The following is a 57,671-nucleotide window of genomic DNA, read 5'->3' as shown; positions in this document are numbered from 1 at the left end:
GCCCAGGGATACATTGATACCGGCGTCGAGCATCTCGACCGTGGGGCAGAAGCCGGAGGCCAGTTTGAGGTTGGAGGATGGGCAATGGGCCACATGCGCACCACTGGTTTTTAACAACTCTATGTCCCGTTCATTGGTTGCTACCATGTGCACACAGAGCGTTTGTGGGCTCATTAGGCCTAGCCGTTGTAGTCGTTCGGTGGGGCGTTCACCATTTTGTTTCAACGCAGTTTCCACTTCTTGGTAAGTCTCATGCAGATGGATCTGCACGGGAATTTGCGCCTCGGCGGAACACACGGCGATTTTTTCCAGGGTCTGATCGCCAACTGTATAAGGGGCGTGTGGTGCAAACATCACCTCAATGCGTTCATGGGCGCGGTAGTCGTCGCGCAGTGCCAAGCCTTTGTGCAAGGCCTCTTCGGCGTGGCGGCTCCAGGGGGTGGGTACGTCTAATATCGGGAAGGCGATGTGAGCGCGGATGCCGGTTTCCCGAGCGGCGATTGCTACGGCTTCTGGGTAGAAGTACTGATCTGAGAAGGTGGTAGTGCCCGAACGCAACATTTCAGCAATAGCGTGCCGGCTGCCATCTGCGACAAACTCCGGCCCCACCCAGCGTTGTTCCGCTGGCCAGATATGTTTCTCCAGCCACTCCTTGAGGGGGCGGTCATCAGCATAACCCCGCAATAGTGTCATGGGCGCGTGATTGTGAGTATTGATCAGTCCGGGAATCAGGGCGTGATGTCCTAACTCTACTTCCCGCTTTGCCTTAAAGCGTATCTTGGCTTCTGCCGATGGCAGCAGAGCGGTAATTTTTCCGCCTTCAACAGCGAGTGAGCAGTTCTCGTACACTTTTTGTGCGGGGACTACCGGAATAATCCAGCGCGCATGAATCAGGGTATCTATTGCTTGGGGCATGGGGAGGTAAGTGGCGACGGTTAAGATAGGGATTTACTTTAGCGGCAGAGTCTGCCCGCGGCAACAGCTGTAGGTGAGGCTCGGAAGTGCGTGGGGACTGCCATCCAAAGGCGTCAAACTGTGCTAGAATCGCCCGCTTATCCGGGCTCAGTATCCATGCCCGCGCTATAAAAGGAACGCCGTAAGCCATGGGCGAATTAGCCAAAGAAATCTCTCCGATTAATATCGAAGAAGAACTAAAGCAGTCTTATCTCGACTACGCCATGAGCGTGATCGTCGGGCGCGCACTGCCGGATGTACGCGATGGCCTCAAGCCGGTACACCGTCGTGTGCTCTTCGCTATGAGCGAGCTTAAAAACGACTGGAACAAACCTTATAAAAAGTCAGCGCGTGTCGTTGGCGATGTGATTGGTAAATATCACCCGCACGGAGATACTGCGGTCTACGACACCATTGTGCGTATGGCTCAGCCGTTCTCTATGCGCTACACACTGGTGGATGGCCAGGGTAACTTCGGTTCTATCGACGGTGATAGCCCGGCCGCCATGCGTTATACCGAAATTCGTATGGATAAGCTGGCCCACGAGCTGCTATCCGACCTCGATAAAGAAACGGTCAATTTTGTCGACAACTACGATGGCTCCGAGCAGATGCCGGAGGTACTGCCTTCCCGAGTACCGAACCTGCTGGTAAACGGTTCCTCCGGTATTGCTGTGGGCATGGCCACCAATATTCCTCCTCACAATTTGGGGGAAGTTGTTAATGCCTGCCTGGCGCTGATTGCTAACCCCGAGCTGTCTGTCGACGACTTGATGGAGCATATTCCCGGGCCGGACTTCCCCACTGGCGCAACCATTAATGGCCGTGCCGGTATCTTACTAGCCTACCGCACTGGTCGCGGACGCATCTATGTGCGCGCCAAGGCGGACGTTGTTCGCGATGACAAGAGCAATCGCGAAACGATCATCATTACTGAGATTCCCTTCCAGCTGAACAAAGCGCGCCTGATCGAGCGAATTGCCGAGCTGGTGAAAGAGAAGAAGATTGAGGGTATCTCTGAGCTGCGCGATGAATCCGATAAAGACGGCTTGCGTGTAGTGATTGAGCTTAAGCGCGGTGAGCTGGGTGATGTGGTCCTGAATAACCTCTATTCCCAGACCCAGCTGGAGAGCGTGTTCGGCATCAATATGGTAGCTCTGGTTGATGGCCAGCCCAAGGTGCTGAACCTGAAAGAGTTGCTTGAGCACTTTGTACGTCACCGCCAGGAAGTGGTTACCCGCCGTACGGTTTACCTGCTGCGTAAAGCACGCGAGCGCGGCCACATTCTGGAAGGCCTGGCAATTGCTATTGCCAATATTGATCCGGTCATTGAACTGATTAAATCCTCCGCAACACCGGCGGAAGCTCGTGAGGCGCTGCTAGCCAAGGGTTGGCCGGTGGGTAACGTACAGCAGTTCCTGGAGCGCGCTGGCGCCGATGCCTGCCGCCCAGATGACCTGCCTAAAGAATTTGGCCTGCGCGATAACGCTTACTATTTGTCCCCGGCTCAGGCTCAGGCCATTCTCGAACTGCGCCTGCACCGCCTCACTGGTATGGAGCACGACAAACTGCTGGCGGAATATCAGGACCGCTTGGAGCAGATCGCTGAGTATCTGCATATCCTCGGCAGTTTTGAGCGCTTGATGGAAGTGATTCGCGAGGAGCTGGAGCAGCTGTCAAAAGACTTTGGCGATGAGCGTCGCACCGATATTGTTGCCTCCCGTCAGGATTTGACCGTAGAAGATCTGATTACCCCGGAAGACAAGGTGGTGACCATTTCCCACGGTGGCTATGCCAAGAGCCAGCCTCTGACCGATTACCAAGCCCAGCGTCGTGGTGGTATGGGTAAGTCGGCCACCCAGGTGAAAGATGAGGACTTCGTCGAGCACCTGCTGATCGCCAACTCCCATGACACTATTTTGTGCTTCTCTAACAAGGGCAAGGTGTATTGGCTCAAGGTCTATGAGGTGCCGACTGCTGGCCGCGCATCCCGTGGCCGCCCGGTGGTCAATATGCTGCCCCTCGAAGAAGGTGAGCGCATTAGTAGTCTGATGCCAGTGTCTGAATACGATGAGGATCACTTTATTTTCTTCACCACCGCCAATGGCACCGTGAAGAAGACTCCACTGACGGCCTTTGCCCGTCCGCGCAGCGTTGGTTTGCGCGCAATTGAGCTGGAGGAGGGCGATCGTCTCGTCGCTACAGCGGTAACCGATGGTGAGCGCGATGTGTTGCTGCTCACCAGTGCTGGTAAAGCAGCCCGCTTCTCCGAAGCCAATGTGCGCTCTATGGGGCGCGTGTCTCGCGGTGTGCGTGGTATCCGCATGCAGGAGGGGCAGGAAGTGATCGCCATGGTAATCCCTGAAGAGGGAGGCTCCGTGATGATGGCGACTGAAAACGGCTACGGTAAGCGCACCGCGATCAGCGAGTTCCCCACGAAAGGTCGAGGTACCCAGGGGGTTATCGCAATCGCCGAAAGCGAGCGTAACGGCGCTCTGGTCGGAGCCTGTCAGGTCCACCCGGGTGAGGAAATGATGTTAATTTCCGATCAGGGTACTCTGGTGCGCACCCGAGTCGATGAGGTTTCGGTGCTGGGGCGCAATACCCAGGGTGTGCGTGTCATTCGACTCAAGAGCGGTGAAAAACTGGTGGGTCTCGGGCGCATCGAGGAGACGGAAGAAGAGGGTGAAGATAACGGTGGGGCCGAGTGACCCACCCCAAACTACCAACAGAAAGGCTGCGATTATCGCGGCCTTTCTTGCCTCTGGCACCCTAAGAAATGCTTAAAAGCGTGATATCCATCTCCCAAGATGGTGTTTTGTGCGTCGGCATATCTAGTTGAATTTGAAACCATTTTTAGTTTGTGGAAATCAGGTCATGAGGAAATACAATTTCTGCGCTGGTCCAGCGGCTCTGCCGGAACCGGTCTTACAGCAGGCACAGTTGGAGCTGATGGACTGGCGCGGTCTGGGTTGTTCAGTAATGGAAGTTAGCCACCGTTCGCCGGAATTTGTTGAGGTGGCTGAGCGCGCGGAGCAGGACTTGCGCGATCTGCTCCAGGTGCCGGATAACTATAAGGTGCTGTTTCTGCAGGGGGGCGCTACCGGGCAGTTTAGCGCGATACCCTGGAACTTGTTTGGCGCCGGCTCTAAGCAGGCAGATTTTATCCACTCGGGACAATGGGCCGCAAAAGCGATTAAAGAGGCCCGGCGCTATGGTGATGTGAATGTGGTCGCCACTAGCGAGGACCGCAATTTTAGTTATGTGCCAGCGCAGAATAGCTGGCAGCAGAGCGAGGGTGCGGCCTATCTTCATTACACGCCCAACGAGACTATTGGCGGTATCGAGTTTGATTATGTTCCAGAAGTGGACTGCCCTCTGGTTGCGGATATGTCATCAAATATCCTTTCCTGCCCGATCGACGTGGAGAAGTTCGGTGTAATTTATGCCGGCGCGCAAAAAAATATTGGACCTTCGGGAATTGCGGTCGCCTTAGTGCGCGATGATCTCCTGGATCGGGCGATGAAAGATATTCCGCGCAGTTTGAGCTGGAAAGTGGCAGCCGATGCCGGTTCAATGGATAACACCCCGCCCACATTTGCCTGGTACCTTTCCGGCCTGGTTTTCCAGTGGCTTAAGGCGCAGGGCGGGGTTGAAGCTATGGCCCAACAGGCCGCTAAAAAATCCTCGTTACTCTATGAGTTTCTCGATGGCAGCGATTTCTTTTCCAGTCCGGTAGAAAAGTCCAGTCGCTCGCGGATGAATGTCCCATTTGTGCTGGCCGATGAGCGCCTCGATAAACCGTTTTTACAAGAGGCTGAAGCAGCTGGGCTGTTGAGTTTGAAGGGACATCGCTCTGTGGGTGGCATGCGCGCATCCCTTTACAACGCGGTGCCTTTTGAGGCGGTGAAGGCGTTAGTGGCCTTTATGGCAGACTTTGAAGCCCGCAAAGGCTAGAGAGTAGACAATTATTAACTTCAGGAGAAAGTAGAAAGCGGATGACAGAGGAAACCGTGGGAGGCGACCAGCGCCTGCTGGAGCTGCGCAATCGTATTGATAGTATTGATTCAGAGATCGCGCGATTAATCAGCGAGCGAGCCAGTTGTGCACTGGAAGTGGCTGAAGTAAAGAAAGCGACAGGTGAGGATGCGCTCTACTATCGTCCTGAGCGTGAGGCGCAGGTACTGCGTCGCGCCATGGAGCGCAATGACGGCCCCCTGACGGATGAAGAAATGGCACGGCTGTTTCGTGAGATTATGTCTGCCTGCCTTGCTTTGGAGGAGCCGGTCAAAGTGGCTTATCTCGGGCCAGAAGGTACCTTTACCCAGCAGGCGGCCCTGAAGCATTTTGGTAATTCTGCGCAGAGTCGTCCGCTGGCGGCCATTGATGAGGTCTTTCGCGAGGTGGAAGCCGGCGCTGTAAATTACGGTGTAGTGCCCGTGGAAAATTCTACCGAGGGTGTGATTAATCATACCCTGGACAACTTTATGAACTCCAACCTCAGTATCTGTGGTGAGGTGGAGCTGCGAATTCACCATCATCTAATGATTTCTGACGTGACCCGCCCTGAATCGATCACGCGGATTTACTCCCATGCCCAGAGTTTGGCCCAGTGCCGAAAATGGCTGGATGCACATTACCCCAACGTGGAGAGGGTGGCGGTTTCCAGTAATGCGGATGCGGCCAGGCGTGTTAAAGGGGAGTGGAACGCTGCAGCAATCGCTGGCGATATGGCTGCCGAATTATATGGTCTCAAAGTGCTTTCTGAGAAAATCGAGGACCGACCGGATAACTCAACGCGCTTCTTGATCATTGGTACCCAGCGGGTGCCCGCCAGCGGTGATGACAAAACCTCCCTGATGGTCTCTATGCGCAATGAGCCGGGTGCGCTGCACGATTTGCTGGAGCCATTTCGCCGTTATGGAATCGATCTCACCAGGGTGGAAACCCGCCCATCCCAGTCTGGAAATTGGACCTATGTATTTTTCGTAGATTTCAAAGGGCACCGGAATACAGATGATATTGCGGAGGCACTCAAAGAGGTTGGCGCCTGTGCCTCGGACCTGAAAGTGCTCGGGTCCTACCCGCGCGGTGTTCTGTGATGGAGAAGTCTCATATAGGTCGCTTATTGGTGGTTGGTGTCGGCCTTATAGGTGGTAGCTTCGCATTGTCCCTAAAGGCGGCGGGTGCCTGCCGTGAGGTGATCGGTGTCGCACTCCAAGAGGAAGTCTGTGAAGAGGCAAAGAAGCTGGGCGTGGTCGATCGTGCCTATACCAGTCTGCCGGAAGCGCTCGACTTGTTGGAGGAGGGAGACCTGGTTTTTATCGCTGTGCCAACCTTGGCGGTGGAGTCGGTGTTTGCGCAGTTGAAGGACAATCTGCCCGAAGGTGTAACGGTTACCGATGCTGCCAGTGTTAAGGGAAGTGTGCAGCGCTCGGCGGAAAAGGTCTGGGGCAGGGTGCCGAACTTCCTGGTGTTGGGGCACCCGATTGCTGGCTCTGAGAAGAGCGGGGTTAGTGCCGCACGAGATGACCTTTATCGCGATCACCGTGTCATCCTCACTCCGGCTCCTGATACCGATGTCGATCGCCTGCGCTTGGTGGCTCAGGCTTGGCAGGCTGCAGGATCTGAGGTGCTGACAATGTCGGTAGAAGAGCATGATGAGGTGCTGGCTGCAACCAGTCATCTACCTCATGTAATCGCCTTCAGTCTGGTGGATACCTTGGCCCACGACGCCGAGAATGAAAATATCTTCCGCTATGCTGCTGGAGGTTTTCGCGATTTTACCCGTATTGCCTCCAGCGACCCGGTGATGTGGCGGGACATTATGTTGGCCAACCGGGATGCCATTTTACAGTCGATCGATCTCTACAGTCTCAATCTCTCCTCTCTGCGCAGTGCCATTGCCTCCGGTGATAGCTCGGCGCTGATGGGGGTTTTTACCCGCGCTAAAGCGGCGCGGGATCACTTTACAAAAATGTTGGCAAAACAAGCGTATTCAGAACCTATGCAAGCTAAGGAAGTAACTTTTATTGCCCAGCCGGGTGGCACAGTGAGTGGCAAGCTCCGTGTTCCTGGAGATAAATCTATGTCTCACCGTTCAATTATGCTGGGCTCCCTGGCTGAAGGTGTGACAGAGGTGGAGGGATTCCTCGAGGGGGAGGATGCCCTCGCTACTCTGCAGGCTTTCCGCGATATGGGGGTGGTGATTGAGGGGCCGGACAAGGGGCGAGTGACAATACACGGGGTGGGACTTCATGGCTTGCAGGCACCGCCCGGGCCCCTATATCTGGGCAATTCCGGAACCTCCATGCGCCTGCTTGCTGGTTTGCTGGCGGGGCAAGGCTTCGACGTTACCCTGACCGGCGATGAGTCCCTCTCTAAGCGCCCTATGAATCGAGTTGCCAACCCATTGCGAGAGATGGGCGCGGCTATTGAGACTGGCCCTGAGGGGCGTCCGCCGTTATTGATCAAAGGCGGCAAGCCTCTGTCAGGGATCAATTACCGGTTGCCAATGGCAAGTGCCCAGGTGAAGTCTGCGGTACTACTTGCAGGCCTTTATGCAGAAGGTGAGACCAGTACCGAAGAACCGGCCCCCACTCGAGATCATACCGAGCGTATGCTGCAGGGCTTTGGTTATGCTGTGGAGCGAAATGGCGCCTGTGCGACCTTGCGTGGTAGTGGGGGGCTTAAGGCTTGCCGTATTGATGTGCCGGCGGATATTTCCTCTGCGGCTTTCTTTATGGTGGCTGCGGCTATTTCCCCGGGAGCCGATGTGATGCTGGAGCATGTGGGCATCAATCCCACCCGCGACGGGGTTATCAATATCCTGCGGGCCATGGGTGGCGATATAAAGCTTTTAAGTAAGCGTACTGTAGGGGGGGAGCCGGTTGCGGATATTCGGGTTCGCTATGCACCTTTAAAGGGGATTGCCATTCCAGAAGATCAGGTGCCACTGGCTATCGATGAATTTCCCGGACTTTTTATTGCTGCCGCTTGTGCCCAGGGGCAGACGGTATTGACCGGCGCCGAAGAGTTGCGTGTGAAGGAGAGTGATCGTATTCAGGCGATGGCTAACGGCCTTTCTGCCTTGGGGGTGAGCGTGGAGCCTACCGCGGATGGAATTGTAATCGATGGTTCTCCTGAAGATGCTGTATTTTCAGGCGGCACTGTGGATAGTTTGGGGGATCATCGTATTGCGATGGCTTTTGCGGTGGCATCGTTGCGTGCAAAGGATACAATTCGCATCCTCCACTGCGCTAATGTGGCGACCTCCTTTCCAAATTTTGCCGAGCTGGCCATCGGTGCAGGTCTAAAGCTGCAGTTGGCATGACCTAAGGCATGACCTAAGGCATGGGTTAAGGAGGGGCCGGTTTGCGCGGCTTACAATGAAGTTGAGTTGTACAAAAATATGAATGAAACGAACAAGCTGCCACCGGTCGTCACAATTGATGGCCCTAGTGGTTCTGGTAAGGGGACTATCGCAAAGTTGCTGGCGGATAGGCTGGGCTTTGTTCTTTTGGATTCTGGTGCTCTCTATCGGGCTGCAGCTTTGGCGGCCCTGGAAAAAGAGGTGGATCTGGCCGATGAGGATTCGCTGACCGAGGTTGCCAGAGATCTGGATGTTCGCTTTCTGATCAGTAATGGTTGTCTGCAGGTCCTGCTGGAGGGGCGCGAAGTCAGCCATGAAATTCGTATGGAACGGGTGAGTATGGCGGCCTCTACTGTCGCTGCCATTCCTGGGGTGCGCGCCGCACTGTTACAGCGCCAGCGTGATTTTCGATTACGGCCTGGATTGGTTGCTGATGGCCGCGATATGGGCACGACCGTATTTCCCGATGCTCCTGTCAAAGTCTATTTGACCGCCAGTGCAGAAGAGCGCGCCAGAAGGCGCGAGGCTCAGTTGCGGGAGAAGGGGGTTTCTGTTAGCCTCCGCGACCTGCTGGAGGACATCCGTGCCCGTGATGCACAGGATATGAACCGAAAAGCGTCCCCCCTGGCTCCTGCGAAAGATGCGGTAGAGCTCGATAGTACTGGGGTGACGATTGAAGAGGTTCTCAACGAAGTGCTGGCACTGGTGCAGAAGCGAATCGCGCCCTGAACCACAGAAGTCAGCAGCAGATAGTTTTAACGATAACGGCCGGGTTTTGCCAGAATTGCCCGGCCGTTGTTGTAATCCGACCCGCGTTCTGGCATCGCGGTTGGGGTCTTGGCTGGCGGTTGACTAAACTCAACAGTTACCAACGGCTGGACCCAGCACTATAGGTAATGTAATGAGCGAGAGCTTTGCTGATCTATTTGAAGAGAGCCTGAAAAGCGTTGAAATGGCACCGGGCGCTATTGTTACTGGTGTTGTAATTGACGTAGACAAAGACTGGGTAACCGTTCACGCGGGCCTGAAGTCTGAAGGCGTTATCCCTGCTGCTCAGTTCGCCAACGATAAAGGTGAAGTTGAGCTGCAGGTGGGCGACGAAGTACAGGTTGCCCTGGAAGCTGTAGAAGACGGTTTCGGTGAAACCCGTCTGTCCCGTGAAAAAGCCAAGCGCGCTGAAGCCTGGAAAATCCTCGACGCAGCTCACGCAGCTGACGAAGTGGTTAAAGGTGTTATCAGCGGCAAGGTTAAGGGTGGCTTTACTGTCGACGTTGCCAATATCCGCGCATTCCTGCCCGGCTCTCTGGTTGATGTTCGCCCGGTTCGCGACACCGCGCACCTGGAAGGTAAAGAGCTCGAGTTCAAGGTTATCAAGCTGGATGCCAAGCGTAACAACGTAGTGGTTTCCCGTCGCGCTGTGATGGAAGCTGCAACCTCTGAAGAGCGTGAAGCGCTGCTGGAAAGCCTGCAAGAAGGCATGAGCATTAAGGGTATCGTTAAGAACCTGACCGACTACGGTGCTTTCGTAGATCTGGGCGGTATCGACGGCCTGCTGCACATCACCGATATGGCTTGGAAGCGCATCAAGCACCCAAGCGAGATCGTGAACGTTGGCGACGAGATCGAAGTAAAAGTACTGAAGTTCGACCGCGAGCGCAGCCGTGTATCCCTGGGCCTGAAGCAACTGGGCGAAGATCCTTGGGTATCCATCAAGCAGCGTTACCCAGAGAACAGCCGCGTGAAGGCGGTTGTAACCAACCTGACCGACTACGGCTGCTTCGCAGAGCTGGAAGAAGGTGTCGAGGGTCTGGTACACGTTTCCGAGATGGATTGGACCAACAAGAACATCCACCCGTCCAAAGTTGTCCAGGTTGGCGACGAGGTAGAGGTGATGATCCTGGATATCGACGAAGAGCGTCGTCGTATCTCCCTGGGTATCAAGCAGTGCCAGGAAAATCCGTGGGATGCCTTCGCGCGTAAATTCGCTAAAGGCGACAAGATCTCCGGTAAGATCAAGTCCATCACTGACTTCGGTATCTTCATCGGTCTCGACGGCAGCATCGACGGTCTGGTTCACCTGTCCGATATCTCCTGGAACGAAGCTGGCGAAGAAGCTGTTCGCAAGTTCAAGAAAGGCGACGAAATCGAGACTGTTATCCTGGGCATCGATTCCGAGCGCGAGCGTATCTCCCTGGGTATCAAGCAGCTGGAGTCCGATCCGTTCTCCGACTACGTATCCACTAGCGATCGCGGCAGCATCGTCAATGGTATCGTGAAGGAAGTAGACGCTAAGCAAGCGGTAATTACCCTGGCAGATGAAGTTGAAGGCATTCTGCGTGCTTCTGAAATCAGCCGCGACAAGGTTGAAGACGCTCGCAACGTTCTGAAAGAAGGTGAAGAGGTAGAGGCTAAGATCACTAGTGTGGATCGCAAGAACCGCGTGATCAGCCTGTCTATCAAAGCCAAAGATCAGGACGACGAGAAGCAAGCCATCAAGGATCACAGCAAGAAGCAGTCTGAGCAGGTTCAGCCCGCTACTATTGGTGACCTGATTAAGGCACAGATGAGCAACAAAGATTAATAGTCTTTAAGTGTTCATTGCTCCAAGTTTGGTGCTTGGAGTGACCCGAAAGCCGGACTGGGGTTGCCCAGTCCGGCTTTCTATTAGATGATTGGCGCTCTACTCCAGAAAATCAATGACTTACAAAGGTTGCGGAGCGCATGACCAAGTCCGAACTGATCGAAAGGATTGCGTTGAGGTTGGATCAGCTGCCAGTTAAGGATGTAGAGCTGGCGGTGAAGGTGATGTTGGATACTATGTCTGACTCCCTGTCGCAGGGTGAGCGTATTGAGATACGTGGTTTTGGTAGTTTTTCCCTACACTACCGAGCGCCGCGCACTGGGCGTAACCCCAAGACGGGGGATGCTGTGGCGTTAGCGGGTAAGTATGTACCCCATTTCAAACCGGGGAAAGAGTTGCGCGACAGAGTCAATCGCAGTATGCATGATGTGGTTGGGATCGAAGTATGATTGCATCTTAGGGCTTGCGGGATCAGAGGGGCAGGGCTCCTCGAGTGGCAGTACCGTTCGCCAGAAAATTCTATTGGCTATTAGAGTCACCCTTTAGTGGAACGTGGAGGTTCCCTTGTCATTTCTGCGCTGGCTGATGCACTTTATTTTCGGTCTTCTGGCCCTGGTATGCGTTGCTCTCGGAATCTATTTCGCGGTGGAAAACTCCCAGGTAATCTCCCCGGTTATTGCAGGCTACTCATTGCAGTCAGGCAGCGTTGGTGTTTGGCTTATCTGCATGTTGCTGCTGGGTGTCCTGCTCGGATTTCTCGCCAGCCTTTTGCCAATTTTTTCCCAGCGTCGCCGCGTGCGAGGTCTTAACAAGCAGCTGAAAAAGATGGAGCGCGAACTCCAGGCTGTTCATCATAAGGCTACCGGAGACTGACTTGCTGGACTTAGCCTATTTCTTCTTTTTACTGGCTGCCGTTGCAATCGGTTGGGTGCTGGGTCGAGGCAGTACCAGGAAAAAGCCTGACTTTAGTGGGCAGGAGCAATCCCTCGCCCGCTCCTATGCTCAGGGGCTCAACTATTTGCTCAGCGAGCATCCCGATGACACTATTGAGAAGTTTATTGATTCTCTTGAGGTAAGCCCGGTCACTTTCGATACACACCTGGCCTTGGGGAACCTCTTGCGTAGGCGAGGGGAGTACGACCAGGCTATTAGAGTGCATCAAAACCTGCTGGCGCGCCCTAGTCTATCAAGGCAGAGCCAGCACAAGGCCCAATTTGAGCTGGCTTGCGACTATATTGCTGCAGGTTGGTTGGATAGAGCCGAGCGACTATTACAAGAGCTGGTTGAGACTTCACAGGAGCTGCGTGCAACCAGCCTCGAGCACTTGATAGAAGTCTATAGGGATGAGAGAGAGTGGGCTAAGGCTATTCATGCTGTAAATCTACTGCATGGCCGCCGCTTTAAGCGGCTGTCAGCGGACTGGGCTCCTGTGCAGGCACACTTTTGCTGTGAGTTGGCTGAGGAGGCTATTACCGGCAAAGACTACTTGAGTGCGCGAAAGCATCTCGACGCGGCTTTAGGGTATGATCGAAGTTCGGTCAGGGCTTGCCTGTTGTGGGCGCGACTCGAATATTTGCTCGGCAAGCAGCGAGATGCCATTAAAGTATTGCAGCGGATCCCCAAGCAAAGTCCAGACTATATCCCAGAGATTCTAGAGTTGTTAGTCACCTGCTACGTGGAACTTAATGATGGGAAGGGGTTGGACCGCTATCTTGAGTCGCTTCTCAAGGAGCACCCTTCAAATAGTGTGCTGATTGCCCTGACTAGCAGGATTCAGGAGCAAGATAGCGAAGCTGCCGCTGCAGCTTTTATGGGAAAGCAGCTTGCTCTGCGTCCTTCTTTGCGAGGGCTTGGCCGCTTTCTGGACTTATATATAGGTACTGCGCAGGGTAGATCGAGGGAAAATCTCTCCCTACTGAAAGCGCTTATCGATCAGTTGATCGCTAGCCGCCCACACTACCGGTGTAGCAACTGTGGTTTTTCTGGTAACCAGTTGCATTGGTTGTGCCCCAGTTGTAAGCACTGGGATTCTGTCCGGTCAGTCAAAGGGATCGAGGGTGAGTGATCAGCTCCCTCGGCCACCGTATAACCTAATCCTTAAGAGGTATTTCTTTGCAGTCTCAAGTCTCCTCCCCAGTTATTGTTGCTCTTGACTATGACAGCGCTGATGCCGCGCTCTCCATGGCTGACCAGTTAGACCCGTTGCTTTGTCGGGTAAAAGTTGGCAAGGAGCTTTTCACTATTGCTGGGCCCGACCTGGTTCGTGCCCTTGTGGACCGTGGGTTTGAGGTGTTTCTAGACCTGAAATTTCATGATATTCCCAACACTGTCGCTGCGGCGGTTAAGGCGGCTGCGCGCATGGGGGTCTGGATGGTGAATGTGCATGCTAGTGGTGGAGAGCGCATGATGAGGGCGGCTGTAGATGCTCTGAGTGAATTTGGTGCTCGCAAGCCATTGTTGATTGGAGTTACTGTATTGACCAGTACCACCCCGGAAGAGCTGGCTGCCACTGGGGTTGCTAAACCGCTTCAGGAGCAGGTGCTAAATCTGGCTACACAAGCACAGTCTTGTGGTCTCGATGGCGTGGTCTGCTCTGCCCGTGAGGCTGAAGCGTTAAAAGCGGCTTGCGGCCCCGACTTTGAGCTGGTGACTCCGGGAATTCGTCCTGCGGGCAGTGATGCCGGCGATCAGCGACGGACTCTCACCCCTTCTGAGGCGCTGGATCAAGGTGCTGACCTCTTGGTGATAGGTCGACCTATTACTGCAGCAAAGAATCCCATGGTCGCCCTTCAAGATATATTGACTGAAATTGCAGGAAATTAAGGTTTGTTTGCCTAGACCGGGTGTGATGTAGTGTAATAGCCCTCGGGCAAAGTGTTGTTTGACCTGTTGGTATCATGTCCCGGCTTGGGGAGGTAGAGCTGTCCCAATGTGAAACTAGAACACTTTCACTGGGAGTCGAACATGATTAAAACTCATTCATTACTTTCTTTGCTGTTAGCTATTGCACTTTCATTTCTTTCCTCATCAGTAGTATTTGCCGATGGGGCTGAGAGTGAGCAGCAAGTTGCCTTTGAGGTCAATGTAAACAGTGCATCTGCTGAGGAGCTTGCTGGCAAGCTTCTTGGAGTTGGTGAGGCTAAGGCGCAGTTGATTATCGAGTATCGGGAACAATATGGACCCTTTACATCCTTGGATCAGCTTCTAAATGTCAAAGGGATTGGGGCGGCCACCCTGGATAAGAATCGTGAGCGCATTCGGTTGTAGCTGCTTCTGACTAGCGGTGGATTAAGGTCTTCTTTGCTGAGTGGGTAAGGGGTCTATGTCTACCTATTTGCTTAATCGGGTTAGAGAGAGGGTTCAATCACCCCCTCTGCTGTGAATTTGGCGTCAGCACTTATTTGAGTTTTTAGTGTTGGCGCTATCTCACGCCAATCGTAGAGCATTGAGGAGAGAGGTTTAGTGGATCCGATGTCAGCTTGGTGGCTTCCCTTGCTAGTTGGAGGGGCTCTGAGTTATGGCGTGACGCTTGTCTTGCTGTTGCGCATGCGAAATTTGGCTTTAGATGTTCCTAATCACCGTTCAATGCACAGCGCTCCAATTCCGCGCACAGGCGGATGGGCACTGTTGGCGGGCTGCGGACTGGGCATAGCTGTAGGGCCTGCTTCCCTCCCGTTACCTGTTTATATGTCTTTTGTGTTGCTCCTTGCCGTATCTGCCATGGATGATATTAGGCATGTGGCGGCGAAGGTACGTTTGGCTTTCCAGTTGATTGCTGCTTTGATGGTTGTTCTTGCGCTACCTGTAGGGCTGGAGTGGTGGTGGCTTCCCCTTTTTGTGTTGGGCGGGGCCTGGATGATCAATCTATACAACTTTATGGATGGTATAGATGGATTTGCTGGCAGTATGACCGTGATCGGCTTCTCATCTCTTTGTCTGGCATTCCTCTTGGTGGAAGACTGGGAGTTGGCAGGGGTGTGTGTCTTATTCGTTGTGTGCGCATTAATTTTCTTGCGCTTTAACTGGTCTCCTGCGCAAATTTTCTTGGGAGATGCAGGGTCGACGTGCATTGGCTTGGCGGCGTTTACCTTAAGCTTATTTGGATGGCAGAGAGGAGCCTTTGAGTTATGGTTTCCAATCATTGTTTTTAGCCCTTTTTGGGTGGATGCCAGCATTACATTGTTGCGGCGAATGGCTAGCGGGCAGCGTTGGTGGGAGGCGCATCGAGAACATTTTTATCAGCGCTTGGCTATTCGTATCGGGGTGGCAAAAGCGCTCTACCTGCAGCTGATTCTGATGATCGCAGCCTCTGTCCTGGCGTTCACTTTTTCTGCTTTCGCGGCAACTTGATTTCAACGGTCGCTTTTAATTGGCGCCACGGATTGGTTGACTTTTATGTATGGGGTAATCCTGTGATGGGAATTTGGCGAAAGCTGGAGAGGGCTAGGAAGCCGGTTTTGATGTTGCTGTTTGACTTGGCAATGCTGAGTGCTGCCTTTTTTATGGCGATGGCAATTCGATTGAATGGATTAGCTGAAGCCGTAACACTCCCAATGCTGGGTTGCTTGATTATTACGATCTGCTCTAGCAGTTTAATATTTCTAAAGCTTGGCCTTTACCGCACAGTTATCCGCTATATGGGGCAGAAAGCGGTTATTGCTGTGCTCCAGGGAGTTACCGCATCCTCAATTCTGCTTGCGGTTGCCTCTTATTTGACGACCGCAGGTGTCCCTCGCTCGGTTCCCGTAATTTACTGGTGTTTCGCGTTGATAGCAGTTGGGGGGTCTCGGTGGCTCGTCCGAATTTACTATCAAATGGCGTTGGAAATTCATAAAACGCGAGTGGCAATTTATGGGGCTGGTACTGCTGGCCTGCAAGTTTACAAGGCCCTGCTTCACGGTGAGGTCTACAAGCCGGTTGCCTTTTTTGATGATAACACCTCAAAGCAAAAGACCCTGATAGATGGTGTTATGGTCTACTCCCCTTCAAGCATACTTGATGTGGTCGCTGAGCATGATATTGCTGAAGTATTGCTGGCGATGCCTGGTGTTCCAAAGCGCCGGCGCCGAGAAATAGCGAGAGGGCTCCGTGATCAGGGGTTGGTAGTCAAAGCTATTCCTGGCGTAGAGGAGCTGGTTGATGCAGCAGGCCGTACCGAAGATATGTCCCAAACCTATGAGAATGTATTAGGCAGGGCCCCGGTGGAGCCTGAGAAGGCTTTGATAGCTGGTTCCATTAGCGGCAAAGTAGTGCTGGTGACGGGCGCTGGCGGCTCTATTGGATCGGAGCTTTGCAGGCAGATTGCCCAGTGGGGCCCGGCTCATTTGGTGCTGGTGGAATCTTCAGAGTATGGGCTTTATCAAATGGAGCGCGAGCTTCGTCAGCAGCAGCAGGATGAGGGGTATCAACTTCGGGTGACCGCGCTGCTTGGCGATGTTCGGGATAGAGTCCGGATGGCGGATATCATCAAGGGTTTCTCGGTTAATACCATTTATCATGCCGCTGCTTATAAGCATGTTCCCCTGGTTGAGCAAAATGTTGTTCTGGGGGCGGACAATAATGTACTGGGCACGTTGTCGGTTCTGGAGGCTACGGAGGGCTCTAAGGTGGAGCAGTTTGTGCTGATCTCCACCGATAAGGCTGTACGCCCTACGAACGTAATGGGGGCTACCAAGCGTTTCGCGGAGTTGGTGTGCCAGGATTATGGGCGTCGCTCTGCTCAAATGCGGGTTTGCATGGTGCGCTTTGGTAATGTGTTGGGGTCTTCGGGTTCGGTGATACCCCTGTTTACGGATCAGATTAATGCGGGCGGTCCTGTCACTGTAACCCATCCAAAAGTGACGCGTTACTTTATGACCATTCCTGAAGCGGCTCAGCTTGTATTGCAGGCAGGCAATATGGGGCGCAATGGCGATGTGTTCGTTCTGGATATGGGGGAACCAGTCCTTATATATGACCTTGCTGAGCGGCTAATTAGGGTTATGGGGCACTCTGTGAAGGATGATAAAAATCCTGATGGGGATATTGAGATTCAAGTGACAGGTTTGCGTCCTGGGGAAAAGCTCTATGAAGAGCTGCTACTCGGTGACAATGTATTGGGCACTGATCACTCGATGATAATGCGTGCGGAAGAAGAGTTTTTGGACCCTGGGGTCTTGCAGCGATTGATTGCAGGGTTGAGGCAGGCTTGCGTAGAACATCATTGTGAAAGGGTTCATCAGATTTTGTCTGAGGCGGTAAGTGGTTACACCTCAAAGCAAGGTTTAGTCGATGCTGTTTGGTCCCGGTCTCGCACTGTGAAGCCCCAGATAAAAATGGCCACGGTGGAGCGTCTCCCTGTTACCAGTGAGGGCGGCTTGCACTAGCTTGCCAGGTAAGCTGTTAGATGAGCTCCTGACTTTGGGGGCTTGTAAGCCCTAGGGTGGAATATAGGTAAAAGCCATTCTGCCCATGGGGTGAGGGAGGTGCGGTGAAGTATGAAGAAAGTGAATAAGAAAAAACCCCGCATAGCATGCTATGCGGGGTTTTTGTTTGGCTCCGCCTGCTGGGCTCGAACCAGCGACCCAATGATTAACAGTCATTTGCTCTACCAACTGAGCTAAGGCGGAATTTAATCTAACTTATAGAGCGCAAATTAAGCTGCGCATTGAAATTTGGCTCCGCCTGCTGGGCTCGAACCAGCGACCCAATGATTAACAGTCATTTGCTCTACCAACTGAGCTAAGGCGGAATATCTTTTCGGCTGTGCCGTTGAGATGGCGCGTATATTATAGAGCACTCCTGGCGAGGTCAACCCCTTTTTTGATCTTTAACTAATTGATTTGTCAGGAAATTATTTATTTGGCCTGTGCGCAAAATGCCTCAGGTCTGGGTGGGGCGGGGTAGGACGCTATTCTCTTGTATTTGAGGGTGGTATGACGACAGCCTACAATCCGCTGTTGCATGAACGATTGAGTGGTTGAGGGAAGTGTATGGAGTCGCGACCTTTTAAGGTGGAATCTAAGTATCAGCCGGCCGGGGATCAGCCGCTGGCGATCGAGCAGCTATCCGAGGGTATAGATGACGGCTTGAGTCATCAAACACTGCTAGGGGTTACCGGCTCAGGTAAGACCTTCACGATGGCGAATATTATCGAGCGCTTGCAGCGCCCGGCGATAGTGATGGCTCACAACAAAACGTTGGCAGCTCAGCTCTATGGCGAGTTCAAAGAGTTTTTCCCCAAGAATGCCGTCGAATACTTTGTTTCTTATTATGACTACTATCAGCCCGAGGCCTATGTCCCCTCCTCGGATACTTTTATTGAGAAAGATGCATCGGTAAATGAGCACATTGAACAGATGCGCCTTTCCGCCACCAAGGCACTGATAGAGCGGCGTGATGTTGTGGTCGTTGCCACGGTATCGGCTATTTACGGTCTGGGTGATCCTGATAAATACCTAAAAATGGTATTGCACTTGGATCGTGGCGACCTGGTGGATCAGCGCACAATTTTACGCAGGTTGGCGGAGTTGCAATATACGCGCAATGATGCTGATTTCCGCCGCGCAACTTATCGTGTGCGCGGCGATATTATTGATATCTACCCGGCCGACTCCGATTTGGAGGCGGTACGCCTGTCTCTGTTTGATGAAGAGATTGAAGAGATCACCTTGTTTGACCCGCTTACTGGAGAGCAGTTTAAGAAAGTTCCTCGGGTTACCATCTTCCCCAAGAGTCACTACGTTACCCCGCGTGAGACCATTGTCAGCGCTATTGATGAAATCAAAGATGAGCTGCGAGTACGTCTGGAGCAGTTGCGAGGTAATAACAAGTTATTGGAGGCGCAAAGGTTGGAGCAGCGCACCCGCTACGACCTGGAAATGATGCAGGAGTTAGGATACTGCAATGGTGTGGAGAACTATTCCCGCTACCTCTCCGGCCGCAATGCTGGCCAGCCGCCCCCCACGCTATTCGACTACCTGCCAAACGATGCACTGCTATTTATCGATGAAAGCCACGTAACCGTGCCACAAATCGGCGGCATGTATCGCGGGGATAGATCGCGCAAAGAAACTTTGGTGGAGTATGGTTTTCGCCTGCCTTCTGCCCTGGACAATCGCCCCCTGAAATTTGAGGAGTGGGAGCACCTGGCCCCGCAAACAGTATTCGTTTCGGCAACACCGGGGCCCTACGAGGGCGACCATGCAGGGCAGGTGGTCGAGCAGGTGGTGCGGCCCACAGGGCTTGTTGACCCGGAAGTGGAAATCCGCCCGGCCCAGACCCAGGTTGATGATGCGCTCTCTGAAATTCACCGCTGCGCGGAAGCGGATCAGCGAGTGCTGATTACCGTGCTGACAAAGCGGATGGCAGAGGATCTGACTGAATACTTGGCGGAGAATGGCGTGCGGGTACGCTACCTCCACTCCGATATCGATACTGTCGAGCGGGTGGAGATTATTCGCGATCTTCGCATCGGCGAGTTTGACGTGCTAGTTGGTATTAACTTGCTGCGAGAAGGCCTGGATATGCCAGAGGTTGCCCTGGTGGCCATCTTCGATGCCGACAAGGAAGGCTTCCTGCGCTCTGATCGCTCTCTGATCCAGACTATTGGGCGTGCGGCGCGCAACCTTGAGGGGCGGGCTATTTTATATGCGGACAAAGTAACCGGCTCCATGGAGCGCGCGCTGGAAGAGACTCGTCGCCGCCGGGAAAAACAGATTGCTTTCAATAAGGAGCATGGCATTACACCGAAAGGGATTCGCAAAAGTGTTGCGGATATTCTTGAGGGCGCTGTGGCGCCCGGTGTGCCTAAAAGTAAGCGCAAGGTGGCAGAAGGGAAGGGAGCCTATAAGGTCGATGACAAGCCGATGTCCGATAAGCAGCGCTGGGCGCGAGTTGCTGAGCTGGAGAACCAGATGTATGAGCATGCCAAAAATCTGGAGTTTGAATCTGCAGCGAAGCTGCGGGATGAGATTGCTCACCTGAAGGAGGTGGAATAGTTTAGTTGGGGGCGGCTTTTTCGGCTGCCCTCACCACCACGGCAACTTAAAAAAACTCTGCAAAAAGTTCAGTAAGTTGTTGAAAACACTGAAAAGCGGTGCTAAAGTTCGCGCTCTTCGCAGCACTGGGTTCCCCCGCTGCAGAGTTCTAGACCCGTAGCTCAGTTGGTTAGAGCGCTGCCTTGACATGGCAGAGGTCAGCGGTTCAAATCCGCTCGGGTCTACCATCTTCAAAAGGATGGTTACCCATCTGAATCAATAGCTCCATGAACCACTTCATGGATAGTTTCATGCGGTCTTTGGTAGGGGTCGCCACTGAGAGAAAGGACAAACAATGCTCGTTGTTACTCTCCCCGATGGTTCTCGTCGAGAATTTTCCGCTCCGGTTTCCGTGCATGACGTTGCCGCAGATATCGGTCCTGGCTTGGCCAAGGCTGCACTTGCTGGCGTAGTCGACGGCAAAGAGGTTGATACTAGCTATGTCATCGATCGCGATGTCAATCTGGCCATTATCACCGACCGCCAGCCCGAAGGCCTGGAAGTCATTCGCCACTCCGCTGCACACTTACTGGCACAAGCCGTTAAGCAGCTGTACCCGACGGCCCAGGTCACTATTGGCCCGGTTATCGAAGATGGCTTCTATTATGACTTTGCCTACGAGCGCCAATTTACGCCGGAAGACCTGGAAAAGATCGAAGAGCGTATGGAAGTGCTGGCCAAGGAAGATATTACAGTCAGCCGCCGACTGATGCCCCGTAAAGAAGCGGTGAAGTACTTCCGCGATATGGGTGAAGAGTACAAGGCTGAGATTATCGACAGCATTCCCAGCGACGAAGATATTTCTTTGTACCGCCAGGGCGATTTCGAAGATCTGTGTCGCGGCCCCCACGTGCCCTCCACTGGCAGGCTGAAAGCGTTCAAGCTAACCAAGGTGGCTGGTGCTTACTGGCGCGGCGATTCAAACAACGAGATGTTGACCCGTGTTTATGGCACCGCCTGGGCCAACAAGAAAGAATTAAAAGCTTACCTGCGTCGTATTGAAGAGGCAGAGAAGCGCGACCACCGTAAGCTGGCCAAGAAATACGATCTCTTCCATATCCAGGAAGAGGCGCCCGGCATGGTGTTCTGGCACCCAAATGGCTGGACTATTTACAGTACTGTCGAGCAGTACATGCGCCGCCGTCAGCGCGAGTTTGGTTACAAAGAAATCAAGACTCCGCAGCTGGTAGATTTCAGCTTGTGGCAGAAGTCTGGTCATGCGGATAAGTTTGCCGATGACATGTTTACGCTCACCAGTGAAGAGCGTCAGTTTGCCATCAAACCCATGAACTGCCCCTGTCACGTGCAGGTGTTCAATCAAGGTTTGCGCAGTTATCGCGATCTGCCGCTGCGTTTGGCGGAGTTTGGCTCCTGTCACCGCAGTGAACCCTCCGGTTCCCTGCACGGTCTGATGCGCGTGCGCGGCTTCGTACAGGATGATGGCCATATCTTCTGTAGCGAAGATCAGATCCAGTCAGAGGTTTCTGACTTTATGGATCTGCTGCACTCCGTGTACAAAGACTTCGGCTTTAATGATGTTATTTACCGCCTCTCCACTCGCCCGGAGAAGCGTGTAGGTTCTGATGAAAGCTGGGATAAGGCAGAGAAAGCCCTGGCCGATGCGCTGGATGCCGCGGGCCTGCCGTGGGAAGAGCTGCCAGGTGAAGGCGCCTTCTACGGACCCAAGATCGAATTCTCCCTGAAAGACTGTCTCGGCCGGGTATGGCAGTGCGGTACCATTCAGGTGGACTTCTCTATGCCGGGCCGTCTGGATGCGCAATATGTTGCCGAAGATGGTTCGCGTCAGTCCCCGGTGATGTTGCACCGTGCAGCCCTGGGTTCCTTCGAGCGCTTTATCGGAATTCTGATCGAGCATTACGAAGGCGCATTCCCCACCTGGCTGGCACCACAGCAGGTGGCGATCATGAATATTACCGATCGTCAGGCCGATTACTGTCGTGACTTGGAGGCCCGCCTTGGTTCGCTGCAATACCGCGCCAGTGCTGACTTGAGAAACGAGAAGATCGGCTTTAAAATCCGCGAGCACACGCTCCAGCGTGTCCCTTATCTGCTGGTCATTGGCGATAAGGAAGTAGAGAGCCAGACGGTTGCCGTGCGCACCCGCAGCGGTGAGGATCTGGGAAGCATGACTTATGAGTCTTTCCTTGAGATTCTTGAGCAGGACGTCAGTCGCCGCGGCCGTTTGTCCGAAGATAATGCATAACAACTTGGCAACTGGGAGACCATAGCTATTAAACGAGACACTAAGGGACGGTCCAAAAAGGCCCGCATAAACGATCAGATTGAAGCGTCAGAAATCCGCCTGATTGGCGCTGATGGCGAACAGGTAGGCATTGTCTCCCTGAATGAAGCGCTGGAAGCTGCACAGCAGGCTAGCTTGGATCTCGTTGAAATTGCCCCGGACTCCACGCCGATAGTCTGTAAGATCATGGACTACGGCAAGCACGTATTCGAAGCTAAAAAAGCTAAGAATGCCGCCAAGAAGAAGCAGAAGCAGCAGCAGATCAAGGAAATGAAATTCCGCCCGGGCACCGATATCGGTGACTACCAGATCAAGCTGCGCAACCTCATCCGCTTCCTGGAGGCGGGTGACAAGGCCAAAGTATCCCTGCGCTTCCGTGGTCGTGAAATGGCTCACCAGGAGCTGGGTATGGAAATGATGCAGCGCATCGAAAAAGACCTGGAAGAGCTGGCCATTGTAGAGCAGCGACCAAAGATGGAAGGTCGCCAGATGCTGATGGTTCTCGCTCCCAGTAAAAAGAAAAAGTGAGGTTTGGGGAAGCGATTCCCGGAACCTCCTTTGAGAAGTGATTGGGCGACGGCTGCCTCCTCACTCTCACCGTGCCGATGGCTCAGGTTGTCGGCAGATACTAAAGGTGCCTGTTATGCAGGCGAATATTCACTTTGGAGTACAAAATGCCGAAAGCAAAGACTCACAGTGGCGCTGCCAAGCGCTTCAAGAAGACGGCTGCGGGCTATAAGCACAAGCACGCTAACAAGAGCCACATCCTCACCAAGATGACCACCAAGCGTAAGCGTCAGCTGCGTGGCACCCAGACTATGAACAAGTCTGATGCCGGTCTGGTCGATCGTATGCTGCGCGCCAAGTAATTGGCCCAAATCGCAAAGGTTTAAGAGGATAGAGTTATGGCCCGTGTAAAACGTGGTGTAGAGGCGCGTCGTCGTCACAAGAAGATTCTGAAGCAGGCTAAAGGTTACTACGGTGCGCGTTCACGCGTATTCCGCGTTGCCAAGCAGGCAGTTATTAAAGCTGGTCAGTACGCATACCGTGACCGTCGCGTTAAGAAGCGTAACTTCCGCGCTCTGTGGATTACCCGTATTAACGCCCAGTCCCGTGCAGAAGGCCTGAGCTACAGCCGCCTGATCGCAGGTCTTAAGAAAGCGGAAATCGCACTGGATCGCCGTGTACTGGCTGATCTGGCTGTTTACGATAAAGCCGCTTTTGCTGCCGTAGTTGAAAAAGCTAAGGCAGCCCTGGCAGCGTAAGCTGTCACTTCAGTTGTAAAACTGAATACTTAAAATAGGGAAGGGCTGTAGCGGCCCTTCCCTATTTTTTTATGGGGTTTCCGCTATTTTTTACCGGTGGCGGTGCCAGGGGAGCCCCCGCGGTGCAAATGCACCGGCAAAAACAAGCACAAAACTAGGGCCAATCGGCCTCAATCGAAGTTGGATTCAAACGGGAACAGTTCGATGCAAGATTTGCAGTCCCTCACCGAGCAGGCAATGGAGCTGGTGGAGAAGGCCGATGGCCTCGCCGCACTGGATCAGGTGCGTGTTGATTACCTGGGCAAAAAGGGCCAGCTGACGGCACTGCTGAAAGGCCTGGGCAAGCTGTCTGCTGAGGAGCGCCCGGCTGCGGGTGCCAAGATCAATGAAGCTAAGCAGCAGGTGCAGGAAAAAATTAATGCGCGCCGCACTATGCTGGAGCAGGCAGCCATCAATGCCAAGCTGGCTGAAGAGACCATTGATGTCACCCTGCCAGGGCGTGGTGAAGAGCAGGGCAATGCTCACCCCATTACCCGCACTTTAAAGCGTGTAGAAGATTTCTTTGCGGGCATCGGATTTACAGTTGAGAACGGCCCGGAAGTCGAACAGGACTATTACAACTTCGAAGCCCTGAATATTCCCGCGCACCACCCAGCGCGCGCGATGCACGACACTTTCTACGTGGACCCCACCACAGTACTGAGAACACACACCTCTTCCGTGCAGATCCGCACCATGGAGAAAAAGTCTCCGCCGCTGCGCATTATCTGCCCCGGCCGCGTATACCGTTGCGACTCCGATGTGACCCACTCGCCCATGTTCCATCAGGTGGAAGGCCTGGTAATCGGCGAGAACATCAGCTTTGCGCATCTGAAAGGCACCATCGACCAATTCCTGCGTGCTTTCTTCGAAGCGGAAGTGCCTGTGCGTTTCCGTCCGTCTTATTTCCCATTCACCGAGCCGTCTGCAGAAGCGGATATCCAGTGCACCGCCTGTGGTGGTGAAGGTTGCCGCGTATGTTCCGGCACCGGCTGGCTGGAAATTCTCGGTTGCGGCATGGTGCACCCGAACGTGTTTGCCGCCTGCGATATCGACAGTGAAAAATACTCCGGCTTTGCCTTCGGTATTGGTATCGAGCGCCTCGCCATGCTGCGTTACGGCGTTAACGATCTGCGCTTGTTCTTCGATAACGATCTGCGCTTCTTGAAACAGTTCTAGCCCAGTGAGAGCGCGAATGGCCGAGGCGGTTCGCAGTAGCAATCGAATTGTGGAGGCCCGGGTGGCGAAATAAATATCCCGGGCGAAACGCGCACAGAGTTGCGCTGACGGAATACAGAAAGAGATCAACTATGAAAATCAGCAACTCCTGGTTGCGGGAATGGGTAAACCCGAAACTCACCACGCAGGAACTGGCCGATCAAATCACCATGGCCGGTCTGGAAGTGGATGGCATAGAAAAAGTAGCGGGTGATTTTTCCGGAGTGGTTGTGGGTGAGATTGTCGCCTGTGAACAGCACCCGGATGCGGACAAACTACGCGTGTGTAAAGTGGCCGGCCACCCTGACGGTGAAATGCAAGTGGTGTGCGGTGCTCCCAATGCGCGCATCGGAATCAAAATTCCTTTTGCCCTGGTAGGCGCCAAATTGCCGGGCGATTTCAAAATCAAAAAAGCCAAGCTCCGTGGTGTAGAGAGCTTCGGTATGCTCTGCGCACAGACCGAACTGGAACTGGGCGAAGACAACGACGGTATCTGGGAACTGCCGGAAGACGCACCCACCGGTACCGATCTACGCGAATACTTGCAGCTCGATGACGAAACCATCGAAGTAGATCTCACCCCGAACCGTTCCGACTGCCTCGGTGTTGCCGGTATCGCTCGCGAAGTGGGCGTACTGAATCGTTGCGCCGTTCAGGGCCCGGAAGTTGCCTCGGTACCCCAGCAAATCGAGGAGAGCCTGCCCGTATCCCTGCTGGCCGAAGCCGCCTGCCCGCGCTACGTAGGTCGTGTCATTCGCAATATCGATATCAAAGCCGTAACACCTCTGTGGATGCAAGAGCGCCTGCGTCGCAGCGGCCTGCGCAGTATCGATCCGGTAGTAGACGTAACTAACTACGTCCTATTGGAGCTGGGCCAGCCCATGCATGCCTTCGATCTGGAGAAACTCTCCGGCGGTATCAAGGTGCGTATGGCAGAAGCCGGTGAAGAGCTGACCCTGTTGGACGGCCAGGCAGTGAAGCTACAGGAAGGCACCCTGGTGATTGCCGACGAAGAAAAGCTACTGGCCATGGCCGGTATTATGGGTGGCTTGGATTCTTCCGTTACCGAAGGTACCCAACATATCTTCCTGGAGAGCGCCTTCTTCAGCCCGCTGGCGATTGCCGGTAAAGCTCGCTCTTACGGCCTGCACACCGATTCCTCCCACCGCTTTGAGCGCGGCGTGGATTACCACCTGCAAGAGAAGGCGGTTGAGCGCGCTACCCAACTGCTACTGGATATCGTTGGCGGTGAGCCAGGCCCGGTACACGTGCGCGAGCTGACTGAAACCATGCCCGCCGAGCGCCATATTACCCTGCGCCGTGCCAAGGTAGAGTTGGGCCTGGGTATCAAGCTGGCCGATGACGAAATCGTCGATATTCTTACCCGCCTGGGTCTGGAAAAAATCGACCAGAATGACGAAGGCTGGACCTTCCTCGCCCCCAGCTTCCGTTTCGATATCGCCATCGAAGCCGATCTGCTGGAAGAGCTGGCCCGTGTTTACGGCTACAACCGTATCCCTAGCGAAAGCTTTACCGCCGAGCTGGAAATTGCCCCGCGCCCGGAGAGCACCATTGCCCAGGACAGTCTGGAGCAGACCCTACTGAGCCGCGGCTACTACGAAGCGATCACTTTCAGCTTTATCGATAGCGACAGCGCTGCGCTGTTTGACCCGGAAGCTGACCCAGTGGCCCTGCAAAACCCGATCAGCGCAGAGCTGGCGGTGATGCGTACCACCTTATTGCCGGGCCTGTGCAAAGCCTTGCAGTACAACCTCAATCGCCAGCAAAACCGCGTGCGCTTGTTTGAAACCGGCCTGCGCTTTGTACCTGGCGCGGAGCTGCACCAGGAGCAGATGATCGCTGGTCTCGCCTACGGTAACCGCTTTGCGGAAAACTGGACTGGCAGCAAAGACAGCGTGGATTTCTACGACGTGAAAGCCGACGTGGAAGCCCTGCTGGCTCGCACCGGTGTCGCCGACGAATTCCGCTTTGTTGCCGGTCAACACTCCGCACTGCACCCCGGCCAAACCGCCAAGATTATGCGCGGCGACCACGAAGTAGGGGTTATCGGTGCTCTGCACCCGCAGCTGCAAAAGAAGCTGGATCTGGCCAAGCCCGCCTTCGTATTCGAGCTCAGCCTGGAAGCGATCGGCCAGGGTAAAGCCCCGGCATTCCGCCCGCTGTCCAAGTTCCCGGAAGTGCGGCGCGACCTGGCCCTGCTGATCGACGCGGATGTTCCCGCCGCCAATCTGGTAGAGGCCGCCACCGAGGCCGCCGGTGAAACCTTGACGGACCTCAAGATATTTGACGTCTACCAGGGCAAAGGTATTGATTTAAATAGAAAAAGTGTCGCTTTGGGGTTGACGTTTCAGCATTCGTCGCGCACCCTTAATGACGAAGAAATCAATGCCGCTGTAGATGCGGTGGTCGGTAAATTAGAAGAAAAATATAACGCTAGTCTGCGCTAACAGGGCATGATGCTCTCGGTGTGCAGACTGAATTGCACCCCGAGAGCGTCTGCTTCCGGGTTGAAAGCCGCCGCGGTTTGGGCCGCTTCCGATCTGGAGTCGACGCCTCTGAATCAATTGGTAGGATCCAATGACAGAGGCACTGACCAAGGCCGGGCTCGCCGAGAAGTTGTACGAGGAGCTGGGCTTTAATAAGCGCGAAGCAAAAGAGATCGTCGAGTATTTCTTCGAGGAAATCCGCAATGCGCTGGAAAGCAACGAGCAGGTCAAGCTCTCGGGCTTTGGCAATTTCGACTTGCGTGACAAAAGCCAGCGCCCCGGTCGCAACCCCAAGACCGGCGAGGAAATCCCCATCTCAGCCCGCAGGGTAGTCACCTTCAAACCAGGGCAAAAACTCAAGACACGAGTAGAGGAACATGCTGGAACCGAGCAATAATGCTCAGCTACCTGCAATCCCCGGTAAGCGCTATTTCACCATTGGTGAGGTGAGCGAGCTGTGTGCCGTGAAGCCCCATGTACTGCGCTACTGGGAGCAGGAATTCCCACAGCTGAAGCCCGTTAAACGCCGCGGCAACCGACGTTACTACCAGCACCAGGACGTTATTATGGTGCGCCAGATTCGTGCGCTACTCTATGAAGAGGGCTATACCATTGGAGGAGCCCGCCAGCAGATAGAGACCGGTAGTGAAAGGGCAGAAGTGGTGCAGTTACAGCAGGTGCTACCGGAAGTGATAGCGGAACTCAAAGATGTAGTGGCCTTGCTGGACGGGAGAAAGAAATTCTAAAAAACTGTAAACCTGGGCTTGCAATCCAGCTGCACTCAGGTATGATTCACGCCACATCGAGACACGATGTCTTTAAAAATCAATCACTTAGCGAAGTGAGCGATTTTTCAAAATCGGAGCGTAGCGCAGCCTGGTAGCGCACCACACTGGGGGTGTGGTGGTCGTCGGTTCAAATCCGGCCGCTCCGACCATATATATCGTTGTATAACAACGGCCAAGAAACCCGCTTTTTAGCGGGTTTTTTTGTGGGTGGAATTTTCAGTAATTTAGCTGGAGGGAATGTCAGTTGCTACCCATACGGTGCATCTCTTTAAAAAACTGAGGAGAGAAAAAAACAATATTTATCCGCAAGGCTTGATAGTCATCAATCTCGACAGGTTGAGCTAGATCTAGAGGCCGAGTTGTTTCTAGTCGCTAATGGCCTCAGCCTTGGCCCATCAATATTTTCTGCAGGTGTCCAGAAATTATCCGGTAAATGGCGTTAGAAGCTATTAAATAGTAGCTGTTGGAAAGCTTCCGCTCCCTCAATGTTACAAATTATCTGCAGTGCTGGGCGTTCCACTAAAGTATTCAAAAAATAGAGAGTTATAAAAATATGTACGTAAAGAGTTTCGTTTTGGTCGCAATAGCCATATTTACTTCTGCCTGTACTAGCCGGTACCTAGAGCCGCAGGAGGGTGAGTTGGCCGCTTTGGAGATGCCAGTAAAACACGTAAAGGTAGGTATCGGAGCAAATTCATCAATTTATCTTTTTGCAATTAAGGAAGAAGGAGCCAGCTGTGGGAAAGTTTTCAAACCGCTGGGACCTAAAAATCGGGGAGATAAAACAGTTACCGTTAATATTCCAGCTGATCGTGAAATATTTGTAGCCAATTCTTCAAGCATAGGGAGCTATTCGTTTTGTAATGTTGCTGGTTCATTTAAGTCAGCTCAAAATAAGAATTACAAGCTTACTTCAGCGCCAATTTTTGGTGGCTGTGGTATCGTGTTGTTTGAATTGGATGGTGACAAAGTTAAAGCCGTAGAATTGGATGATGCAAAACTTGACAATTTAACTGGAACAAAAATTTGTGCTGGATAAAGACCTGAAAAAATATACTAAGAGAGGCACTTTTTCGCCGCAAATTTTGTGTCGGATACTTCAAAAACCACTATACCTAAAGAGCCTTTTAGATAAGCGTCATGGCAAGAAAGTAGTTGAGTCAGGTATTAAATAAGAAGATTACCGAAAATAGAAAGAAACCCAAAATCTGAAAACATAGGAAAGTTTATGGGGTGTGTCGATTGCTGCGTTAATTGGAATTTTTCTAACTTTGGAGGTTTCCTGTGCCACTTCAGAAATATTTTTCCTATATAGTGATCCAGCCGAAAGGGGAAGCCCTTTAGTCATATTCAAGCGCTAACCGCCCAATCAAAACTACAACCAGTTCCTCTATTGGTACCGCAAGCTATCTGAACAAACTTCGGTGTCTAATACCCCTGACTTTGTTCCCATGAGTATCAAGTCCCCCACAGCCACTACGGGAAATCTGGGTATATTGGATTTCTCTAATGGGATAAAGCTGAAGTTGATACCCGTGTAGTGAGTCAACCTGGTCAGGTGTTTGTGCCCAAGCTTCAGCGACACCATCAACCACTTTTTACGCATGTACCAGTGATTGATCATGCAGAGTGATATAGGGTTTACCAAGCGCTGTGCAGTATCCAGCATCGAACGCTGCATTCCATTTTTATATTTTTACCAAAGCGAATAATAGGCAGGCCACAATTTTCAATGTGGTGTTTAATCCGTATCGCGTTGACCTTGGCAGACTTATGATCTCGTCAGAAGGAGTTAGCTTCCACGCCAGGACCATTGCCAGCGGTATCACTGGTATCGTGATTGGTCACGGCAGAGAAGAAAGCGATTTCCAGTCACTGCTTATTGCAGCCTTCGATTATCTGGGCTCTCCAGTCAGAGTGTATTTTTCCAGAGAGATATACTTTCAGTTTTATAGTTGAGTTACTTAATAGTGGTAAACAATAGAGTTTGATACTTAGGAAATGACTTACAGTAGGAATTTGACTTGAGAGGAGGGGGCTATTGATTGAGTCAATTAGGATATATTAATGCGTCATTAGCGCTGAAGTATAAGACCAAAATCCCTTTTGGCTCTTACTTATTGGTGGTTAAGGTAGCCTTATGGCTTAAACACCACATTTTCTGGCACTTTTCCAGATGGCAGTCTTGTAGAGTGCAATTGTGAGATGAGCCACTTTCCTTTCACTTTCTTTAGAATAGCGCTTTCGAGCCAATAAACATCCTGGCTCTCACTCTTTTTAGCAAAATTGGCCTTATTCCAATAGTTGATTGTGACTAGGTCTGGCTTCTCATCAAAGTCAATAATGCTAAAGTAATTGGTTCTAACAGTATCTGATGGCTTTGCTACCTTAATTAGATCTTCAATCGTCCATACTTCACCATGTTCGAGCAAGAGAAAAGATTCAGTTACGGTGCCTCTCATACGCTCATGGTCTACATCGGATAGGTAATTTAGAAGGTTCACGATAGTTTTGAATGCTTCAGGCTTCTCTTGCGCCTGTGCGTTACCGATTGTCAAAACAAACAACATCAATGTAAAAACAATATTTCGCATAAGTTATTTTCCTGGTTTTAGAGATTAATTATTAGTAACGGGAGTGTTGATTTTACAACATTTACTTCATCAAGTGTCTAAACTGCTTAAAGTGAGGGAAGCTATAAATGTTAGGCGAGTTCCGGTCGGAGCAGGTTTTCGCTGATGCTGTCTATTTTTTAAGCAAAAAATTTGTTTTTGGGATCTCAGAGCCACACTATACGCATACCAGAGTAAGTTTAGATATTTGTACACTCTGCGCCAATGTTCTCCGGCTGGATTACACCTAAGATACAGCTCGAGTAAGGATTGTTGCTGAGTTCTGTTGAGCTGATGTACCTCAATGATTGCGGCGAGATCATAGAAGCGACGCCCATAGCCGCGTACTCCCAATCAATGGCATAAAGCCGCCCGGCCTTTTCAGTGATGAGATTTCCAGTGCTTAAAATCATTATGGCAAAGAAAGAAGCTACTACCTAGCTGTTCCGCGGCAACAACATGGGAAGAAATCGTTTGATAAAGCTGTACTAGTGTGGGGTAGAAATCTGCTTGTTCATTAATCGAGCTCCAATAATGTTCAGCTTTAAAGGATATATCCAAGTGGGCATCAATTTCAGGGAGGCTGTGGATTTCATTAAGTAAATTGGCAACCTATTCCGGAGCATTGGCATCACTTCCATTCCAAGGTGCACTTCACAAAGTGGGTAACTTGGTATTGATATGCTGGGGCACTGTAAACTAAAGGAGCGTATAGCCCGGCACTACTTGAACTCACAAGGAGGCAGGTCTCTGTTTGTCGGTTTAAATCTAGAGCACTGCTGTATTGTGAATTGATACGTAGAAGTAATAGCTCTTGGTTTGCCTTGAGTGGGAATGTTTGGTCCGTTTGCCCCTGTAAGCCGTTTGACCACAATGGATTTGGATGGGCTCCATAGGGCCAGTCCTGGGGAAGCATAACGTAGAACTAATATCTTTGCCGGTTGATTAATTAATTGAAGCTGAATCTTATCAAATATTGTAGGCCATTCTAGAGGCACGTAATAGTGATGAACTTAATTTCAAAAATAAAATGTGGGTGAGTAGTGTGTTTTAAATTGCGAGTCTTGATTGAAAATGGGGCTGGAGGTTTATTCTTGTGATAAACAATATTCTTCAAAGTATGATTCTTTTAGGGAGAATTTGATTCATGAAATTAGTAATTGTGGTCCGCATTACAGCTCTCAAATAAAATAAGGTGTGTCAGATTTGTCCTGAATTAATACAACTAAAACTGCCTGATGCTAGGTGTGCCCAATTCAAAGCTGGAATCCGGCACTATTACAGCTGGCGATCCGTTCTCCAGATCGCCGAGAGAAATAATCTGCCTATAGCTGACTAGCTCACGCAGAGTTTTGAACTTCCTTGCAGATGCCCACTTCACTTTTTAGTCGATAACTATTAAGAAAAGGTGACTGCACGCTCATTCAAATCATAATACTGAGTATTAACCTTAATCTTTACGGAGCTACCGGTAGCATCAAACCAGCCGAGGTACCCGGTAACCTCTAGGCTTTTATGGGTAGTGGCCAACGCCTCACGTAAACGCTGGGCCCAGGGCCTTAACTTCTCACCATCATAACCTGACCCGCAAGCGCAGAGATGCAGATCGACAAAATTGCCAGGCAAACCCTCTTTAACCAGCGTGCCCGCTAGCTGCGTGGGAGTATAGGTTTTCCATACTCCGCCCTGCCACGACTCTACCCCTCTATCGAAAACTTTTGCTTGTTTATTCTTACCACTATTGCGTTGTGCACCAATTTGCTTGCCATCGCCACCGCCGGTACCATGAGCAACAATATAAAGAGTATCACCAGATTTGAGGCTACTGAGACACTTATCTATCCAGCGGTACATAGACTTACCAATACCAGATGTTACCTTGTTGGCAAGAATTTGATTCTTCGGAATATCCCATGCACTCGCCATATTCTCCGCGAACTCTAGCATTTCATCACTGTTTACCGGGAGGTAAATGTATTTTGCCATTTTTTACACCTTGTTATTATTACAATGCCAAAATTATAACACCAAGCCTTGCAGAGTGAATTATTCAGGGCACCCAAAAATTGGAGAAAAGTCTCAGTTTTGCGACAAGCATCGGTTCTGGTGGCTACTCATATCTGATTTGGAAATAAGGGTAGGTGAAATGTTAAGAACTTGTATTTAGGCTTTAGAAAACTTCACTTTGTGGTAATAAGTCAGAAATCGTAGTGTTGATAGATTGGAGCAGGGTTAAATTATCAAAGAGGAAACTCCGATAGTGGATCAAACCATGTACCCTATGTTTATTGAGCTTGCTGCACGAATGCATAGTTGAATCAAAGTGTAATCAGGGTGTTTAGGCGTATTTGTGATATTGGCCCTGATTGTGTTTAGGTCTACATAGCCCATACTGGCCGCGTTAACGCTTTTATCCAATAAAGCCCAGGATTTTAATTAGTGGCCTGTAACGCTGTCTTCAGGATTAGCTGAGATTCATTTAAGAAGTGTATAAAACAGCTGACATTGATTAAATTTTCCTGCCAGAGAAGGACAACGCTTTGTAGCTTTAGCGATTCACAGTGATCGAGTACGCTGCCCTGGGTTATCGTTGTGCCAAGTTTAAGGCCTTAAATAGCTCCAGATAGCGAAGAATCACTTCGATATCTGGTCAGGTCAGCCTTTTTACCGATATAAAGTACGATATGGTAATGTTTACTCATTACGGTATAGGTTACGTTACTAAGTGTAAAATTCGATGCCAACCTATTCATAGGCGTTTCAATTAACTGGTACTAGGCGTAGGGGTAAATGCACTATAAGAGGGTGTTACACCAAGAAATATCTGAATGATTCTGGGCCGAGTCCTTGGTTGTTCTCATATTGGTATGGATAAATAGTAGGTGTTTTATTAAATTTCATCAGTAGGGTTGGCGGTTTAGGCTTTATATTTGGTGAGTGTTGAGAAGTGTCCTTAGTTTATTTGGCGTCAATAATGAAAGTGAATGAAGTAGCTAGAGTTTCGAGGGAATACGTTTATTTGTATCCGCATGCGACAAATAGTGCCAGTAAAGTTAAGCTGTAGCTGGCTTGTCCGCTAAGTGACTATACCTTGTCTATAGTACGAATTGCTTACCTCTTTACTCAGAGAGCTTTGATGGTTTATCGATCCGCTTAAGATGCAATGAGTGAATGAATGTGATGGACGGACGTTAGTCATGCCATCGGTTATTTTAAGGTTTCTATTAATCTGTTAGAAGCTGTTTCATAACTTGAAATCAGTTATTCTTGCGACCTCATGGAATGATAAGACCAGTAAGTGTGAGTAGATTTAAGTCAGAATTAACCGACGCTCAGTGGAAATTGATTGAGCCTTGCCTTCCCCAGCTAAAACGTGGAAAAGGAGGTCCTAAACCCATTGATAACCGTGCATGTTTTGAAGGTATCTTGTGGATTTTGCGCTCAGGAGCACGATGGAAGGATCTCCCCCCATCTTACCCTTCGCCGAGTACTTGCTGGAGAAGGCTCCAGTTTTGGGAAGAGCAAGGCGCTTGGTTGGAGGCTTGGAGAAAATTTCTCGGACAGCTCGATCAAAGATCCCTGCTTAATTGGAAAGAAGTCTTTTTGGATGGTAGCTTTGCTTCAGCAAAAAAAGGGGAGCAGAAGTCGGAAAAACTAAGCGAGGCAAGGGTACAAAGTGGATGGTGGTGGTCGATGGCGAAGGTATTCCATTGGGAGGCACCGTTACTTCGGCCTCACCAGAAGAAGTAAATTTATTACACCCACTACTCGATGTTACCTATGAAAATACAAAAATTCGACGACTAGTGTACGACAAGGCTGCAGATTCTGATCCACTACGCCATAGTTTGGCCCGCCGTGAAATTGACCTGATTTGCCCTCACCGTAGGAATAGAAGAAAACCTTCGAAACAAGATGGCAGAAAGCTTAGGAGATATATGCGACGTTGGAAAGTTGAGCGAACTTTTGCATGGCTAGGGAACTACCGTCGTTTAGTTATCAGGTGGGATCGCTACTTATCTTCATACAGAGCTTTTTTCTATATTGCCTGCATGTTAATTACGCTAAAGAAGTTATGAAACAGCTTCTAGCAAATGACTGTGGAGGATGCTGGTGAGATTTCTAATCTCATGCCTGTCAATACTAGGTGATCACCGCCCAATAGACTTCCCCGGTCTGCTTTCGAGAGCCTTGTTTTTTTCACTCAGTTTGGTTGTAAGCGCTTCATTAGGTGCGCAGGAAATCAGTTCCTCAGACCTGGGGCAAGATACGTTTACCCCAGAAGTTGCTGCTGACTATCTGAGGAAAGAGTTAAAAGGCACCCAGAATTTGGTTTGGACCGGGCATAAAATACCCGATACTGATTCCGTTAGTGGGAGCTTGCTCTCAGCCTTCATTTATGGTGGTAAGCCAGCAATTCCCAGTAAAATCAATCCGGAGACTCGCTTCGCCATTGAACAATGTGGTGCTGAGGAGCCCGAAATAATTGAGAATTTCTCAGGGAAGACTGTTGGATTGGTGGATTTTAACCAAGGCACTCAATTGCCAACTGGCGTTGATCCAGACTTAATCGTAGCAATAATCGACCATCATGCGATTGGTGGATCGCCAATTAATATTCCAAATGTAATCAGTATAGAGACTAGGCCATGGGGATCGAGCGCGACAATTTTAACTGATCATGCTCAGAAGTTTGCTATTGAATTACCAGTTCATCTGGCGTGTATGGGGTTGGCTGCAATTCTTTCGGATACGGTTAACCTGACATCACCTACCACAACCGAGTACGACAAAGTCTATGTAAAAAAATTGGCAAAGAGAGCTGGTATAGATGATGTAGATAAATTTGCAGAGCGGATGTTGCTAGAGAAATCAGATCTGGGTGGGTTTTCCGCCAAGGATATTGTTTTACTTGATTTTAAAGATTTTGAGTTCGGAGGAATAAAAGTTGGTATTGGTGTTGCTGAAACGCTGACAGCTCAACAGTTAATCAACAGAAGGTATGAACTGAAGTCTGCCATGGGCGAGATAAAAAAAGAGAAAGGTATCGATCACTTGATCTTCGCAATTGTCGACACTCGTGAAAATAAATCTTATTTACTTTGGAGTGACACCTCAGACAAAGATCTTATTATCTCTGCTTTTGGGGACCAAGTAGTAGATGATATGGTTGTTGCTAAAGGGATGATCTCGCGAAAACGCCAAATTGGCCCGGCAATTCAAAGAGCTTTAGAGAATTGAAACATTGACTGATTTATTGAGCTTACTAACAAGATCATATTCCTGCGCAGCACATTTTGTTTGGAGATGAAATTGGATGGAATCATTATCAACTAAAAACAGATTCCAAGAAAGTTGGAATAAAACTGACCCATACCAGATGTGAAGCTCTACCATTTATCAAACAATGGAACGCCTTTGGTTTTGCTGGTGATACAATGTCTTGATCGTCAACGACGATTTTGATTGAAATAGTTACAGATCACCAAACAAAGGGTGTCTTTATGGCTGCCATCAACTAGACAAAGCCAACTGGGTGAGATTCTATATAGATACTATCCGAGCGTTATCTCCATTGTTTAAAAACTGCACGAGTAAATAAAAAATTGTTAATTACTTTTGGTTTTCTTTAATGGGCTATTATTCAGTTTAAGCCCAAAAGGCTGGGGTTGAACTCCGGTGTTTTTATATGTTGGAGTTTCAAGTTGGCGACAAATCCATAAAATCAAGTATTAATCTCAAGCTATGCTATGTTTAGCAATATGCGTACCCTTGCTCATATTATACGCAATAACTTCCCTTTTCGTTTGACAATATTCTTGTAATCCCACTGAATTACCTTTGATTTTTTTAGTCAGCGTTTTTATCAGTTGTTTTTATCTGCACTGCCTCTGTATAACCTGATTCTTAGTGTCTTAAGTCCAAAAACAGATCGCTACACTTATCGAGATTACCGGAGTCACAAATATACGGGGCTTGGTACAGGGTGCGCCAATCGGCAAAGTAAATAAAGAGCCAGTTCCTCCACGCTTGATACAATCCCAAGGGGTTATGGTATCTATCTCAATAGATCAAACAAAACCTAATTTCTAAATCTGGGGAGAGTGAATTCTCTAGGCGATGATGGCATTACGAATATTCGAATTGTAGTTGGTGATGGTACCAGTAATAGTTTTCGCTGACCAATCACGATAGTTCTCTAGTTTTTGACCTCCAGCAGTTCTTGAGTGATTTGTTAGCAGAATAGCGTGGTGATATGGTGGTTTTCGCAGCTGGAATCGAAAGGATGGTGGAAGATTCATGCTTGCTAATATTTGAGCTACTTTGGTCTTCAGGCCTCTCTGAAAGCCATTGTTCTGTCATGATCTATCTACAATGTGCATCTTATCGCTTTATTCGGTTTGTTTGACGCATTATCTAGATCTAATGGTTGTGCTTTGTTTTAGAGCATAGTGAAAATAGTGGCACAAATTAGGAGGATCTAATAATGATAAAAACAACAGCCAAGTGGGTTGGCGGGATACTATTGCTTGGGATGGTTGCAGTCTCGGTCTTTGCCGTAAATGCAATTTATTTTAAACCATGGTCTATCAATGTATATTTTGAGCGAGCTTTTATAAAAATTCAAAGTACCAGCCCGGAAACACTTTCAATTTTCCGCATACTGGAACGATTTGGGATTGATGGCCATAATGCCCATCTTGATGATGTTTCTGAAAAGATGAAGCAACATGAGATACAGATAGTTAAGGATGAACTATCTACATTAAGGAGCTATGACAGATCTAGCCTCAATGACCGGCAGGCAATTTCCTATGATATTCTGGAGTACTACCTGGAAAGTCTAGTAGAAGGGGAGCGCTGGAGGCATCATAATTACCCTCTCAATCAAATGTTTGGTGTGCAAAATACTCTTCCGGAGTTTCTTGTTGAGTTGCATCAAATTAACAATGTCAAAGAAGCGGATTATTATCTCTCCCGCTTAAGTGAAGTAGATAGAAAATTTTCTCAAGTATTGGATGGGTTGAAAATTCGGGAACAGAAAAAGATCCTGCCTCCACGCTTTGTAATTGATCGTGTGTTAAGCGAAATGCAAAGGTTTATTAACGTTCCGGCGCATGAAAACATACTTTATACCTCTCTGGAAAATCGCTTGGATACTCTTGAAACTTTACCAGATCAAGAGCGTACACGTATCCTTGATAGAGGAAAAATATTAATTGAAACAGATGTCTATCCTGCGTACGCAAGCTTGATCGCTTACTATCAAGAATTACAGTATAAGGTTTCAGAGAGTAATGGCGTTTGGGCCCTCCCGGAAGGTGATGAATTTTATGCATATCAAATACGTATTCATACCACTACAAATCTGACTCCCGATGAACTGCACAATACGGGCTTGATGGAAGTAGAACGTATAGAAGACGAAATGAAACAGATCTTTGCTTCTGTAGGTCTTGATACGGGAAGCATTAACTCCCGTTTCTCCGCTATAAATAATGATCCTCGGTTTCTTTATGAAAATTCAGATAAGGGCCGTGAGCAAATTATCAAAGACTATCAATTGATTATCGATGAGATTAACGCAGGTATTGACGATTATTTCAACATAAAACCAACTGCGGGCGTTGAAGTTAAGCGAATTGCAGGGTTCAAAGAACAAGGCGCACCGAAAGCATACTATATGCCCCCGGCAATTGATGGGTCTCGCGGAGGGGTGTTTTATGTAAACCTGCGCGATGTCCATGAAACAAAGAAATTTACCATGCGAACTTTAGCTTATCATGAGGCAATTCCAGGGCACCATTTTCAAGAGGCAATTGCAAAAGATTTAGAGGGATTGCCTACTTTTCTTAAAGCCGTATCAAATACAGCTTATGCGGACGGCTGGGCTCTTTATACAGAGAAGCTAGCCAAGGAGATTGGTTTTCAAGATGATCCCTATGATGATCTTGGGCGATTACAAGATGAGATGCTTCGTGCTGTTCGTTTAGTGGTAGATACCGGTATACATCACAAGCGCTGGAGTCGAGAAGAGGCAATTGAATATATGGTGAAAACGACCGGTTTTCCGAGAACTGAAGTCACCACTGAGGTTGAGCGCTACTTCGTGATGCCGGGTCAGGCTGTAGCTTATAAAACTGGTATGTTAAAGATATTGGAGTTGCGAGAACGTGCTCGTCAAAAGTTAGGGAGTAAATTTGATATACGTGAATTCCATGATGTGGTACTAACTAATGGTGCCGTACCGCTGATGGTGTTAGAGCAACTTGTTGACCGCTGGATTGCCACTAAGAAAGTCTAAGAGAGTTAATAAAGAGGCATTTCAAGCGGTATCATTTGCTATTAAGAGTGAGCTCGCGTTAATTGTAATAGAGATCAACAAGATCATTGTAGCGCCTGAAAGGGGGTTGAGTTCAACTCATACCCCACTACTGAATTCAAGCAGATAATGGCCTGCTTTCTGCGGGTCATTTTTTATTTATCCCTTAGAATCTCCATCGCAGCATTATGCCCAGGCACTCCAGTAACGCCGCCTCCCGGGTGGCTACCGGAACCACAGAGATACAGGCCCTGAATCGGCGTGCGGTAATCCGCAAAGCCCATAAAAGGGCGGTTGCTCCACAGTTGGTCCAGGCCTAAGGCACCATGGAAGATATCGCCACCCATCAAGCCAAACTTGCGCTCTAAATCCAGCGGTGAGTGGATTTGTTGGGCGATGATGGAATCACGGAAATTGGGTGCATAGTTGTTGACGGTATCGATAATGGTCTGAGCTGCCTGCTCACGGTAGTTGTCCCAGCTCTTACCCTCCGGCAGTTCTGGAGCAAATTGTTGGCAGAATAGGCTGGCGACATGTTGGCCCTCGGGGGCCAGGGAGGGATCGATGGTGGAGGGGATCAATATCTCGACAATGGGTTGCTTTGACCAGCCGTATTGAGCCGCATCTATATAGGCCTGCTCCAGGTAATCCATGGTAGGGCCAATGACGATTCCCGACTTGTGGTGCGGTTGTACGTGAGTACCGGGTTTGCATGTAAAGTCTGGCAGTTCAGACAGTGCGACATTCATACGGAAAGTGCCGGACCCCACTCTAAAACCACGTACTCTGCGGTGAAATTCCGGCTCCAGATGTTGTTCGTCAATCATCTGGGAATAGAGCAGTTTAGGGCCGACATTGGCGATTACTTTATTAGCTGCAATAGTTTCCCCGCTACTTAGCCGTGCTCCGGTAGCGCGACCACCATCGATAAGCACCTCTTTGACTTCAGCGTCTGTGCGAATAGTGACCCCGAGCTGCTCTGCCTCTTTACGCATGGCTTGAGTGATAGCACCCATACCACCCATAGCATGGCCCCAAGCGCCTTTCTCACCGTTTACCTCGCCAAACACATGGTGCAAGAGCACATAGGCGGAACCGGGAGTGTTGGGAGCGGCATAGTTGCCGACAATAGAGTCAAAGGCGAACGCAGCTTTTACATGGTCATTTTCGAACCAGGCATCCAGCACGTTGGTAGCACTCTTGGTGAACAGGTCCAGAGCGTCTCGGCGTGATGCCATACTTAACTTTTTCGCTCTAAGCCCAAATCCACCAGCGCGAACCAGGTCTATAAGGCCACCACCCACGTTGGGGGGAGCGCGCAGTAGCTCTTCGCGTAAAATATCCGCAACGGTTTCTAGCATGGCATAAAAGTCAGGTAAAGTAGCTGCGTCTCTCTCTGAGAAACGTGCTACCTCTGCTTGTGTATCCACAAGATTCTTATGGAAGGAAAGACTATTGACTTCTGAAAGTGGGAAGAAGTTTGATTGAGGCCGTAATTTGATTTCCAGGCCATGCTCTCGTAGATGGAGGTCTTCGATGATCTTGGGGTTAAGTAGGCTCACGGTGTAGCTTGCCACAGAGTTTTGGAAGCCTGGGTGGAATTCTTCAGTAACCGCAGCACCACCAACAATCGACCGGCGTTCAAGAATCGTTACATTTTTTCCAGCTTTAGCCAAATAGCAGGCACAGACAAGGCCATTATGGCCACCACCTATAATCAAAAAATCCTTCATTATTATTCTCTGAGTAGGAAAAGGTTAGGATCAATTGTCGTCAAAAACCGAAAAAAAATAAAGAGTCCAAAATCAGATTATTATCGATACCATTTTGTCTATTGCTAGGCCTAAAGTTTTTTAGATAAATTAAGGTGGGAGAAATACTTGTACAAAACTCTATATTATTTCCGCTTTAGTGCAAAATTAGTGTTTACTGCATCCTTGATTAAAACTATGCGGCTTCAAAAAAACTGCCCAGTTAAATATACTGAACTCAAGGAGCCTAAAGGGGAGCACCCGTAGTATTATTTGTGAAGCGTTAATCTATATCACTTCTTATTAGATTTTCTCTGAAATTAATTGTGTGCACTTCCATCATGCATGCAGACATTTTGGGATGCGTATTGGCAACTATCTATAACGAAGTTTTATATCGGGTTTTTAAATTACCTTGTCCTTTTGGTAGGCTGAAGCCAAGTTGAGTTTAACTCAATACACGAGAAGTATGAGTTCAGTTTCGTAGATTAATTTCCTGGTTGATGCTAAAAAGTAAAAAAATATTGCAGCTATTAAGTGTGAAATGTATGAAAAAAATCACTCTTCAATACTAAATTTTCTTTGTTATTACCTCCTCTAGGAATTACTTTAGTTAGCATAGACATGCCTTATGGAGATGATATTTTGTGTCCAGTGAAAACCTTTCCAGAGTGTTAGGTGCTCAAGAAGCAATATTCACAGAATTAGCCAGGAGGACCTGTGGAGGTACTTTAGTTATTTCCTTCATTAAAGTTCTTACACCACTAAGCGTTGAGCAATTAAAGTCTGGATTTGCATCGATTCATAAAATTTATCCTCTATTACAAGCACGTGTTGAGTCTGGAGAGCAACTTCGTTGGCGTTGTGATGTGTCATTCGATTCTATCCCTTTCGAAGCTGTGAAATTAGATGGGCCTCTTGATTTTGAAGAGGAGTTTACGCGTAGAGGCGAGGCTGGACTTGATGTTGAAAAATGTACTTATACGCTCTCGTTCTATATAAATTCCCAGGATAAAGTTGACTGGATATCCCTGGTAAGCAGCCATGCAGCCCTGGATGGCCGGTCAGTAATGACTCTTTTTTGTGTTTTAGATATATATTTTAGGGAGCCTGAGACATTTAGATTAGGAAGGCAGCCCTTGTATGAAGCGGTTGAGAGCTACTTTCGCTCCTCCAAATACTTCGCAAGACAGGAGTCATGTAACGCTAAAGATGATTTATTTAAATGGCCAGTTGAAGAGTCAGCCTTTGCTGCAGAGCGTGAGGGGCACGCTATTTATAGACAATTTCCTATGGAGGATCTTTCAAGTATTGTAAAGCAGGGGAAGAGCTACAAAGTTAGGCCTAGTGCACTTTTTTGTGCTGTTGCTATTAAGGCCTCAAAAATTTTACCTAATCATAGGGACTGGATTAAAATTCTCTTACCTTTAGATGTTCGAGATTTATGTGGATCGGAAATCGGTTTAAGCGCAGTGGGTGCATTTTCAGCAGTAACCACTTTAGAAGTAATACCTAATATTGATACTAGTAATATTTGGCAGTTAGCAAGATACTTGCAAGTTGAGCTTGATCGCCAAGCTGCGGAGGGGGAATCATGTAAGTTCGCCTTTCCTAAAAATTATATCCTAGGGGATATTATCGGTTGGGCTCAAGAGTATGAAAATAATAAACCAGTTTTTTCTGAAGGGTTATGTATTTCAAATGTTGGAAGCATGAAAGCTTTGGGCACGCACATGAAATCTTTTGAAATTGTAACAGCTATTCCTTTCCAGACACATGGTGCTCACCCAATATCACTATTAACCTATTCAACGGTTAGGAACTCAGTATTTATTTTCTCTTACTGTTCTCCCCTTACTAAGAAAGATAATGTTTTAAACTTCGCGGAAAAATTTATCAATACGCTTAGGGATCTTGTCAATAACACTTGAATAAATTAAAGTCTACAGTCTGCTCAACTAAAAGAGCTCTGACTGAATAGATCACATTATATTTTACATGTAAAGTAATTTTGAGGAAGTCTGGTTGCTTTATTTAGATTTCTGTCTCTAATAATAATTTGTAACCAAGGTATGGCTTTGCAGGGCTATCTAAGTTTTTAATTCATAATGGTGTATACGAATCATTATGAAAAATTGGTGTAACAAACTCTGAACGGCATAATTCCGGTATTAAAGATTTTTCGAAGGGTTATGGCCATTCGCGAAATACTGCCTATAACCTATGTACCCTTACAATCCCTAAAATATTTTTCAATCTGCTCGAACCTCTACTTGGGTTTTTTGAATGATTTTATTCTGATGGGGTAGTGTTTGTCTTCCTGCTGGGGTATGTATGATTTATACATTAAGTCAGATTTGGCGAATCATAGTATAAGTTAAAACTCGAGGGGGAATTTTCCTTCTCAGTTGAATGTTCCCACTTTATAGAAGGAGCTGAAATTTTGGTGTTTACTTATTAACGACCGGGCAGAGAGACGCTACTTGTGTATCCACTGAGAGTTGTATTGGCATTGAATGCATTTTTTAAAATGTTAGGGATTCGGCTTATTGGTATCCGCTTCCACAAAGTAAGTAGAAGAAGCGTGATCCTAAACAACGGAATACAAAAAAATCAGGTATATTGAAGTAAAGTTGGATGTTGATTTATAGGATTCTGGCGGGCTAACACATAGCGCCGATACAATAGCTGCCAATAAGTACGAGATTTAAATTTCAGCATGAGCAGGTAATCCCTAACTAGGCATGTTCTGATTCTACTAGTGTAGAAAAACATGATGAATTAGAATCTATAGAAGTGAAGTGGAACACCGTAAAGAAACCAGGGCGCTTTAAGCGTAAGTAAAGTCGTGTAGGGTAGGCAGGATAAGGAGGGGGGAATGTTGGCACCAAAGTAAGAATTTATTTCGTCATTAAAAAAACTGAGCGCATGCATATATTTTGTTTGTCAGCTTATTGATTGTGGAAAGTCTACAGTCCATGGTGTTAGTTACTTCCCCTAAAAAGTAGATTTTGTACAATACAAAAGAGGGAAATACATGTTATAGCCCGGTTTCGACTAATGAAGTGTAGGCTTTTTATTGCGTGAAATTTAACACTTATTTAGAGGGCGACTACTCATAGGTATGAATGCTAATGTTAAATATGGGTTTCATTACTAATAATAACCGTGGCCTTAGACTCCCTTTGCGTATTAGGGAAAGTTTGATCATGATTACTTAATATTTCATAATAATTGTGATATAAAAAATCAACATCCTCTTGGTATATGCCGGCTTGTCCTTTAAGGGGTAAGAATGTGAACCCCTAAATTCTTGAGATGCAATCTATAGTTGAAAGGCGAAATGTTGGTTTCTGTATTCATGGATATAACACTAGTGAATATCTATAGGTTGTGATCTGAATTGATCTGTGTACAAGCCCGACTCTATTGTAGATCGCTAGTTGTCAAGCTGCATGAATTTCATCTTAAGGAGGCATATATTATGTTTATACTACTGCACAAGTAAGATCCTAATGAATATTATTGTTTAAGAAGTTGACGCCTTGATAATCATTAGGCGTACACGGATGATAGGCGAGAATGGGAGCTTACCCATAAGGCAAATCTCTGAATTACAGCCACAGGGAGGGAGTTAAATTTGCTTAATTATTTTATTGGGCATTATGTAGTGAAAGTGAACTTAATGGTAGCAAGGGAACGATTGATATTATGAAGTCTAGATTTAGCATAATCGCCCCTTGTTATAATAATTCGGGTCTCTTGCGCAACATGCTGAAAGGGTTTTCTGTCCAAAATTATCCAAAAGAAGATTTCGAAGTTATTGTTGTCGATAACAATTCAAGTGATTCAGGTATTTATTCTTGTTATAAGGAATACAAAGACAAGTTGAATTTAACCTTACTTTATCGCCAGATCTTAGATAATACTTTTGCCCTTAATTCTGCTCGAAATTTAGGAGTAAAGATTTCTAAATATGACTGGTGTGTTTTTACAGATAGCGACTGCATTCCATCCTCCAATTACCTAATGCGGGTTAATAATATAATTAATAACAAGGGGAAGAATATCTGTATGACAGGGTTGAGGGAGTTCATTCACTTCAAGGACGTTGAGGTTGATATGATCGACGGCACTGATTTACATCTAAGTGCCTGCCCCAGATTTAAAAGCCCATCGAATTATGGGTTAACAAAAGATAGAAGGATAGGTAAGATAGAAGGCTTACCTGATACGGAGCAACCCTGGGGCCATTTCTATGGTTGTAATATGATCTATAAAAAAGAAGATATTATCAAAGTGGGAATGTTTGACGAATTTTATGATGGTACATGGGGATATGATGATATTGATATGGCTTACAGAATTATCAGTGAATTAAATGTTGAACCAATTTTTGCAGATAAAGCCGTTGTTTATCATCAAGATGAGGTTGCACCGGCTGAGAAAAATGACAAGTCAGTCTCAAAGACTGAAAAGCTAAATAACCCAAACTACCAGTACATTTGCAAGAAAATTAACGGATACTATGAATTTAGTACTCGTGAGTTCAGACGATTTGGATTAACTGATTTTTAATTGGCTGAGATAGTTATAATTATTCCTGAGATATTTTTATTGGATTCTAGAATTATATCAAAATAGAAATTTACAGGTTCTTAATAAGATATGATTCAAAATATCCGTGAAAAATACGCCTCCAGCCATTAGATGTCCGCCACATTACATTCAAGTGAGAATTGCCTTAAGAAAAAGATTATTTTTTTATGTCAAAGGCCGCTTTATTAGCTGTGGTGTATTATCCAATACCCCTAGTCACATTTATTGATAGTAAAATTCAAAGTATCTCTAGCAATTGCATAGACCGCGATGCACTTATCATCCCCAATAGGCAAGTAACCCAGCATAAAGTCTTCTTTTATCAGCTGGTCAAATTTTTTTCACTCCAAGAGCATCAAGTAAAACCATTCCTTAATAGGCTATATCATATTTCTTTAATAGATGAATCTGCTGGCGGGCAAATTTATTTAGTGTACTGAAGGAAAAGTTAAATCCACAAGCAGTGTTACCGATTCTTTTCTCAATGATGTGTTGTTTAGGTAAATTTTGTGTAAATTTCTGTGTTATTAGTATGTTTACTTTTTTTCTGCCCATTAATTCTGTAAAAGAAACGATGAATTTTCAGTGATATTCTCAAGAGAAGGTTCTTCAGTTCACACTTTAGCTGATATCATTACAATATCGTTAACGTCTCCTTTTGTATTTCTATACCCCTTCAAATGAAAAGGATTTTTTTTAGGCCCCCCTGTTGTACAAAATTAGTCCAGTAATGAGAAATAAGGCCTTGAGAAAATCTATTGAGTACTTCAAAAGAGAGTGATTTCTACTCCCATGGTAGAGCCTTTTTAACTTTAAATAATATTTATCGGATCTAGCTTTTTCGCCTTGTAACAGATGTTTTACACATTTAACAACCAGTAGCCCTGTATACCCTGAGAAGTATTCGTGAATAATAATGAAGTAGGTGCTGTCCTCGCTGAAATGAATGTAAATTGGAATCCTCATCTTTTCTAGGCTCCTATAAACAAAATTTCTACTTGAATTTTAGTTTGCCTGCTTTTGTAATTCTTTTATTTGAGAAAGATAATAAGGCTTAGAGTGAGGAGCAGAGGTTAGCTCAATCAGGTCATAAAGTATGCTCAAGCAACTCGTAATTTCTTCCTTTCCATATTTTTTAAAGCGATAAACCATTAATGTTGTTACAGTGCCGCACCCTTTTAAATACTGCTGCACAAAACTTTTTGGAGTTTTTACTGGAGTAAATAGATTGATCAATATTTTGGTGAAAAGTTGCATTAGATCTCTCTGCGAGTGCGAGCTAATATCTAAGTTATAAGTAAACCATATTTCAAAGCTCTAAATAAGCTTAGTTTGTCATTAGAAGGATTGGAACCTCCTTATAGATCATTATTAAATTTATAACATTCAATGTGGAAAAAATTCTGTGGAGTATTTCATTTAGGTTGTGTGTCAGATATTGTGTTTAAAAAGGTGTCGATAACTCTTATTTCAAAAAGCTATTTCCGCGCTTCTTAAATCTCTTTTAGTTATTTATAATGATATCTTTGATTATTGAGAGCTATTACATAATTTGAAATTGGTTGATCTCACGTAATCACAAAAAATAAGACCGACAATTGAGAGCCGATTCATGTCAAGATTAACAGGTGATCATTAGCAATGATCAAACCTTGCCTTTCTGCGCTTAAAAGAGGCACAAAGCCCACTGATCGGCTAGAAAGCATGTTATGAATTTTTCCCTCCTGAGCCCAATGGAAACGTCTTCTTTTATACTATCCCCATCGAGCACTTGCTGGAAAAGGTACTAACTATAGGAAGAGCAAGGTACTTGTTAAGGGGGTCGATGAAAGTTTCTGGGACAACTTAATCAAAGGTTTCTGTTTGAAATGGGGCATCATTTCCGATTACAGCTTTTCTACAGCAAGAAAATGAGGGCTGAAGTTGGGAGACTATTCGGAGTTAGGATACAAAATAGATGGTAGTAGTCGGCTGCGAAGACATTTTATTACGGGTTACCGTTGACTCATTAGCTGAAGTAAATTTATTGCATCCTAATTCATAATATGCATTGAAGTACAGAAATTGGTCGCCTTGTAAATTCTAAAGTGACTCCCCCCTAACTTTCGACGAGATTATTTAGTGAGTTATGGATTGGATCTTACTTGCCGGCAGAGGAGAAATAGGAAGCAGCACAAGACAGGATGGTGAAAAGCTAAGAAGTTATTAGATAGCTTCGAAGTCTATCTGTTGGTTGGCTATATCGTGTTTATGCTTTTGATAGGAAATCCTCTTCTTCTTCAATAATTTTTTGGGGATGTGCCATTTAGCAATCAAATGTACTGCTTCTGTGCAAGGTTTTACATAATTATTTGTTGGTATGCCCATTCATCTTAATAAATTTCTCGATAGCTGTAGTTTTAGGGTTTTTAACAATTTTTGAAATCTAATGCTCAACAAAATTAAGGGGTTCTGTTTTTTTGGTTTGTGTGTTTAGGCATTTAACTTCCTTGAAATATTAAGCTAGGAAAGATGTTTGAATGGAAGTTGAATCAATCCTTGATTGATATTAATTGGTTGAAAAATAACTTAATAATTTTTCAGGGGAAACCTTACAATGCTTCACTGTCTTGCATAATCAATTTAAGGTGGTGATCGCACAATTTTTTAAAACAAAAGATAAACTTGTATGCCGATCTATTGAAACAGTTGCAGATAGTTAAATAAATAGTGTTTCATTGCTATATGAGCTGCCAGTTTTTATAGTTTTATAACTATTAAGATGATGGATTTATTTTTGTTGGTGCTTACTTATAGCCTTCAATCCAACGTAGGCCAATGCAGGTGAGTTCCCCAAAAGCTATTTGCTATCAATTGTGACTCTAATGCGCTTGCAATATGTTGTACTGATATAGGGAGCTTAATCAAATATATTTTTCTTTTTAGGTGGGCTAAAGGTAGATAGAAAATATAAATATATTAGTAGATAGAATGACGAATTCTATGCCTTTTGGAGGCATTATACGACGAATGATTTTAATTTTATGTAGGTTAATAGTTAAACAGTATACTAGGTGCTTCAATTGATCGGTATTGAATTTGTTAACCACAGAATATCTAGGATGAATAGTTAAACATTAGGCTTTAAAACTTCTTAGAGGTTATGAACTTGGTAAGTTTATATAAGTTCGTAAGAAAACTATTGGACGCTGTGAACTGTAGAAAAGTAGCTGAAAAAGCTTGTGTGTGTTTTTTGGTCAAGCAGGTGAATAAGAATTACTGATATGCTTCGATTGGTAAAATGGTGATCTACTCAAAATATAAATTATAAAAATCTACCAAATATGCATCATAAGAAGGGTGGTAAGAAAAAAGCGACGCTATTAAGCGCAACATTGCTCAGTGCTACTTGCATGATAGGTTCGGGCTGGCTGTTTAGCGCCCAATTAACGGCTAGATATGCAGGTAACTGGGCATTTATGGCGTGGATACTCGCTGCAGCTTTAGTTTTGATGGTAGGTTTGTGTCTTGCGCGTGTCGTGTCGATTTATCCGGTCCGAGGCGCGCTAGCTCAAGCCTGTGCTTTTTCTTATAACAGTATCTTTGGTATGCCTTTCTCCTTTGCCAATTGGTTTGGCATTTTAATGGTTGTTGCAACGGAGGCTCAGGCTACTACACAGTATCTTTCTTCTGCTATTGGATCTTCTTTATTGATTGAAAGTCATAGTCTTACGATTTGGGGAAAGTTACTTGCCCTTAGCATCTTAGCGCTATATCTACTGATTAATTTTTATGGTATTCGTTGGCTAACTAAAATCAATAATATTGTAACTGTACTCAAGATTTTTACTCCACTATTTGCTCTGACAGTATTACTCATTGTAGTTTTTGCCCGAAATCACATAGGCTCAAATTTTTCTCTTCCTTCCAGTCAGGAGTTTGAGTTCCATAGTGCCTTTTCAGCCATTATTGGTGCGGGTTTGATCTATTCCTACAATGGATTTCAAGTAAGTGTTGCTTTTGCTAGTGAAATCAAAAATCCTAAACGCAATATCCCTTTGGCTATAACACTATCGATAGTAATCATTACTTTGGTTTATTTGTCATTGCAGTTTGCTTTTATGGAGGCCGTTCCACATCAGGTGTTGATAGAGAATGGTGGCTGGCAGGGGTTGAATTTTGCTTCACCACTGTTAGATCTAGCCACTCTGCTTGGCCTGCACTTTTTGGCTTTAATATTACTTGCAGATAGTATCACTAGCCCCTCAGCTTCTGGATATACGTACCTTGGAGCTTCATCAAGGATTTTATTTGCGATGGCCAAGGTAGGGCAAATGCCTCGCTGGCTAGCGGTGCTAGATCCTGTCCACAATATTTCCAGACGATCCATTCTAGTTAACTGGGTATTGGCAGCTATTGTTTTGGCTAATGCGGATAGTTGGGCAGCACTTATGGTAATAGTAACAGGGTACCATATTGTTAGTTATATGGCAGCGCCTATCAGTATGGGAGCACTTGAGCCTAGCACTCGTTGGTTTGGGCTGATAGTTTTTATCTTACTGGGTTTATTAATGCAGACATTACAGTCTTCTTCGCTGCTTTTAGTATGTGCATCTTTATCAGTTTTGGTCTCTATATATGCAGGACTTCATATAACAAAAGCTGGTTTTCATAAGCTAATTATATTTACTTTTCCATTTTTGGCATACTTATGGAGCTTGTACTTTATATCAAATGCTTGGTTGATAATAAGCGCATCTGCAGCTTTTTATCTGTTGATATCTTCGCGTTATTATGTTGAATTCTGCAAAAGTTATAAGGCAAGAGATTGAGGGTAAAAGATATTCTCATAAAGTGGGCATCTTCATAAAAAATGGGTCTGAAAGGTTTGACCTGGCAGCAGTGTTGAGATATCTGCCAGGTCAAATTTTGAAGGTCAAAACATAGAATTAATCATCTTATTGGCTTTCGAGTTGCCTGAACCATGATTGAGATCATCCCAGGTTACTCTTCCGCTGGCGAGATCTAACTTAACACCCTGATGTCCAACATAATTTCCACCTTGACGTAAAGTCATCTCAGTGAAAACTCCCTGGGTAGTGAAATTAAATCTTTCCATATTCGTAATGTTAAAATTAACATCAAACATACGATTAAATTCCAACACGCCACGTACGGTATCAACTAACACTCGTGTGTGTGTCAAGCTAGATCCATTTCCAAGCATGGTTTGATGTGAAGAGCTACCATTGAGTGATACGCCACCAAAAACCCATCCCCGCCACTTTCTTCCCGGTGCAATAGGGCAGACTGCTGCCATTATCTCAAGGGCATCATTTCTTACCTGCGGAGCTTGCATTGATCCTGAAAAATGAGCGACTACACCAATCTTTCTAGGGGCGCCGCTATAGAGTACTAGCCCTACACAGGAACCATAACCATCAGAACGCAGCTCTCCTGCATTGGTGCCTGTCACCCAGGTACATTCCGGTCTGAATCGATAAGCAGCATAATTACCACCTAGCTGAACTGCCATAACATTGCCTCCATATCGGATAATTATCAATTATATGACTGTTTGGTCATTGCCAATATAACCGTACATCACGCGGTGACCTTGATCAATATCAGTTAATTACAAATTGAAAGAGAAGTATTGCTTGGGATTTTACTGGTGAGCTCTTTCAGTTTTTAAGGTGGAGATCATGCCCTTCCTGTTCGAAAGTATAGGCGTGTGGTTTCTGTTAGTGGTTTTGGGTTCTTCACTTGGAAGGCAGACAGAGTTCTCAGAGTGCAATTGACGTTATATAGCTCTATTTATTTACACTTGTAGACTTTCAACTATGCATAAATGCGCTTGCTCTGCTTTTATTTTATTTCCCGGTTAGAATTGAACCGAAGTAGAGTTGGGAAATATCTTTTTGTGCGCGGTTTGCCTGTTAGCCATCAGGATTTATTGTGCTTGTGGTTAGAAGATAACTATTGATGGGCCTCCTCAATCGGACATCTTACAGCGTAATTGTGCAGCAAATGTGGAAAACGTGGCTACTGATCCTTGTTTTTTATTGGCTTGTTTTTGGGCGCCAAAAATCTGGCCGTAATTGTCGTTAGTGTTCATTAATTTTATCAAGGCATTGTGAATTCGAATCATAATTTTAGTTTTATATGCTCTCTTGGTTTTTTTAAGTAGTTTTATATTGCTTTTACTGAATTGTTGTGAGAGCAGGGTTCTATTTTCAATCTAAATGGCTTTTTGCTTGGTTTCTAGGAACCGTGTTAATCAATGGCGGTCCATAGCTTTGTCGCTAACGCTACTTCTGAAGTAAAACCTGCTTCGGTAAGTGAAGGATCTAGCTTAACTGGGGAAGGACGTCGGACAAGATTGAATAACAGGCAAAGATATGATTTACCGAAAAACCAAATTAGCTTCTGTATTTAAAAAACCTTTTTTTAGTCATACGTTAATGGCTGTAGTTTTAACCGGAATTAGCTCTAATGTACTTGGCCATGGTTATGTAGAAGCTGCTGATGGCGGGGTTGCATCCGCACGTGGGACACTATGTAAATATCCTCTCGACTCTGGAGAAATGAATATAAACTGCGGTGCAGTTCAGTGGGAACCACAAAGTGTAGAGGGTAATGAAGGCTTCCCGGAAAGTGGACCCGCAGATGGGCAGATTGCCAGTGCGGGGAATAGCTCTTGGTCAGAGCTAAATGAACAGTCTTCTGATCGCTGGGTTAAGAATTATATCAGTTCTGGTTGGCAAACCTTTAAATGGCACTTTACTGCGAATCATGTAAGCAGAGATTGGAAATACTATATTACCAAAGAAAACTGGAATCCTAACGCGTCGTTAACCCGTGATCAGTTTGATCTTGATCCCTTCTGTGAAGTGGATGGAAACTATGAGCAACCTCCAACAAATATGACACATGAGTGTCAGGTTCCAGATCGTGAGGGTTACCATGTCATCCTCGCTGTTTGGGATGTTGGTGATACAGTGAATGCTTTTTATAACGTCATCGATGTTGAGTTTGATGGTGATAATGTTACCAACACTGCGTGGAGTGCTGTAGGCACAATTAATCCAACACAAGACTTAAATATTGGAGACAAAGTATATACCCGTGTGTTTGATAGCTCCGGAGAAAATAGCTCTTATTCTACACTTCTGGAGATTATGTCAAGTGAGCAAGGGATCGCAGAAAATTGGTCTCACGACTTGGCTGAATTGATTAACCGAGAGCAAACCAGTATAAGAGCTGGTGATTATGATGGTAGCAGCAGCTTTGAACCCTTGTACGGTATTAATAGTATTTATCTGCTAGAAAATAGTGGCCTGAGAAACGTTGAGATTGGGTACGAACTTAGTGCTGATCAGGGGGATGGTACTTCAGATACCAATGACAACGATTCAGATGATACTGGAAACACCGAAGGTAGTGGGAATACTGGGACTACCTCTTGTGCAGTATTTGAGCAGCCCTACGCTGGTGATCCGGGTTACGCGATTGGGGATATCGTTATTTTTGATGGTATCGCTTACGAATCCAAACACGAGCCCAATTGGTGGTCTCCAAGCTCGGCGCCAGCACTTTGGATTGAAACGACTTGTCAAACGGTAGGGGGTGAATCAAACAGCGATTCTGATACGGGATCAGGCAATACTTCCTCTAATAACAATTCTGATGACAATACCAGCACAGAGGGCGACACGGCAGCTTCCTGCCCGGAATTTCAGCAGCCTTACGCAGGCGATGAGGCCTATCAGTCTGGTGATCGTGTAACTTTTGAGGGCCAGGTATATACTTCCACCTACGGGCCAAACTGGTGGTCTCCCACTGCTGCACCCCAATACTGGGAGCAGAGCTCATGTCAGTAACATAAACATTCTCAACCGCTTCCATATAATGAGAGGGAGGCGGTTGAATATAGGTGGCCCATTTCCTTAGTATTGACAGCATGAAATACTGCTTTCCAAGTCATTTCTTACCAGCCTCTTTGGCCGGTTATTACATGTAAATTCATTACGTACATAAAGGTGGCAACCGATGGCAACCTTCGTTTTGGTACATGGCGCTTGGCAGGGAGGTTGGTGTTGGCGGCGGGTTGAGGATCGCTTGCGTAATTTTGGCCATTTAGTATTTGCTCCCACATTAACAGGTCTAGGAGAGAGAGTTCACCTTTTAAATGATAAGATTGACCTGGACACACATATTCAGGATGTTCTTGGTGTCATTGAATCGGAAGAACTCTCTAACATCATTTTATGTGGTCATAGCTATGGGGGAATGGTCATTACCAGTGTTGCTGATAAGGTACCCAGTACTGTCAGCACCCTTGTATATCTTGATGCTTTGGTACCGGAGAGCGGGCTATGCACTTTAGAACTCTTACCTAAGGAAATAGGTTCTACCTTACTTGAAAGTGCGAGATCTACAGATAAAGGCTTTCTGGTAGCCCCAGATCAGGCTAAAAACTTTGGAGTAAATATTCATGATCAGGCCTGGGTTAATAGGCGCAGTGTAGACCAGCCCCTCAAGACCTTTGAGCAACCAATCTTTTTAGAGGGGGCTTGGAAACTAATTCCTGATCGCATTTATATCTATGCAACAGGGTGGGCTCCGGGAATTGGTAAGCCATTTTATGAAATAGCACAGCGGGATAGCGGATGGCAGTCCAACTCTATTCAATGTGGACATGATGTAATGATTGATAAGCCTGAGGAATTAACGCAGATGCTAATAGATTGTATTTAAATATCGTTATCAGGTTACTGCTTTAGAAACTCTGGACTTGTTTTTATAACCTAAGTCACAAATGTTAAAGGGATTGATATGATAAGAAGTGCACAGGTTTTAACTTCCAGGATCACCTGCCCTTTATGTGGTCATGATCATACGGAAACTATGCCGATTGATGCCTGCCAATGGTTCTATCAGTGCAAGAGTTGTGGAGAGCTATTAAGCCCCAAGAAAGGCGATTGCTGTGTATTTTGCTCTTATGGAACGGTTGCATGCCCACCGGTTCAAAAAGATGGAAAATCCTGTTGCTCCTCGTAAGGGGCAGCCATAATTTTAGTGGTAAGAAAATATAAATAGGTAGGCTGTTGGCTCAAGCGGGGTCGAAAGTATAGGCGTTTAGCCCATTCTATTCTGATCTCTCCTTTAGGTGTTCAATGGCTTGATCAATTTCCGGCTTATTTTCTTCTATTAATCTATCTGCATGAATTTTTAATGAATCGATTGATTCGTAGTCAAAAATTCCGACTTTGGGATTGTTTACTTTTACGTTTAAGTAGTCAAATTCTATCCTCCCTTTTGGAGATAATAATTTTGCAATTCTTAGAGCGTAGAGCTGCTGCGTATCCATAGATCGTTGTACATCTGTGATGATGTCAGGAAACCATTGCAGTCGCCCCCAGTTTTTTATGTCTTGATAACTATCCTTTGCGCTACGCAGAGGCGGGGTGCCCGATCCCATTATAAGTATGTAAAAATTTTTATTTGGGTATTTTTCAACAATGTCCAGTAATATCATGCTGGTCGGATCATTTTCTGATACCGCGGCATCTGCAAAATATCGATGACTGAGGTCCCTGCTTGATGTTATAAAGTCTACAGGAGGGAATACCCCTTCCGCACTGGATGCAGCAACCACTAGCTGATAGACACTGTTTGAAGGGAGTTCAGCAATTTCTTCACCATAATTTTTAAAAAGATGTACCCTTCCAGTGTAGATGTCAAGAGAAGGCATAATGACTGGTTTTTCTAAATCAGTAAATTTTAAGTTTTCTGAGTAATGAAATTTTAAAACTTGATGGAGTCGATCTCCCATGAACCTCGGTGAAAACATTCCAGCTCCAGTCAATATTTTATGATACCAGGGTGTTGAGAATAAATATTTACTTTCAGATTTGTAAAGTTTTATCAGTAGGTCTATTTTTGAGCCGTAGTCACCATATTGTTCACGTAGTTGTTTCATAGGAATGTTGATTCCTGTAGCAATAATAGCTCCGGTGGATACTCCACTGAAAACATCAAATATTTCATTTATAGGCTTGCCTACTTGACGTTCAATATATTGAAGAACATATAGTGGGATAAGACCTCGAACCCCTCCACCATCCAAAATTAGGATGTTGATGGTTTCTTTATCCTTGAGGGGGGCTTCATAGATAATGGCTTCTTCAGTAATCGGTATCCTATGGAACTTTGTTTTTTCAGTAAAGCGATGATTGTAGATATAAATTGTGATGCCAATTGTGGCTAACAATAGAAGTATAATGGGTGTAAGTTGCCAGGTCTTCATTGTGTCACCCAAGTAGCCTGCCGACAATTCAGGCATAATTTGAGCAATAATATTTATTTCCAAGTGGCTTTTAGTGAAGTTTTTGATTTAATTTTTATTTTTCTTATTTATAAATTATATTGTTGGTAGGGTTGTTGGTGTTTTGATCGGAGTGGCTGAGATGGCTATTCCCTGTGGAATTCTATCGAAATGCATATATTGCAGAAGAGTATATAATCTGGTTGGTCTTGTGATATCTACATAGTCAATATTCTGACTGTCTGTTAGCGTTTTGCACAGGTATTGAGAATAACTACCTTTCAAAAAGATGATGTTTAGGATAACCTCCTAGAGTCACTGTATTCTGCTGATCGAATTATGACTTATGCTAAGATAGAGTCATTATAGATGTGTACCGAACCCTAGATATAGACCCACTGGTTTTGTAAAGAATTCTAAGCTGTGAGCTCTAGGCTAATAATTATGTTTAAATATTTTTTTGTGGCCCTTTTGTTGTTGATTTTGGCTTCATGTGGCAGGCCCGAGTCACTTTCAATTGAATCTGGGGGGGAAGCTAGGCTTGGTACTGAAGAGGTCGTTGAGGGGACGCTGGAGCAGGAAAAACAATTACAGGACATTGTTAGTTCCACTGAGCTATCTAAAGATGATATTTCAAGTGTAGAAGATCACACTGAAACTCCTGATAACCAACATGGCCCTCAAAGCGATCTCGCCACTGAAAAAAGCTCTAGGCCGATAGATATCAGTGCAGCTTTCGAGAAGGGCGTATCTTCAGTTGAGAAGTATGATTTCTCCAGAAAAAGCACATTGCCTAATCTTTTTGAGACGCAGCAAAAGGCTGAGAATGTCTCTTTTAGTGGTAAGCTAATAAACGATCCTGAAAATCCTGATTACCTTCAGTCATTGGAGGGGGTGGAATTCTCAATAGAAATTAAAACACGATAGAATAAAATAGAAAGGCAATTCGCTGCATCTAAGGTGGTTGCTGTAATATATCAATATAATTGGTTCTCTAGTGTCTGTTTGAGTTTTGCCTCTCTTTGATTAACTATTTTTTCTCTATAGGTTAGATGCAGCCGCTAATGTCTTGTGTTATTTTATTTCGGATAGTGCGCTCTTTATCTTCCTGGTCTAATATTTTATTTGCAGGAGCGGGGCTCAAAGTTTAATACAAGGAGTGTATCCAGAATGTCAGGAAGTTATCCAGATAGAATTAAGCAGCTACCTATTTATGATGGTCGGTTTGATGCCTACAAGTTGGAGGCAAAAGGAGGTGATGTCCTTTTTGCATCATATCCGGCGGGCACTGTTATTCCAGATCATACGCATGCGACTGATAATTATGGGGTGATTACGAAAGGCGAGTTGATACTGAGTATGAATGGTGATGTTCAGCGCTTTGGAATTGGCGATTGGTACTATGTTCCGGCAAATACTGAACATGCTGCCTCATTTGAAGAGGATACAGATGAAATCGAGTTTTGGTTTCAAGCTAAAGATAAAGAAAAAAGCCTTTAACTTCCCCAGCAAAATTTATTAAGTTTAAACGGATTGAATAACCCGAATACGGTCATCCATGGCTCTAATGGAGATTGGGATTGTAGGTGTAAATACCTCCCAAGCGTGATTAACGCCTGGACGCAAGTGGAACTCAGTACTTACCTCGTCATTGGCGAGTAAGCGTGCATATTCAATATTTTCATTGCGGAAAATGTCCAATTCCCCAATTTCAATATATGCGGAGGGCAATCCTTTCGCGTTTTTTAAGTGAGCTGGAGCGGCAACAGCGGTTACTTTACTTGTACCCATTGTTTCTCCGAGATAAGCCTGCCAAGCGGTAAGGTTGTCATCATTAGTCCAAAGTACATAGGGAGCCAGCTTTGGGTCCTCAACAGTATTCCGGTCATCAAGCATTGGATATATAAGAATTTGTTTTGCTAAAGAAGGGCCATTCCTGTCCCTTGATAAGATGGTCAGTGCCGCAGACAGCCCTCCGCCAGCGCTATCGCCCATAACAGCTAACCTGTTGGGGTCTACTTGCAGCAATTTGGCATTCTTATGTAGCCAGCACAATGCCGAGTAACAATCCTC

43 protein-coding genes, 4 tRNA genes and 2 pseudogenes (2 of these 49 cut by a window edge) are annotated in these 57,671 nt (G+C 46.9%); 38 read left to right on the top strand and 11 right to left on the bottom strand.

Annotation, left to right across the window (positions count from 1 at the left end):
* Positions 1 to 915, bottom strand: partial view of a TRZ/ATZ family hydrolase gene (locus ACJJIJ_RS11155; RefSeq protein ID WP_444937421.1) — the 5' portion only. It extends 411 nt beyond the left edge of the window; only the first 915 of its 1,326 coding nucleotides appear in the window; its start codon is at positions 913 to 915; the stop codon falls past the left edge of the window.
* Between the two features lie 188 nt (positions 916 to 1,103).
* On the opposite strand from ACJJIJ_RS11155, the gene gyrA reads away from it, so the two are divergent.
* The 13 genes from gyrA to ACJJIJ_RS11090 all read left to right on the top strand — a co-directional run bounded on the left by gyrA (position 1,104) and on the right by ACJJIJ_RS11090 (position 17,272).
* Entirely contained in the window at positions 1,104 to 3,665 is a 2,562-nt protein-coding gene (gene gyrA / locus ACJJIJ_RS11150; RefSeq protein ID WP_252082387.1) for a DNA gyrase subunit A, read from the top strand.
* Between the two features lie 166 nt (positions 3,666 to 3,831).
* Entirely contained in the window at positions 3,832 to 4,911 is a 1,080-nt protein-coding gene (gene serC / locus ACJJIJ_RS11145; protein ID WP_444884293.1) for a 3-phosphoserine/phosphohydroxythreonine transaminase, read from the top strand.
* Positions 4,912 to 4,952: 41 nt separating this feature from the next.
* On the top strand, positions 4,953 to 6,056 hold the full coding sequence (gene pheA, locus ACJJIJ_RS11140; RefSeq protein ID WP_252082383.1) for a prephenate dehydratase: 1,104 nt from the start codon (positions 4,953 to 4,955) through the stop codon (positions 6,054 to 6,056).
* Positions 6,056 to 8,287 carry a bifunctional prephenate dehydrogenase/3-phosphoshikimate 1-carboxyvinyltransferase gene (locus ACJJIJ_RS11135; RefSeq protein WP_444937420.1) on the top strand — a complete coding sequence of 744 codons (2,232 nt, stop codon included), beginning with the start codon at positions 6,056 to 6,058 and terminating at the stop codon, positions 8,285 to 8,287. The genes pheA and ACJJIJ_RS11135 overlap by 1 nt, the downstream gene beginning before the upstream one ends.
* 78 nt (positions 8,288 to 8,365) lie before the next feature.
* Complete coding sequence (gene cmk / locus ACJJIJ_RS11130; RefSeq protein WP_444937419.1) at positions 8,366 to 9,055, top strand: (d)CMP kinase; 690 nt, start codon at positions 8,366 to 8,368, stop codon at positions 9,053 to 9,055.
* 172 nt (positions 9,056 to 9,227) lie between these two features.
* Positions 9,228 to 10,907, top strand: coding sequence for a 30S ribosomal protein S1 (gene rpsA / locus ACJJIJ_RS11125; RefSeq protein WP_252082377.1), 1,680 nt, complete (start codon positions 9,228 to 9,230; stop codon positions 10,905 to 10,907).
* Between the two features lie 140 nt (positions 10,908 to 11,047).
* Positions 11,048 to 11,356: an integration host factor subunit beta gene (gene ihfB / locus ACJJIJ_RS11120; RefSeq protein WP_252082375.1), complete on the top strand. Its 309-nt coding sequence runs from the start codon at positions 11,048 to 11,050 to the stop codon at positions 11,354 to 11,356.
* 115 nt (positions 11,357 to 11,471) lie between these two features.
* The gene (locus tag ACJJIJ_RS11115) at positions 11,472 to 11,780 is read left to right on the top strand and encodes a lipopolysaccharide assembly protein LapA domain-containing protein (RefSeq protein WP_252082373.1); all 309 of its coding nucleotides are present in this window, start codon (positions 11,472 to 11,474) and stop codon (positions 11,778 to 11,780) included.
* A 1-nt stretch (position 11,781) separates the two neighbouring features.
* Entirely contained in the window at positions 11,782 to 12,972 is a 1,191-nt protein-coding gene (gene lapB / locus ACJJIJ_RS11110) for a lipopolysaccharide assembly protein LapB (protein ID WP_444937418.1), read from the top strand.
* 47 nt (positions 12,973 to 13,019) lie between these two features.
* Positions 13,020 to 13,730, top strand: a complete 711-nt coding sequence (gene pyrF, locus ACJJIJ_RS11105) for an orotidine-5'-phosphate decarboxylase (protein ID WP_252082369.1) — start codon at positions 13,020 to 13,022, stop codon at positions 13,728 to 13,730.
* Positions 13,731 to 13,871: 141 nt separating this feature from the next.
* Positions 13,872 to 14,174 (top strand): ComEA family DNA-binding protein, encoded by a 303-nt coding sequence (locus ACJJIJ_RS11100; RefSeq protein ID WP_252082368.1) that lies wholly within the window; start codon positions 13,872 to 13,874, stop codon positions 14,172 to 14,174.
* Between the two features lie 204 nt (positions 14,175 to 14,378).
* The gene (locus ACJJIJ_RS11095; RefSeq protein WP_252086005.1) at positions 14,379 to 15,257 is read left to right on the top strand and encodes an MraY family glycosyltransferase; all 879 of its coding nucleotides are present in this window, start codon (positions 14,379 to 14,381) and stop codon (positions 15,255 to 15,257) included.
* A 65-nt stretch (positions 15,258 to 15,322) separates the two neighbouring features.
* A complete protein-coding gene (locus ACJJIJ_RS11090) occupies positions 15,323 to 17,272 on the top strand; it encodes a polysaccharide biosynthesis protein (protein ID WP_444937417.1) in 1,950 nt (649 codons plus the stop codon).
* A gap of 167 nt (positions 17,273 to 17,439) precedes the next feature.
* On the opposite strand, the gene ACJJIJ_RS11085 is transcribed toward ACJJIJ_RS11090, so the two are convergent.
* Together ACJJIJ_RS11085 and ACJJIJ_RS11080 are read right to left on the bottom strand one after the other, a co-directional pair.
* Positions 17,440 to 17,515 (bottom strand) — tRNA-Asn (locus ACJJIJ_RS11085).
* A 46-nt stretch (positions 17,516 to 17,561) separates the two neighbouring features.
* A tRNA-Asn gene (locus tag ACJJIJ_RS11080) sits at positions 17,562 to 17,637 on the bottom strand.
* 241 nt (positions 17,638 to 17,878) lie between these two features.
* Between ACJJIJ_RS11080 and uvrB the strand changes: the two genes are divergently transcribed.
* The 13 genes from uvrB to ACJJIJ_RS11015 all read left to right on the top strand — a co-directional run bounded on the left by uvrB (position 17,879) and on the right by ACJJIJ_RS11015 (position 29,545).
* Entirely contained in the window at positions 17,879 to 19,885 is a 2,007-nt protein-coding gene (gene uvrB, locus ACJJIJ_RS11075; protein WP_444909164.1) for an excinuclease ABC subunit UvrB, read from the top strand.
* A gap of 150 nt (positions 19,886 to 20,035) precedes the next feature.
* Positions 20,036 to 20,112: transfer RNA gene (locus ACJJIJ_RS11070), tRNA-Val, on the top strand.
* 107 nt (positions 20,113 to 20,219) lie between these two features.
* Positions 20,220 to 22,148: a threonine--tRNA ligase gene (gene thrS, locus ACJJIJ_RS11065; protein WP_444937416.1), complete on the top strand. Its 1,929-nt coding sequence runs from the start codon at positions 20,220 to 20,222 to the stop codon at positions 22,146 to 22,148.
* Positions 22,149 to 22,169: 21 nt separating this feature from the next.
* On the top strand, positions 22,170 to 22,715 hold the full coding sequence (gene infC, locus ACJJIJ_RS11060) for a translation initiation factor IF-3 (RefSeq protein WP_435583647.1): 546 nt from the start codon (positions 22,170 to 22,172) through the stop codon (positions 22,713 to 22,715).
* A 146-nt stretch (positions 22,716 to 22,861) separates the two neighbouring features.
* On the top strand, positions 22,862 to 23,056 hold the full coding sequence (rpmI, locus tag ACJJIJ_RS11055) for a 50S ribosomal protein L35 (RefSeq protein WP_020413351.1): 195 nt from the start codon (positions 22,862 to 22,864) through the stop codon (positions 23,054 to 23,056).
* A gap of 36 nt (positions 23,057 to 23,092) precedes the next feature.
* Positions 23,093 to 23,452: a 50S ribosomal protein L20 gene (rplT, locus tag ACJJIJ_RS11050; RefSeq protein ID WP_252082363.1), complete on the top strand. Its 360-nt coding sequence runs from the start codon at positions 23,093 to 23,095 to the stop codon at positions 23,450 to 23,452.
* 204 nt (positions 23,453 to 23,656) lie between these two features.
* Positions 23,657 to 24,670, top strand: a complete 1,014-nt coding sequence (gene pheS, locus ACJJIJ_RS11045; RefSeq protein ID WP_252082361.1) for a phenylalanine--tRNA ligase subunit alpha — start codon at positions 23,657 to 23,659, stop codon at positions 24,668 to 24,670.
* Positions 24,671 to 24,801: 131 nt separating this feature from the next.
* Positions 24,802 to 27,177, top strand: a complete 2,376-nt coding sequence (gene pheT / locus ACJJIJ_RS11040) for a phenylalanine--tRNA ligase subunit beta (protein WP_444937415.1) — start codon at positions 24,802 to 24,804, stop codon at positions 27,175 to 27,177.
* 130 nt (positions 27,178 to 27,307) lie between these two features.
* Positions 27,308 to 27,613 carry an integration host factor subunit alpha gene (gene ihfA, locus ACJJIJ_RS11035; RefSeq protein ID WP_108733837.1) on the top strand — a complete coding sequence of 102 codons (306 nt, stop codon included), beginning with the start codon at positions 27,308 to 27,310 and terminating at the stop codon, positions 27,611 to 27,613.
* Positions 27,594 to 27,962, top strand: a complete 369-nt coding sequence (locus tag ACJJIJ_RS11030) for a MerR family transcriptional regulator (protein WP_444937414.1) — start codon at positions 27,594 to 27,596, stop codon at positions 27,960 to 27,962. The genes ihfA and ACJJIJ_RS11030 overlap by 20 nt, the downstream gene beginning before the upstream one ends.
* Before the next feature lie 114 nt (positions 27,963 to 28,076).
* Positions 28,077 to 28,153 (top strand) — tRNA-Pro (locus ACJJIJ_RS11025).
* A gap of 491 nt (positions 28,154 to 28,644) precedes the next feature.
* On the top strand, positions 28,645 to 29,043 hold the full coding sequence (locus ACJJIJ_RS11020; protein WP_444937413.1) for a hypothetical protein: 399 nt from the start codon (positions 28,645 to 28,647) through the stop codon (positions 29,041 to 29,043).
* Positions 29,044 to 29,428: 385 nt separating this feature from the next.
* Positions 29,429 to 29,545, top strand: coding sequence for a hypothetical protein (locus ACJJIJ_RS11015; RefSeq protein ID WP_444937412.1), 117 nt, complete (start codon positions 29,429 to 29,431; stop codon positions 29,543 to 29,545).
* A gap of 57 nt (positions 29,546 to 29,602) precedes the next feature.
* Here ACJJIJ_RS11015 and ACJJIJ_RS11010 read toward each other — a convergent pair.
* The 3 genes and pseudogenes from ACJJIJ_RS11010 to ACJJIJ_RS11000 all read right to left on the bottom strand — a co-directional run bounded on the left by ACJJIJ_RS11010 (position 29,603) and on the right by ACJJIJ_RS11000 (position 32,602).
* Positions 29,603 to 29,738: pseudogene (locus ACJJIJ_RS11010) on the bottom strand (YtoQ family protein).
* A gap of 404 nt (positions 29,739 to 30,142) precedes the next feature.
* Entirely contained in the window at positions 30,143 to 30,598 is a 456-nt protein-coding gene (locus ACJJIJ_RS11005; protein WP_444937411.1) for a nuclear transport factor 2 family protein, read from the bottom strand.
* A gap of 1,416 nt (positions 30,599 to 32,014) precedes the next feature.
* Positions 32,015 to 32,602, bottom strand: coding sequence for a hypothetical protein (locus tag ACJJIJ_RS11000; RefSeq protein WP_444937410.1), 588 nt, complete (start codon positions 32,600 to 32,602; stop codon positions 32,015 to 32,017).
* A 1,296-nt stretch (positions 32,603 to 33,898) separates the two neighbouring features.
* On the opposite strand from ACJJIJ_RS11000, the gene ACJJIJ_RS10995 reads away from it, so the two are divergent.
* The 4 genes and pseudogenes from ACJJIJ_RS10995 (at position 33,899) to ACJJIJ_RS10980 (ending at position 38,921) form a co-directional block, all read left to right on the top strand.
* A complete protein-coding gene (locus ACJJIJ_RS10995; protein WP_444937409.1) occupies positions 33,899 to 34,366 on the top strand; it encodes a transposase in 468 nt (155 codons plus the stop codon).
* Positions 34,264 to 34,695: pseudogene (locus ACJJIJ_RS10990) on the top strand (IS5 family transposase); the annotation flags it as partial. The gene ACJJIJ_RS10995 and the pseudogene ACJJIJ_RS10990, both read left to right, overlap by 103 nt.
* 34 nt (positions 34,696 to 34,729) lie before the next feature.
* Positions 34,730 to 35,857, top strand: a complete 1,128-nt coding sequence (locus ACJJIJ_RS10985) for a manganese-dependent inorganic pyrophosphatase (RefSeq protein ID WP_444937408.1) — start codon at positions 34,730 to 34,732, stop codon at positions 35,855 to 35,857.
* 1,246 nt (positions 35,858 to 37,103) lie between these two features.
* Complete coding sequence (locus ACJJIJ_RS10980; RefSeq protein WP_444937407.1) at positions 37,104 to 38,921, top strand: DUF885 domain-containing protein; 1,818 nt, start codon at positions 37,104 to 37,106, stop codon at positions 38,919 to 38,921.
* 173 nt (positions 38,922 to 39,094) lie between these two features.
* On the opposite strand, the gene ACJJIJ_RS10975 is transcribed toward ACJJIJ_RS10980, so the two are convergent.
* The gene (locus ACJJIJ_RS10975) at positions 39,095 to 40,672 is read right to left on the bottom strand and encodes a phytoene desaturase family protein (protein WP_252082343.1); all 1,578 of its coding nucleotides are present in this window, start codon (positions 40,670 to 40,672) and stop codon (positions 39,095 to 39,097) included.
* A 665-nt stretch (positions 40,673 to 41,337) separates the two neighbouring features.
* On the opposite strand from ACJJIJ_RS10975, the gene ACJJIJ_RS10970 reads away from it, so the two are divergent.
* Entirely contained in the window at positions 41,338 to 42,621 is a 1,284-nt protein-coding gene (locus ACJJIJ_RS10970; RefSeq protein WP_252082341.1) for a hypothetical protein, read from the top strand.
* A 1,780-nt stretch (positions 42,622 to 44,401) separates the two neighbouring features.
* Positions 44,402 to 45,268 (top strand): glycosyltransferase family 2 protein, encoded by an 867-nt coding sequence (locus ACJJIJ_RS10965; RefSeq protein WP_252082339.1) that lies wholly within the window; start codon positions 44,402 to 44,404, stop codon positions 45,266 to 45,268.
* 1,026 nt (positions 45,269 to 46,294) lie between these two features.
* Here the strand turns inward: ACJJIJ_RS10965 and ACJJIJ_RS10960 are convergent.
* Positions 46,295 to 46,546: a hypothetical protein gene (locus tag ACJJIJ_RS10960; protein WP_252082336.1), complete on the bottom strand. Its 252-nt coding sequence runs from the start codon at positions 46,544 to 46,546 to the stop codon at positions 46,295 to 46,297.
* A gap of 2,066 nt (positions 46,547 to 48,612) precedes the next feature.
* On the opposite strand from ACJJIJ_RS10960, the gene ACJJIJ_RS10955 reads away from it, so the two are divergent.
* On the top strand, positions 48,613 to 50,100 hold the full coding sequence (locus tag ACJJIJ_RS10955; protein WP_252082333.1) for an APC family permease: 1,488 nt from the start codon (positions 48,613 to 48,615) through the stop codon (positions 50,098 to 50,100).
* 104 nt (positions 50,101 to 50,204) lie between these two features.
* Here ACJJIJ_RS10955 and ACJJIJ_RS10950 read toward each other — a convergent pair whose 3' ends face one another.
* A complete protein-coding gene (locus ACJJIJ_RS10950; RefSeq protein ID WP_252082332.1) occupies positions 50,205 to 50,804 on the bottom strand; it encodes a hypothetical protein in 600 nt (199 codons plus the stop codon).
* A gap of 928 nt (positions 50,805 to 51,732) precedes the next feature.
* Between ACJJIJ_RS10950 and ACJJIJ_RS10945 the strand changes: the two genes are divergently transcribed.
* The 3 genes from ACJJIJ_RS10945 (at position 51,733) to ACJJIJ_RS10935 (ending at position 54,331) form a co-directional block, all read left to right on the top strand.
* Positions 51,733 to 53,151: a lytic polysaccharide monooxygenase gene (locus ACJJIJ_RS10945; protein WP_444937406.1), complete on the top strand. Its 1,419-nt coding sequence runs from the start codon at positions 51,733 to 51,735 to the stop codon at positions 53,149 to 53,151.
* 169 nt (positions 53,152 to 53,320) lie between these two features.
* On the top strand, positions 53,321 to 54,028 hold the full coding sequence (locus tag ACJJIJ_RS10940; protein WP_252082326.1) for an alpha/beta fold hydrolase: 708 nt from the start codon (positions 53,321 to 53,323) through the stop codon (positions 54,026 to 54,028).
* Between the two features lie 78 nt (positions 54,029 to 54,106).
* Entirely contained in the window at positions 54,107 to 54,331 is a 225-nt protein-coding gene (locus ACJJIJ_RS10935; protein ID WP_286036969.1) for a GDCCVxC domain-containing (seleno)protein, read from the top strand.
* Between the two features lie 88 nt (positions 54,332 to 54,419).
* Here the strand turns inward: ACJJIJ_RS10935 and ACJJIJ_RS10930 are convergent, their stop codons facing one another.
* Positions 54,420 to 55,580 carry a patatin-like phospholipase family protein gene (locus ACJJIJ_RS10930; protein WP_252082324.1) on the bottom strand — a complete coding sequence of 387 codons (1,161 nt, stop codon included), beginning with the start codon at positions 55,578 to 55,580 and terminating at the stop codon, positions 54,420 to 54,422.
* A gap of 462 nt (positions 55,581 to 56,042) precedes the next feature.
* On the opposite strand from ACJJIJ_RS10930, the gene ACJJIJ_RS10925 reads away from it, so the two are divergent.
* Positions 56,043 to 56,525 carry a hypothetical protein gene (locus ACJJIJ_RS10925; RefSeq protein WP_252082323.1) on the top strand — a complete coding sequence of 161 codons (483 nt, stop codon included), beginning with the start codon at positions 56,043 to 56,045 and terminating at the stop codon, positions 56,523 to 56,525.
* Between the two features lie 243 nt (positions 56,526 to 56,768).
* Positions 56,769 to 57,098, top strand: a complete 330-nt coding sequence (locus ACJJIJ_RS10920) for a cupin domain-containing protein (RefSeq protein WP_252082321.1) — start codon at positions 56,769 to 56,771, stop codon at positions 57,096 to 57,098.
* Between the two features lie 24 nt (positions 57,099 to 57,122).
* Here the strand turns inward: ACJJIJ_RS10920 and ACJJIJ_RS10915 are convergent, their stop codons facing one another.
* A protein-coding gene (locus ACJJIJ_RS10915) for an alpha/beta hydrolase (RefSeq protein ID WP_444937405.1) crosses the window boundary here: on the bottom strand, positions 57,123 to 57,671 show its 3' portion. It continues 495 nt past the right edge of the window; 549 of the gene's 1,044 nt are visible here — the last part of the coding sequence; the start codon falls outside the window, past its right edge; its stop codon occupies positions 57,123 to 57,125.

This window comes from Microbulbifer mixtoriginis (SeqCode), from assembly GCF_052467945.1.
This window is presented reverse-complemented; position numbering and strand designations above follow the sequence as displayed.

What these genes read in the sequence shown, in the direction of transcription:
- gyrA (WP_252082387.1), top strand. Translation starts at nt 1,104, where the DNA reads ATGGGCGAATTAGCCAAAGAAATCTCTCCGATTAATATCGAAGAAGAA.
- serC (WP_444884293.1), top strand. Translation starts at nt 3,832, where the DNA reads ATGAGGAAATACAATTTCTGCGCTGGTCCAGCGGCTCTGCCGGAACCG.
- pheA (WP_252082383.1), top strand. Translation starts at nt 4,953, where the DNA reads ATGACAGAGGAAACCGTGGGAGGCGACCAGCGCCTGCTGGAGCTGCGC.
- ACJJIJ_RS11135 (WP_444937420.1), top strand. Translation starts at nt 6,056, where the DNA reads ATGGAGAAGTCTCATATAGGTCGCTTATTGGTGGTTGGTGTCGGCCTT.
- cmk (WP_444937419.1), top strand. Translation starts at nt 8,366, where the DNA reads ATGAATGAAACGAACAAGCTGCCACCGGTCGTCACAATTGATGGCCCT.
- rpsA (WP_252082377.1), top strand. Translation starts at nt 9,228, where the DNA reads ATGAGCGAGAGCTTTGCTGATCTATTTGAAGAGAGCCTGAAAAGCGTT.
- ihfB (WP_252082375.1), top strand. Translation starts at nt 11,048, where the DNA reads ATGACCAAGTCCGAACTGATCGAAAGGATTGCGTTGAGGTTGGATCAG.
- ACJJIJ_RS11100 (WP_252082368.1), top strand. Translation starts at nt 13,872, where the DNA reads ATGATTAAAACTCATTCATTACTTTCTTTGCTGTTAGCTATTGCACTT.
- ACJJIJ_RS11095 (WP_252086005.1), top strand. Translation starts at nt 14,379, where the DNA reads ATGTCAGCTTGGTGGCTTCCCTTGCTAGTTGGAGGGGCTCTGAGTTAT.
- ACJJIJ_RS11090 (WP_444937417.1), top strand. Translation starts at nt 15,323, where the DNA reads ATGGGAATTTGGCGAAAGCTGGAGAGGGCTAGGAAGCCGGTTTTGATG.
- uvrB (WP_444909164.1), top strand. Translation starts at nt 17,879, where the DNA reads ATGGAGTCGCGACCTTTTAAGGTGGAATCTAAGTATCAGCCGGCCGGG.
- thrS (WP_444937416.1), top strand. Translation starts at nt 20,220, where the DNA reads ATGCTCGTTGTTACTCTCCCCGATGGTTCTCGTCGAGAATTTTCCGCT.
- rpmI (WP_020413351.1), top strand. Translation starts at nt 22,862, where the DNA reads ATGCCGAAAGCAAAGACTCACAGTGGCGCTGCCAAGCGCTTCAAGAAG.
- rplT (WP_252082363.1), top strand. Translation starts at nt 23,093, where the DNA reads ATGGCCCGTGTAAAACGTGGTGTAGAGGCGCGTCGTCGTCACAAGAAG.
- pheS (WP_252082361.1), top strand. Translation starts at nt 23,657, where the DNA reads ATGCAAGATTTGCAGTCCCTCACCGAGCAGGCAATGGAGCTGGTGGAG.
- pheT (WP_444937415.1), top strand. Translation starts at nt 24,802, where the DNA reads ATGAAAATCAGCAACTCCTGGTTGCGGGAATGGGTAAACCCGAAACTC.
- ihfA (WP_108733837.1), top strand. Translation starts at nt 27,308, where the DNA reads ATGACAGAGGCACTGACCAAGGCCGGGCTCGCCGAGAAGTTGTACGAG.
- ACJJIJ_RS11030 (WP_444937414.1), top strand. Translation starts at nt 27,594, where the DNA reads ATGCTGGAACCGAGCAATAATGCTCAGCTACCTGCAATCCCCGGTAAG.
- ACJJIJ_RS11005 (WP_444937411.1), bottom strand. Translation starts at nt 30,598, where the DNA reads ATGCGAAATATTGTTTTTACATTGATGTTGTTTGTTTTGACAATCGGT.
- ACJJIJ_RS11000 (WP_444937410.1), bottom strand. Translation starts at nt 32,602, where the DNA reads ATGGCAAAATACATTTACCTCCCGGTAAACAGTGATGAAATGCTAGAG.
- ACJJIJ_RS10995 (WP_444937409.1), top strand. Translation starts at nt 33,899, where the DNA reads ATGATAAGACCAGTAAGTGTGAGTAGATTTAAGTCAGAATTAACCGAC.
- ACJJIJ_RS10980 (WP_444937407.1), top strand. Translation starts at nt 37,104, where the DNA reads ATGATAAAAACAACAGCCAAGTGGGTTGGCGGGATACTATTGCTTGGG.
- ACJJIJ_RS10975 (WP_252082343.1), bottom strand. Translation starts at nt 40,672, where the DNA reads ATGAAGGATTTTTTGATTATAGGTGGTGGCCATAATGGCCTTGTCTGT.
- ACJJIJ_RS10965 (WP_252082339.1), top strand. Translation starts at nt 44,402, where the DNA reads ATGAAGTCTAGATTTAGCATAATCGCCCCTTGTTATAATAATTCGGGT.
- ACJJIJ_RS10960 (WP_252082336.1), bottom strand. Translation starts at nt 46,546, where the DNA reads ATGCAACTTTTCACCAAAATATTGATCAATCTATTTACTCCAGTAAAA.
- ACJJIJ_RS10955 (WP_252082333.1), top strand. Translation starts at nt 48,613, where the DNA reads ATGCATCATAAGAAGGGTGGTAAGAAAAAAGCGACGCTATTAAGCGCA.
- ACJJIJ_RS10950 (WP_252082332.1), bottom strand. Translation starts at nt 50,804, where the DNA reads ATGGCAGTTCAGCTAGGTGGTAATTATGCTGCTTATCGATTCAGACCG.
- ACJJIJ_RS10945 (WP_444937406.1), top strand. Translation starts at nt 51,733, where the DNA reads ATGGCTGTAGTTTTAACCGGAATTAGCTCTAATGTACTTGGCCATGGT.
- ACJJIJ_RS10940 (WP_252082326.1), top strand. Translation starts at nt 53,321, where the DNA reads ATGGCAACCTTCGTTTTGGTACATGGCGCTTGGCAGGGAGGTTGGTGT.
- ACJJIJ_RS10935 (WP_286036969.1), top strand. Translation starts at nt 54,107, where the DNA reads ATGATAAGAAGTGCACAGGTTTTAACTTCCAGGATCACCTGCCCTTTA.
- ACJJIJ_RS10930 (WP_252082324.1), bottom strand. Translation starts at nt 55,580, where the DNA reads ATGAAGACCTGGCAACTTACACCCATTATACTTCTATTGTTAGCCACA.
- ACJJIJ_RS10925 (WP_252082323.1), top strand. Translation starts at nt 56,043, where the DNA reads ATGTTTAAATATTTTTTTGTGGCCCTTTTGTTGTTGATTTTGGCTTCA.
- ACJJIJ_RS10920 (WP_252082321.1), top strand. Translation starts at nt 56,769, where the DNA reads ATGTCAGGAAGTTATCCAGATAGAATTAAGCAGCTACCTATTTATGAT.